Below are 46974 nucleotides of genomic sequence, written 5' to 3'. Positions count from 1 at the left end.
CGCGAATACGGCACGCGCTGTCTGATCGCTCGGCGACTGGTCGAACGCGGAGTCCGTTTCGTGCAGCTGTTTCTTGGCGGACAGCCGTGGGACAATCACGGCAACATCCAGACGGCTCTGCCCGCGGTGTGCAAACGAGTGGACCAGCCGGCAGCGGGACTGGTGACCGACCTGAAGCAGCGAGGTCTGCTGGATTCGACCATTGTTCACTGGGGCGGAGAAATCGGTCGTCTGCCTGTGACTCAGACGCTGGAATCCGGTGCCGCCGGACGCGATCACAACGGCCAGGGCTTCAGCATCTGGCTGGCCGGCGGCGGAATCAAAGGCGGCATGACCTACGGCAACACGGACGAATTCGGACACCGCGCCGTCGAAAACGTGGTGACGCCGAATGATTACCAGGCGACCCTGATGTCCCTGTTCGGCCTCGACCACACTCAGGTCATCTACCACCACAACGGCCAGCCTCAAATCCTGACCGCCAACCGCCCGGCACGGATTGTGACCGAGATTCTGAAGCATCCGCCGACCGTGTAGCGGACACCCGCGAAGCCGCCACAACGGTCACAGTGCTTTCGCTTCAGGCTTGCGCTGCGTCACTGCTGACGTGATTGATGGACGAGTGCGCAGGGCAGGGCTGGGCTAACCCGATTATTCACGCGATCAGAATTTCCTGACGCAGGGCGTCTGCGAGATGGTGGTTATGTCGAGTCGGCGCAATGCACACTGTACGATGGGATTCCGATCGCGTCGGTGCGTTTCGACGGGATCGGAGTCCCGTGGTACTAACCCGAGAATAATCCGGGCTAAGCACGCGAAGGGAAGCGTCGCGGTTTCGCTCGCATCCCGCTTCAGAACGGCCGCACGAATCAGAACATGACGGACGCGGCACGAAAAGGACGACTCCGGTGCGAACCTGCCAACTTCAGAACACGTTCGGTATCGATTCTCTGTCGATCGTCGACCAGCCGGTTCCGGCGGTCGGCCCGGGACAGGTGCTGGTCCGGATGACGGCGTGGTCGCTGAACTACCGCGATCTGATGACGGTCACCGGAACGTACAACCCGAAAATGAAGCTTCCCGTGACGCCGCTGTCAGACGGAGTCGGCGAAGTGATCGAAGTCGGCGCCGGCGTGACTCGCGTGACGGCTGGCGATCGCGTCGCCGGGATCTTCATGGAAGACTGGATCAACGGAGAATTGAACGCAGCCGCTGCGAAGTCCGCTCGCGGCGGAGCGATCCCCGGACAGTTGGCGGAGTACGTCGTCATGAAAGCCGACGGCGTCGTGTTGGTGCCGGAGCATCTCAGCGACGAAGAAGCAGCCACGTTGCCGTGCGCGGCGGTAACGGCGTGGCACGGCCTGGTTACAGACGGCGATATCACGGCTGATGACATCGTGCTGACTCTGGGTACCGGCGGAGTCAGTCTGTTCGCGGCTCAGTTTGCGATCGCCATTGGAGCGAAGGTGATCGGCACATCGGGCAGCGACGAAAAGCTGCAGCGGCTAAGAGATCTCGGAGTTTCCGACACAATCAACTACAGGAAAACGCCCGACTGGAGTGCCCGCGTTCTGGAACTGACCCGCGGCACGGGAGTCGATCACGTGGTGGAAGTTGGCGGTGCGGGAACACTGCCTCAGTCGCTGCAGGCCGTTCGCATGGGAGGTCAGATCAGCCTGATCGGAGTGCTCAGCGAACCCGGCAGCGCTATCAACCCGATTCCAATTCTGATGAAGGGTGTGCGAGTTCAGGGCATCTACGTCGGCAGCCGCGTCATGTTCGAGTCAATGAACACCTTCATCGCGAAGCACAAACTGCGGCCCGTTGTCGACAGGGTGTTCGCTTTCGACGACGTGCGGGAAGCGTTCCGGCACATGCAAAGCGGAGCGCATTTCGGGAAGATCGTGATTCGTCACTGATCCTGATCGCAGGGTTCCGTCGGATGCCGGTCGCCGGCCTTCATCTCGATCGCGTGCTGTCGATCATGGTATCTGAGCAATAGCCGCTCGGTTCGCATGCCACACAGCAACAGCATGGCGGCGTAAGAAGACTTCCCGAAAATAAAGCCCAGATACACTCCCAGCATCGCGCTGGGAATAGCGACCAGCTCGATCGTCGATGAGACGTCGCCGAAAACCGACGAAGTGTGACGTGCCAGCGACACGAGTTTGGAACCGGCGAAGACGAACGCCGCAAATATCGCCGCATAAAACGCGACGCCCAGCCATCGCCAGCGATCCCACCACTGCAGAGTCTTTCTGAGCTTACCAACGTACTCTTCGTCGGAGTGCGTGTGGTGCGACATCGCCCACTCAAGCGGGATGAATGGGTTATCGTTCGGTGTGTCGTCGCAGTGCATTCTGAATTTCCGGGCCGTGGGCAGGATTCGAACGCACTACTTACACCGGTGGATCATTCGGAAACTGGTTTTTCGGCGGATTCCCGAATGCGGTCCGCACGATCACGAACCAGTCGGCTGATGGCCCGGAACGTGTCGGTTCCCGCCACTTCGCACCATTCAAACGCGACGCTTTCGGCAGTACACAGCGTGACGGAACTGTCTCGCATGCGTTTGAGTGCCCAGTCGTGGTCCGTTCGATGCCTGGCGGCGACGGCGTCGGCGACAACGTAAACGCGGAATCCCTGGCCGACGAGATCCAAAGCCGTTTGCAGTACGCAGACGTGAGTTTCAATACCGACGACAACGATCTGGTCGCGGCTGTCCAGTGTGTCTCTCGCCATGTCGGGGGCGGCTTCGATCAGCCTGCAGAATTCCTCCGCGGCGCTGAATCGGACTTTTTCGATCCGCGGAACGTCACCAGCGAGAGCCGTGATTGATGCCACCGTTGATCCCAGTCCCCGCGGATATTGTTCCGAAATCACGGCTGGAACTCCGGTCAGTCCTGCGGCGTGAAGCAGAAAGCCGACGGATTCCAGGATCTCCGGACAGTCGGGGATGACCGGGACAAGTTTCTGTTGAAGATCAACGATCAGCAGCCGGGAGCGGCGGGCGTTCAGAAGATCGGGATTGCGCAGCAGACCGTTGTCAGATTCGGCGTCCGGGAATTCAGTCATGGTTTGTTTCCTGCATGCGTGGTTCGGGGATTTCCTGGCGGGTCAGCGAGCTGGCATTCGACGGACGGCAGGTGGCAGGTCCGGTTACTGTCTTTTCCCAGGAGAATTGTCAAAATCGCAGCACTCGCGGTGAAGTTGAGTGTTTGTAACTTAGCGGTTTTCCCGGTTCCCATCCCAAGACCTGTCGTTACATCAGGAGAATGCCATGAAAATTTCCGGTTCAGTTCGTGTTGCTGCGGCTGCCTGCCTGGCCGCAACGTTGTTGTGCAGTATCGCGGATGCCCAGCCACCGGGAGGCGGACGCGGTGGTCGAGGCGGATTCGGCCGTGGTTTCCGGGCTCCCCAGCTCGATCGCGCCGCGCTGCTTGCCAATGATGAAGTTCGGGCTGACCTGAAGGTTGACGAAGACCAGAAGGCAACGATCGAAGCGGCCCTGGCGGCATTTCGCGAAGAAGGCGGTGGCCGCGGCGGACGTGGTGGTGGCGGTGGCGGCAACCGTCCTGACTTTCAGAATATGACCGACGAGGAACGCGCCGAATTCTTTGCAACCATGCAGAAGGAACGCGAAGAACGCAGCAAGAAGCAGGATGAGGTCCTGGGAGCTCTGCTGAAGCCCGAACAAACGACCCGAATTGACCAGATTGCACTGCAGGCCAACCTGGCGATGGCAGTCGTGGCGACGCTGAAGGGCGACGACCTGAAGGCAAAACTGGCTCTGACTGAGGACCAGCTTGGGAAACTGGACGCTGTGGAAGAATCGGCCAATGCAAAGCGGATGGAAATGTTCGCTGGCCTGCGTGGCGGCGGCGGACCTCCGTCTGAAGAAGCGATGGCAGAAATGCGCAAGAAGGGCGAAGAGCTGAATCAGGCGACTCAGAAGGAAGCCATGGCCGTCCTGACGGACGCTCAGAACAAGCAGCTTGACGAAATGAAGGGAGCGGCGTTTTCCGGCGACCTGAACTCACTGCGACCGCAATTCGGCCGTGGATTCGGTGGTGGCCGCGGCGGACGCGGCGGTGGTGGTGGCGGCGGCGGTCGCCGTGGTGGCCAGAATCGGCCTCCCGCGGAATAAGGCCAACAGCCGACAATCGGCGGGGCGTTTTCAACACAAACAACAAAGCCCGGCGTCTTCCGACGTCGGGCTTTTTCAATTCTTCAAGGATAACAGACCGGAAATGCCAGGGGGCCTATGTCACACCGAAGCGACGGACTCGCCGGCGAGTCTTCTTCATTTCACGAAACGCCTCGAAACCTTCAAGCTGATATTGAGGCAGGACGGTGTTGATCCGCATCTCGATGTTCGTCAGCTCCCCGCCCTGTGCCAGCGTGACAAACGTGATCGCTCGACCGTTCTGGTCTGACGACAGCCTTCCCGTTCGCCCGACGCGATGAACGTAATCGTCGCAGTATTCGGGGATGTCGTAGTTGATGATGTGAGAAATGCCGCTGATGTCAATCCCGCGGCCCACGACGTCGGTCGCGATCAACAGCCGCAGGTTTCCCGCTCTGAGAGCCTTAATCACCTGGTCCCGTTTCCGCTGCGGCAGGTCGCCATGAATGACGGCGATGCGGTTCGACTTCAGCCGTCGGGAAAACGCTTCGTAAAGTTTGTCGGCGCCTCGCTTGGTGCGCGTGAAGACGATGGCCTGAGACGGCTTTTCCTGAGCCAGGACTCTCAACAGCAGCGACCGTTTGCGGTCTTCGTCAACGGTGATATAGAACTGTTCAATCGTGTTGACGACGACGTGGTCTTCCGACAGATCGACCATCTGCGGATCGACCATATATCGCCGCGCCAGCAGTTCCACAGGAGGAGGCATCGTTGCAGACAGCAGCAGCGTCTGCCGTTCCGACGGGCACTGTTTCAGAATCCGTTCGATATCAGGCCGGAAACCGATATCCAGCATACGGTCGGCTTCATCCAGAACGGCGATTTTCAGTTGCGGAAGCTTCAGAGCGCCCCGCCGCAACAGGTCGATGACGCGCCCGGGAGTGCCAATCACCACCTGAACACCGGCATGAAGTGCCTCAATCTGCTTGTGAATCGGACGACCGCCGACGGCGATTCCCATTCGAACCCGGCCGCCGCACAGTTTTTTCGACTCCAGAACCAGTTGTTCACTAAGTTCCCGTGTGGGGGCCAGCACTAATACCTGGACCGCCGTCAATTGAAGATCAATGCGTTCCAGCGCCGGAAGCATGAACGCGGCCGTCTTGCCGGAACCTGTCCGCGCCTGGCCGATGCAGTCTTTTCCCGTGAGAGCAATCGGGATCAATTCGGCCTGAATCGGGCTCGGAACCTTGTAGTTGTGCTTCTCCAGTGTCTTCAGCGTGGCCGGCTTCAGGCCGAGTTTTTCGAACGTTGTATCTGAGAGTGCTTGCAAAAGTGACCCCGGGCGATGGTTAAAAGGGGGCAGATGGAATTCACTGGCATTGCGTCGAGGGCAATCGTCATGCACCTCGAAGTGGACGGAAACAGAATCACGTCCAGTCAGACCAGCGGCGGGTTTCGGCGCGATTTTCAAAGTACCAATGTTTCACGGCGGGCAACTCTACGTCAATCCTCTGGTGCGGTCAATCACGGCTTTCGTCGGTGTGGCGCGTTACGACAGGTGAAAATCAGGGTTTGCAGCATCCCGGACGCAGCCGGTTCCTGACGTCTGCGGCTGCACGTACTTCCGCAGGATGATTCCGTACGGCTCCGGACAGAATCACCCCGGCAAACGGAGCAGAGTCACAACCCGGCCGCCAGCCAGCGTTCTCGCTGCGCCGCTGCAATATTGCGGGGAATATCGATCTTTACGGCGATCTCAGGGTTCTCCGGAACAAGCCGCAGCACGACGCCGCTGCTGACGTGTTGCAGCAACGCATCTCCCCACACTTCAAGGCCAAAGTCAGGCGACGGATCGAAGACGGAAAGCAGCGTGTCTCCCGGACTTCCCAGCGACAACACGGAATGTCCCACGGCGTCGTGAAAGCCGTGGTCAATATGATTCGGAATGCCGGACGTGTCCACGTTCAGCGAAATCACTGCCGGCTGCGTCTTCAGCTCACGAAGATCGTTTGGCGAAAAGGACTCAACTTTGACTGTCCAGCCGGTACCAGCCGTCTTCAGCATCAGGCCGCGATAGACTCCCATCCAGTGCGTTCCCTGGCGCGTCAGGCAAAGATCGGCCATTTCATTCTCGGAAGCCGGGATTCCATGAAGCTTCAACAGCGAAGCAGCGCATGCGGCGGAACACGTGAATGGCGTTGACTGGTGCTGCAGGCCCGCGACGGCAGGACGGTCGCTGCATTCCGGCGGATGCCCGAATGTCGGAGCCACCACGGAATATGCTGCCAGGCACACCGTCAGACCGCTGACGATTCGGCGTCGAGTGACCGATACGGACCCCGTGCTGAGGTAGATGCCGACAAAGAAACTTCCCAGCACCGGCAGCCAGTTCGAAAGGATGATCAGGCTGGAAAACGGCAGCAGCGTTGCCAGCAGAGGCTGATCCCACAGAAATACCAGGTACAACGCAAGTACCGCTACGCCCAGTCCCTGAGCCGTTCGGGTTGCCGGGTGGGAGCCGCGTGATACCACGGCCGCTCCTGCAGCCAAGGCCAGGCAACAGCCGCAACCGACCATGATGATGGCGATGATCAGGTCCATCAATCCACGTCCCGCGCGATCGCAGGTTGCCGGCAACCAAAGACCGCGCTGTTACTCGCGACGCAGCTGGCGCAGTGCCCCTGCAAACGAATATCCTGTTAAGAAGGTGTGAAATCTGTGAACTTGCACAAAGAAACGCAATCCCAAATCCCGCTCGTGAGAATGGCGATTCCTGGGTTGGAGTCTGCCTCACTAATTGTTTTCGCGGTATTTGCCGTCAAGTTTCCAAAAATCGCACTTGTTGCCGCCAGCACTGGCCGGTTTCCGAGGGGTTTTTCGAGCTTGTTCGGTTATCCCGCCTGGCTGTGTAGGCAAATGCCCGACTCTTCGAAACTTGGTGGCGTCGGCGCGGGATTTTCCGACTGCGGGAATTGTGTGTATTTCACTGGTCGAGTACTGTGCGCAATGTGACCAGCGTTGAGCGTTTACGAGACCGGCGGTGGCTGCGGTGGATTTGAACAGTCGTTCAGAATCCGCAGCCGACGTGCCCGGCTGCTCCGATAAAACCAATACAGCAATCAGCGCCGGCGGACCGAGAGTCGGCGCGTGGTCACGGGCGCTTACATCGCAAAAGCGTCCTGGAATACCCGGTCCGGGTGAAGGCCGGCAGGCGCGTGCCACAATTGCACGCATGTTTTGGGGGAATCGAGCAATGAGCCGACAATCTGTGCTGCTGATCCATTCGCGTCCTGTGCTTTTTTCGGTTCCCATGCTGGCCACGGTGTTCGCAGCGATCAACTGTCTGCTGACAGCAGGTCCTGCGGTTGCGCAGGATGGTGACTCCGACGAACCGGTATTCATCGTGCCGGGCGACCTGATTCAGGACGCGCTGACGGAAGAAGCCGGCGAAGAGACAGCGAACCGCATTTCGCCCCGGATTCAGACGCTGTACAACACCGAAGCGACTCCCGAAGACCGGCTGAAGGCGGCTGCGGAACTGCGAGCCGACCTCCCCGGCCTGCCGACTGCGTCGCTGAGAAGCCGCCTGCGACGTCGCGTCGACCTGGTGGAAGCCGGAATCAAGGCACTTCAGGTCACGCCGGCTCCCACTGACGAGCAACAAAAGCTGGTGACGGACCTGGTTTCGGCGGCCAATGCCTTCGAAGACCAGAACCTGTCGACAAATGCCGTCATCGTGCGTGAGAGGTATCGAACGCTGAAAAGCAGCTCACCCGCGATCATGTCCGTTCTGCGTCCGGTGATGATGCAGCACTATTTCAACCACAACGTCCATATCACCGTGTCGGAGACCATTCTGTCGCAGTTGGTTTCTGACTATCGCTGCAAGTCGGGCGGAGTTGCCGACTGCATTCTGGGAGCCTGGGTGACGGGTTCACAGGTCACAAATGTCAACATCACCGCGGACATCAAGCCGTCGGCAAGTTACGGCAGCTTCAATCTTCTGGCGGATGGCCAGACTCAATCCAACACCTCGGGACGCAAGGATCCCGCGACTATTTATACTCGCGGCAATCACTCCTTTCATATCGTCAGCCCTGTGGTGTTCACGGGAGAGACACTGTCGGCCGGCGCTTCGACAATCAATGTGACGGCCCGAAATCAACTGGTCGGGTTCAAGACAGACTACGACGGAATTCCCATTATTCGGCACTTCGCCCGCAAGATTGCTCTGCGGAAGATTCAGGAAACGCACGGGCAGGCCGAATCGATCGCGGCCCGCAAACTGGCGAACGAAGCGCTGCCGGAATTCACTGCGGAAGTCAATCAGAAGTTTGCCGAAGCGAATACGCAGATTCAGTCGGACCTGCTGCAGGGACTGAGAAACAAGGGTGTCGCTCCCGATTCCATCAGTTCGCGTTCCAGTGAGTCGCATCTGGCGGTCAGTTCACGGACGATGGGCCTGTCGCGGCTGGCAGGTTCGCCGCAGCCATTTTCACCCATCCCCTACCGCGGCTTGGCCATTCAGGTTCACGAAACAGCCGTCAACAATGCCCTGGACGGAATGGAACTGAACGGCCGCGAAATTCCTGAGAAGGAACTGGACCAGGAACTTCAGAAGGCACTCAGCGAACTGCTGCAGCGCGATATCTCGTTCGCCGGAATGCAGACTCACGCGGCGGAACCGGCAGACGAAGAAGAGCCCGAATCCACATTTCTGTTCAGTGATAACGACCCGATTCGGTTTCGTTTTGACGACGGCAAAGTGGTGCTGATGCTGCGGATGGGCATCCGTCAGGAGGGACGTGACGACATTCCGGAACATCACATCGAAGTGCCGATTGATGTCACGCTGCAAAACGGCAAGCTGCTGCTGTCGCCACCGACGGAGGCTCGCGATATCCGAGTCGCTCCGCTGGGAGCAAGGTCGCTGCGCGGTGTCGCTCAGGCCGCTCAGATTCGCCGTGTAATTCGGGCAAGGCTGCCGGTACGCGAAATCAACCCCAGCATGTCACTGAAACTGTCCGACACGCGTCAGTTGAGTCTGCATCTGATCGACATTCAGACGGCCGACGGCTGGCTGTACACCGACTTCCAGTAACATCACCCGGCAGATTCAGTCGCGCGACGGAGCCCGGCGAAGGGCTTCACCAAACCGCGCTGCAGCACGTCGTATGGTTCGGTTCCGACGCTGATTCGCAGCAGCCAGCGGGACACCCCGCACTGCTCCGCAAAGTCCAGTTCCTGGTAATGCGCCAGCAGCGTGTACGGACAGCAAAGCGTGAAGTTTGTGCCCAGGTTCGGCCCCTTGCAGACGTCCAGTGCGTCGAAGACTGCGGGAGTCGTGGATTCCGGTTGCTTCAGAACGATCGACAGCAGTCCGCCGCCGCCACCGTCCGGAGATTTGAGCCGTTCATACGATGAACCTGCTGTCAGGTTCGGGTAGAAGACGGAATCAACGGCCGGATGCCGTCTCAGAAAATCCGCCAGCCGAATTGCGTTGTCGTTGATGATCCGGAGTCTGTGCGACAGATCGCGGCTGTTGAGTTCCAGCATCTCCACGTCGGGATCACTGAGCGTTTCCTGGAAGTCCCGGAAACGAACTCGCGTAAGTCGGCGTACTGGTCCGATGCACCGTTCAGCACGAATGCTCCGGCAAGAACATTGCCATACCCGCTGAAGTATTTGGTAAGACTGGTGACGACCATGTCCGCATACGGCAATGCCTGAATGTTGCCGCACGCCGCCAGAGTGTCATCGATCACCAGCAGCGCTCGCGCGTCGCGTGCAATCGATTGCAGCCGCGCCAGGTCGGGAGTCAGCAGCAGCGGATTGGCGGGGACTTCGCAGAAGATGGCCGCCGGCAGATTATCGCGGCAATGCTGTTCGAGCGACTCCAGGTCGGCGGCGGAACCCAGCGGGTAGAAAGTTCGGGATGCCTGCGGGAAGCGTTCCTGAATCTTCAGCGTGTCGACGTAAGGAAATCCAAATTGACACGTTCCGGTGGCCGGCCGCAGGTGTCGTGCGGCTCGCCATGCCGCCGCGACCGCTGCCATGCCGGATGAGAACAGAAAGACATCGTTCGCCCGAACGCCATGCAGTCGGGCGATTCGTTCGCGAACCGTGTCGCGAGCGGGCGTCGGTGAAGAACCGGTTGGCTGATTCAGCAGAATTCGTTCGGCGACTCGCGACGAAACGATTTCTCCGGCGTGCTGCCAATACTGTTTCAGAATGCCCTGGAATTCCTCGGGAACGACGACGCCCCACGCCTGCTGCCCCGGAAATTCCACCAGCTTCGATTCCGGGCAGCCGTGCCAGCCAGCGTACTCAACCGCGCGCTTGGCGCTTCGCAGCGAGGCAAACGGCAGTCCGCATTGACCGGGCTCAGTCACCAGCTTTGAACATACCTGTCGGACCAGCGGGTGCAGACAGAACCGGGGATAAGCGGCCTGCAGTCGGTCTACAACGGCCGGATCGCCTTCTTCGTAACCGATATTGTGGGACCACAGCGGCAGGCAGGCCGAAACAGCGTGCCGGTCGTCGGGCATGGGCAGTCCAAGATGTTCCTCACGGCTGCGGGGAGACGTAAGCAGATCAATCGGCATCAACGACACTTCCGGCGAATTTCCCAGCGAGGATAATCGGCGATGCGCCAACGGGTTCTCAAGCGGATTCCAGCGACGTGACGGAACCTTCCGGCGGCCTGACTCGAATGATCCACGACGACGTTCCGTGCAGGACCTGGCCGGGCCGCCACGGGTTATACGATGACATCGCCATTCCTGCGATCACCGTTCGACCACGAATCCGGCACTGTTGATCAGATATCGATGCCGTGATTCATATCCATCGCGGGGTGTTCGGAGCTGGTTCTTCCGACGACAACAGCGGGGACTCCTGCGACCGTGCAGTGAGGTCGTACATTGCTGAGGACCACGCTGCCCGCTCCGATCTTGGCTCCTTCGCCGATTTCGACGTTTCCCAGAATCTTGGCTCCGGCGCCGATCAGGACTTCCCGGCGGACCTTCGGGTGACGATCGCCGGATTCCTTGCCGGTTCCGCCCAGCGTGACTTCATGCAGCATCGACACGTCATCTTCGACCACCGCGGTTTCTCCGATCACAACAGACGTGGCGTGATCCATCAGAATACCGCGACCGATTCTGGCCGCCGGATGAATGTCTGCGGAAAACACTTCGGAGATCCGGTTTTGCAGATGCAGAGCCAGCAGCGGACGATCTTCGTTCCACAGCCAGTGAGCGATCCGATAGGACGCCAGCGCGTGGACTCCCTTCAGATACAGCAAGGGAACCAGGCAGCAGTTGACGGCCGGATCGCGTTCCCGCACCGCGCTGATGTCGGCTTTAATGGCGTCGGCGATCCGCGGATCGGCGGCCATCGCGGAATCGATGACTTCGCGAAGCTGCATGCCGGACAGCGTGCTGGACTGCAGCTTTCCGGCCAGATGGTAACTGACCGCATCTTCAAAGCGTTCGTGATTCAGCACTGTGGCGTGCAGGAAACTGGCCAGCATCGGTTCGCGAGCGACGTGTTCGGTCGCCTTGTCGCGAATGGCCTTCCAGACGCAGGCGGTTGCAGGTTCCATGGTGTCCGTCGGGATCGACATTGAAGGGTCCGTTTGGAAAGAAAGCTGATCCGCGGTGAACGGCCGGCTGCATCTGGAGAAATCCGGATTCCCGCGGTAGAATGCCCAACAGCATGCTGCAAGTCCGCGGCGGCGGAGATTCTAGGATCACACAGAAGGAATTGACATGAAAGCGTTCAGCAAACATCCGTTGGTTCTGGTCATGGTGGGTGCTCTGGTTGGAGGCGCCGCGGTCTGGTCACTGCCGCAGGATCAGCTTCGAGCATCAACAGCCGGTGGAAACGACAAGTTTTCCATGGTGACGGTGCCGGTCACCGGCGTTGCTGACACGGAAGCCGTGTTTGTGCTGGATCATTTGACGGGCATCCTTCGCGGCGGCCACATCAATGGCGGAGGCAACGGGTTTACGTGCCTGTATCAGCACAACGTTGCAGCCGATTTCCAGGTCAATCCCAACACGCCTCAGCCCAAGTACGTGATTATCAGCGGCGCCGCACAGCTTCGGTCTCAGGGCGGCGGAGGTCAGCCGGCCAACGGTATTCTGTACGTCGCCGAACAGACGTCCGGAATGGTTGTGGCCTACGGTTTTTCCCAGCCGAACAACAACAGCGGCCCGACAGGCGACATTGTCAGGATCGGAGTCTTCCCGTTCCGCGAAGCTCTGGTGAGGTAGCGGGATTCGCCGCTGCGGAATGCGACATTCAATTCGCGCTGACGAAAAGCTGAACGCCGGATTTTTCCGCATGGCTCCGATGTCGAAAGGGCCGTTTTTCCATGTCATTCTTTGTCCGCCCTGTGCTGCTTGCGGGACTTGTGTGGACCGCGATTCTGATTTCGCCCGTTTCAGCCGCCGAGCCGCTGGACGGGCGTTTTCTGTATGTGGCGGCTCCCGGAATTCGCAACTACCTGGAATACGGCGGACACGGTCTGCTGGTATTTGACATCGACGACGGCCACAGGTTCGTCAAACGCATTCCGACCGGCGGACTCGACGCCAGTGGCACACCAATCAACGTCAAGGGTGTCTGCGCCAGCGAAATCACCAACCGCATCTACATCAGCACGCTGACGTCGCTCATGTGCCTGGACCTGGTCAGCGAAGAGATGCTGTGGGAACGGGAATACGAAGGCGGCTGCGACCGCATGTCGATCACTCCCGACGGTACCGTGATCTATCTTCCGTCGCTGGAAAAGGATCACTGGCATGTCGTGGATGCCGCCAGGGGTGACGTCATTTCGAAGGTCGTCCCCAATTCGGGGGCTCACAACACGATCTGCGGTATCGGCGGCAACTATGCCTATCTGGCCGGGCTGCGATCCCCGATTCTGACGATCACGGAAACCCGGCATCACACCGTCGCCAAAACCTGCGGACCGTTCAGCAACAGCATCCGGCCGTTTACAGTCAACGGTTCCGAAACGCTGGTGTTTGTCTGCATCAACGAATGTCTGGGATTTGAAGTCGGCGATCTGATCAGCGGGCGGATGCTGCATCGCGTGGAGGTGGCAGGCTTTGAAATGGGACCGGTCAAGCGGCATGGCTGTCCGAGCCACGGGATTGGCCTGAGTCCCGACGAAACGGAACTCTGGGTGACCGACGGACACAACAGTCAGATGCATGTGTTCGACAATACGGTCATGCCGCCGAAACAGGTGGCCAGTCTTCCCGTGCGAGACCAGCCGGGCTGGGTCACGTTCAGCATCGACGGCCAGTTCGCCTACCCGTCCAGTGGCGACGTCTTCAACCGGGGTACTCGAAAACTGGTGGCTCAACTAACTGACGAAGAAGGTCGTGAAGTCGGCAGCGAAAAAATGCTGGAGATCGACTTCCAAAACGGCGAACCCGTGCGCGCGGGCGACCAGTTTGGTCTGGGAATGAAGCTGCGACAGCCCTGACGCGGGCCCTCGGCAAGGGCTCGTCGGGACAGCGACGCCGAAGGAACGTTCAGACGGGAATCCCCCGCGCGGCGCATTCTTCCAGTTTCTTGTAAAGCGTTCCGCGACCGATGCCCAGCACTTTGCAGGCCTGAGTCTTGTTGCCGTTGACGCGTTCCAGGACCGCGACAATGTGGCGAAGTTCCGCGTCAGCCAGCGGGATCAGACCGCCCGGGCTGGCTTCGGTCGGCTGAACAATCGGAAGTCCCAGATCGCCGGCCTGAACTTCGTCTGCTGCGGACAGGACGACCGCTCGTTCCACCGCGTTCCGCAGTTCGCGCACGTTGCCGGGCCAGTGGTAATCCATCAGCAACTGCGCGGCCGCGGCCGAAAATCCCCTGGGACCGCGACCCATCTCACTTCGGAATTGAAGCAGGAAATGATCAGCCAGCAGCAGCACATCGTCGCCGCGATCTCTCAGAGGCGGCAGGCGGACTTCGATCACCTTCAGTCGAAAGTAGAGGTCGTCTCGAAACCGGCCGCCGGCCACCAGTTCCGGCAGGTCGCGATGAGTCGCCGCGATGACTCGCACATCAACCTGGATCGGTTCGACACCGCCGACACGTTCAAACGGATGGTGTTCCAGAATCCGCAGCAGTCGTGCCTGGCAGGCGGGGCTGAGTTCTCCGACTTCGTCCAGAAACAGCGTGCCGGTGTGAGCACGTTCAAACTGACCGATTCGCCGCTGGTCGGCTCCCGTAAACGCTCCCTTCTCGTGGCCGAACAATTCACTTTCCAGCAGCGATTCGCTGAACGCCGCGCAGTTGATCGGAATGTAGGGACCGGAATGTCGCCGACTGGTTTCGTGAATCATCCGGGCCACCAGTTCCTTGCCGGTGCCGCTTTCACCGCGAATCAGAATCGTGCTGTCGACCGGCCCGATTCGCGAAACCGTGTCGAACAGTCCCCGGACGGCCGGGCTGTCGCCGACGATCCGCTGCTGCCCGTGGACCGTGGTCCGCAGTTGCTGATTGGCCTGCTGCAGCCGTTCCCGATGGTTCAGGTTCTCCAGAGCCAGGCCGGCCTGTCCGGCGATCGCAATCACCACGTCGAGATCGTGTTCGTCGAATGCTCCGTGATTCGCGCTGACCACGCATTCGATCGCTCCCAGCCGTTCGCCGCGACCGGGAATTGGCACGCTGATGACGGTATCCGGTCCGCCGGCGGGCCGCGTATCTGACGGGTCAAACGCCGCGGCCTCCGCTGAGCCGTTCTGCACCAGCAGCGATTCGTTGTTTTCGATCGACATGCTGGCCAGAACGGGAACCGGCGCGCTGCGAGCATCCGTGGAATCGCCGGGCCGTTCCCGCTGCTTCGACGACCGCCCGCCGACAGCGGAAAGCCGGCCGTCGGATGACACCAGCCAGATTGTCACGGAGTCCGCTCGGACGGCTTCCATGACCGCGTCGCTGATGACTCGCACCATCGCGTCGGCGTGATCCTGCCGCTGCAGGTCAGAAGCAAGCTGGCACAACACAGCCGCCGCACGCGCGACGTCGGTCTGTTCGGCCCGCAGCCGTTCGATCAGCGTCGGGCGTTCGGCGTCTTCAGCAACACGGACGACGAAGGTGCTGGTCGCGATCCGTCGGGCGTGCCACCGCGGGTCATCGGCATCGTGTTCGCGGGAAAACACGATCAGTGTTTCACCGATTCGAATGATGTCGCCCGGCCTCAGCACCGCCCGCTCGATTCGCCGCGAATTGACGAATGTCCCGTTGCGGCTGTCACAGTCCTCAATTTGCCAGCTTTGCGAATCGAACCACAGCCGCGCGTGCAGTCGCGAGCAGCGTTCGTCATCGATTGGCAGCGTCCGAGTGACGTCGCGCCCCAGCGTGACTTCATCGGCGTCCGGATCGACGGTGACGCCGGCCCCCGGACTTGGTCCATTCAGCAGAATCAAAGCGTGTCGCAAATCAGCTCCTCCCCGCCGGCAATGTCCCTCGACCGAGCGGCCGAACATTCGCCCGGAACACTTGTCGCAGCGTACTCGCACAGGGCGCTCCGGACAATAAATCGTTCTGACTCAGGGCGCCTCGAATCGGACGGTCGAGCGCCAGTGGTCGATCGATGTAACTCTAAGTCTTTGGGGGCAAGCATGTTGTGGGCACCTGGAGGTAGCCGCGTTTCGGTTTCGGCACTCCGGCTGCATATGCCAACGCCGTACCGATTCCGGGTGAACGCGGTGTTCGCGATCACAAACTTCCTTTCTTCCGCCGGGCCAGGAGTGAACAACGCACTATGCCACGCCACACAGAATCACGATGCCAGTCTCAATTGTTCTCGCCGAAGCGATCCCCGTTTTCCCTGTTCCGTCGAGCCTCAAGGGCGTCCGGAAGGCGCAGTCCGATTCGCACCGGAGCAGCGCTGGAATCTCTGGAAACCCGAGCGATGCTGTCGGCGGTTTCTCTGGGAACGGACGCCGTCGAAGGCGAAGTCGTCGACCCGGAAGAAGTCTGCGAATACGCTCCGGAACCCACGTTCAACGTCGATCAGAACGGAGTCGTGACCGTCGGAGGAACCCACAACGCGGACGTGATCGTGGCGAACGTCGACGCGTCCGGACTGCTGGTCGTGACGGTCAACAACGTGACGTTTGCCGTTTCCGATGCTCAGGTCACCAGCCTGGTGATCGACGCAAAGTGTGGCGACGACCTGGTGGCTGTGCTGGTTTCCGTTCAGCACCCGACGTCCATCGTTCTGGGACACGGAAATGACACGGCCTACGCTTTGGGCGGGCCTTCGCGCGTAGCCGGCAATTCGGGCAATGACCTGATTGTTGCCGGCGACTACGATGACATCCTGAGCGGCGGCGACGGAACCGACATTCTGCTGGGCGGCAAAGGCAATGACCTGCTGATGGGTGGAAACGGCTTCGACGGGATCGCCGGGGGCGACGGCGATGATTCCATCGAAGGCGGACCTGGCAATGACATCATTCTGGGCGATGGCCCCAACACCTGGCCGCTGCCCGCCGTGCCTGACGAAACCACCATCCACGAATATCTGGTCCGACTCAGCCTGCTGGGCAGCGGCAACGACCGAATTGACGCCGGCGATGGCGATGACTGGGTGCTGTCAGGCGCTGGCAACGACCGTGTCTACAGCGGTGCAGGCAACGACGTTGTGCTTGCCGGCACCGGCAGCGACTGGGTGGAAGCCGGTGACGGTGACGATGTTGTCCACGGCGGCGCCGACACCGACGTGATCTTCGGAGGCGCCGGCAATGACATCATCTTCGGCGCTGGCGGCGATGACTATGTGATCGGCGGCAGCGGCAGCGATAAACTCGACGGCGGACACGGCAACGACTGGATCTTCGGCGATGCCACTGACAGCTATCCGGCCGGCTACGTTGACCCCGTCGTTTACGCTCAGGATTTCGGAGCCCGCGGCGAAGGTAACGACATCATTCACGGCGGCTGGGGTCATGATGCCATCTTCGGCGGCGGCGGCAACGACGGAATCGTGGCGGATCCGGCATCGGTCATCGCGCGAAGCGTGATTGACGCCGAACTGATCGCAGGGGCCGCCGCTGACGCCGTCGCAGCAATCACGGCGGCCGAAGCGGATGCCGTCAGCATCGACGCCCGGCCGGTTCCGGTGGTGGGCAACGATGTCGTGTTCGGCGGCGGCGGCCGGGACCGCATCGCGGGCAACGGCGGCAATGACATTCTGGTCGGCGGCGGCGATGACGACGGTATCTCCGGCGGCGACGGCCATGACCTGATCTTCGGCGACGGCCCCAATACTCTTCCGCGTCTGCTGCCGTGGCAGGTTGATATCAGTCTGCGTCAATACCTGCAGCGAGCTGCGGGGGTCAACATCGGGAATGATGTTATCGATGCCGGAGCCGGCAACGATCTGGTGTATGCCGGTCGCGGCAATGATCGCGTGAACGGCGGTTCGGGCAACGACACGATCTTCGGCGGAGATGGCAATGACGGCCTGTTCGGCGGAGATGGCAGCGACACGATTCTTGGTGAAGCCGGCAATGATTTCATCGATGGCGGAGCCGGCGACGACAAGCTGCAGGGCAATGCCGGAAATGACACGATCATCGGAGGTTCCGGCGAAGATGATCTGGACGGTGGCGCCGGAGCCGACTGGCTGATTGCCGTGGATGGCGAAAAGGACACAGTCCGCTACGACATCTTTGACATCCTGTTTGTCGACGGAATCGACGATCTGATCCTGACATAGCCGCTGCGTGATGGTTCTGAACGAGCCGCCGTCGATGTCGCCATGGCCCGCGCGATGTTGGCGGCGGCCGTTTCTGCGTTGCGGAATGTGGTTCTTCGGCGAGTCTTCAGCAACGGCGACCGGCACCGATTGCAGTTCCACGCGGCCGGCTCACACTGACTTCGGCAGCTTCGAATCCAGGAAACGAAGTCATTTGCTGAGCAGCGTTTCCAGGTGCAGCGACACGCAGTCCGCCAGCCGGTCAACGTTGTAGCCGCCTTCCAGCATGCTCAGCAGCCGACCATCGGAGTGGGTTGCCGCGACCTGCTGCACAAGCTTCGTAAGTTCCGCGAAGTCTTCGGTCTGCAGACCCAGCGAGCCGATGGGGTCTTCGGCGTGAGCATCGAAACCGGCGCTGATGATGACCAGATCGGGCCTGCATTTGTCGGCGGCCACTGTCAGACTCTTTTCGAACGCCGAAAGATAGTCGCGCCGGCTGATGCCGAATTCCAGCGGAAGGTTGAACGTCGTACCGAGTCCCTCACCGCGCCCGGTTTCCGACTTTCGTCCGGTGCCCGGATAAAACGGAAAACGGTGAGCGGAGAAGAACGTGACCTGGCCGTCGTCGTAGAAGGCATCCTGAGTTCCGTTGCCGTGATGGACATCCCAGTCGACGATCAGCACCCTGTTCAATCCAAATTTCTGAATGGCGGCACGCGCGGCGATGGCGACATTGCCGAGCAGGCAGAATCCCATCGGCGCGTCCGGCCTTGCGTGATGTCCCGGCGGACGAACCAGGCACAGCGCCTGAGTATCCTCACCGCCGACAATGCGTCGCACGGCGTCGACACCACTACCGGCAGCCAGCCATGCCACGTCTGCGGAATCCGGGCTGACAACGGTGTCCACTTCAATGCGCCCGCCGCCGGCATCGACAAATTCGCGAATGGCCTGAACATGTTCCGTCGTATGGACTCGCGTTACATCCGTGTCGTCGGCGCGAACAACGGGCACCGACGTGACTTGCTTCAGCAGCCCCGATTCGTCCAGCCGCCGGCGCACAGCCTGAAGCCGCGCAGCACATTCCGGATGCTCGCCGGTATCGTGCAGCAGAAACCGTTCGTCGGAATACAGCAGCGTCATCGGCCGTTCACCTCGAAGCCAAGCCGTGTCAGCCCGTGCTGCACTTCCGGAGCCGACATGAACAGCTTCCAGATCAGGCCGCTGCGGTAGTTTTCAATCATGATGATCTCCGGCCCCTGATCGATCGCAAGGTATTGCCTGGGGAACCAGTCTTTGTCCTGATTGAACGCGTCGTAGAAACCGTACGTTCCCAGCAGCCTGTCGCCGAGTTCGTCGTGAAAGTACCGAAGCGCGGCCATGCAGGAATCCGGATCGCAGGGAAACGAAGAAAGCGCGGCGGTGGGAGCGATCGTGCCTTCATCATGTTCCGGGCTGTGGCCGGCGTAGCCTTCCAGTGAATAGCTGCTGGTCAGTCCCCAGCATTTCGAGGAATAGCCGTCATGGTGTCCGGGGTTTTCAACGCAGTACGCTTTGCACATCGCGACGTGGTTTCGGTTCTGTTCCCAATAGTCCGCATAGCGGTCGCGCAGTTCGCGAGGGTCCAGGCCAAGGTAAGAATAGTGTGCCCAGAACAGTGGGCCGCAATACTTTTGAACTCCCTGATGACGCAGCTTCAGCTCGATGCCGAACGCCGCGCTGGTCTGCCGAATCGCTCCGTTTTCGGCCCAGCCTTCGTGATAGACCTCCGGTGGGATACCGTGAGTCGGCGACGCGCCCGCCAGCACGTAAGTGATCAGACATTCGTTATAGCCTCGAATTCGGAAGTTCATTTCCCACGCATGTTTGGGTGACCAGTGCCAGAACAGGACGTTTTCGCGGTCAGGGCCACGGTACCAGTCCCATTCAATTTCCCGCCACAGGCGATCCGCGACGGCTGCCAGTCGCTGTTCCCGTTCGCTGCCGTCGCGGAAATACTGCCGAACGCACAGCAGTCCCGCCGCCAGGTAGGACGTTTCCACCAGGTCACCGCCGTCGTCCTTTGGGCTGAACGGTTTGACCTTTCCGGTGGGACCGTACAACCAGTGCGGCCACGCACCGTGGAAACGGTCGGCCTTTTCCAGCGCGGTGAGCATTGATTCCAGGCGTGTGACGGCATCGGGGCGAATGACGAAGTTCCGTTCGATACCGACCAGAATCGCCATCAGTCCGAATCCGGTTCCTCCGCTGGTAACGACGTCCTGATCGTAAGTCGGATCGTCGAGATGGATGCGTTCGCGAGAAAGCCCGGACACCGGTTCGGCACCGTCCCAGAAATACCGAAACGTCGCACGCTGCGTCAGTGTCAGCAATTGCTCATCCGTCGGCGCATCATCCGCACACAGCGCGGAGGAACGTCCAGCGGCAAGCAGCAGAATTGCCGACGTGAACAGCCAAAACGGCGCAGGCGGAGAAGTTCGATTCATGGCGGTTTCCGGCAGGCGGATCGCGGACGGGCGGTGCGTGAGCGCCGCGGAGGCGACATTGTTTGGCGACCGGTACTGTCAGCGCTCCGTCGGCCATTTTCCGTCGGCGAAGTTCGTTAGCTGCAGCTTTGAAGGATCAATCACAACGTGCCGAACCCGGCGGCGCTGATATGTGTACGTCGTGTGAACCAGGCCGTCGGACGTTTGAATGACCGCCGGATAGGAGAACTCCGACTTCGGCGTGTTCTCCAGGACGGCCGCGGCTTTCCAGTGAAGTCCGTCGTCGCTGACCGCGACATTCAGCATTTCCCGTCCGCGCGGCGAATCGCCGGAACGCACCGTGTGATTGTAGACCAGCAAGAATCGGCCGTCGCTGAGTGTCACGGCGTCGATACCGGAGTTCGGATTCGGCAGTTCTGTTTCCGTTAGTTGTGACCACGTTTTTCCGCCGTCGCGGGAAACGGTGGACACGATTTTTCCGTTGCCGTTCTGGTTGCGGTTCAATGCCTGAATGTGTCCGTCGGAGTGAACCAGCAGGGTCGGCTGAATGGCGCCAATGGTCCGGCCGTCGTGGATCGCCGGTGTCCGATGCCAGGTTTGTCCGCGGTCGCCGGTCAGTTCGAAGTGCAGTCGCCAGCCGTCGAACTCGGTGCTGCTGCCGCACAACAGTGTGCCGTCGTCCAGCAGAATGGGTTTGTTCCGAACCGGGCCGTCGATGTGTTCGGGAAGGCGCCTCGGTGTTGACCAGGTTTTTCCGCTGTCCGGCGAGCTTGTCAGCATTCCCCACCATGTATCGGGGCTGGGGCCGCATTTGTAAAACAGCATCAGCGGGCCGCCATCGGGATATTGAAACAGCACCGGGTTCCAGGTCGGATGCCGATAGAGTTCGCCGCTGGTCAGCGTGTATTGAACTCCATTGGCAACCTCGACCGGAGGCGTCCACGCGCCCTGAACGTGGCGAGTGACCCAGATGCCAACGTCCGGGTGCTTCTCTTCCGTGCCGCCGAAGAATGCGGCGACGAGTCCGGCGGGAGTTTCCACGATCGTCGATGCATGACATTCCGGAAACGGAGCGTCGCCGTAAAGAAATTCCCGCAACACGATTCCCGGCGGTTCACGGTCTTCCGGAGCGACGTCATCAGCGGCGTTCGACATCGGCCCTGACACCATTCCGGTGACGGACATCACGGCAGCGATAAAGAATGGCTTTCGGAACACGGTGCATCTCCTGATGGCGGTCATTCGTCGCGTGGCTGCTCACGGTCGCGAGCGGGTCGGCGATTGCGGTTGGGACGACGTTCGGGAGCCGGTCGTCGATCCGGTTCGCGATCGCCTTCCCGTTCGATCTCCTGCTCCGGCGCCGTGCGAGCCCGGTCGCGTTCGCGCAGTTCGCGTTCGATGCGTTCGCGCAGTTCGTCCATGTTCGGACGATCCGGGTTCGGACGATCCGGTCCGGGTCGTCGGTCGAATTCGGGACCCTGCGGCGGACGGCGGCGTTCAATTTGTCCCAGCCGTTCGTGCAGTTCCCGGATTTCTCCGTGCAGCCGTTCCAGAGCGTGATGGATCTCCTGAAGCATCTGCGCGGCATGTTCGTGTCCGGGCGGCAGGACAGTTTCACGGCCGTGTCCGGGAGCCGGTTCGTGTCCGGGACCATGCTGTTCCATTTCTTCGGCACGCCGATGGATTTCGTGAGCCATGTCCTGCAGCCCGTGCTGCTGCAGGATCTCAGCGGCTTCGTGCAGTGCCCGGATGTGACGCTGGTGTTCGTCAGCGTGCGGCCGTCCTTCTTCGCGTTCGCGCCGCTCTCGCATTTCGCGTTCGTGCATTTCACGTTCGCGCATCTGGCGTTCGTGCATCTCGCGCGCACGCATCTCGTGTTCCTCGCGTTCGCGGTTGGCGCGGTCGCGTTCCCATTCCTCGCGGTGATGTCGAAATTCCTGCTGTTCTCGTTTCGCGGCTTCGAGTTGTTGCTGCAGTTCCAGCTCGGCTCGTTCAATCTGCAGAGCCGCTCGCTGACGTTCCAGTTCCATTTGTTCGCGCTGAGTTTCAATTTCGACGCGCTCGTGCTGAACGAGCGGAGCGTGGTCTGCCTCGTCATGTTTCGGGTGACGCGGCCTGTCCTGCGATTCGTGATCGTGGCCGTCGCGCTGCTCGGTAACCCGAACCTCCCGGTTTTCGTCAATCCGGATCACGACCTTCGGCTTGTCGACCGGCAGGTCGATGTGCTTCACCTGCGGCACGGCCGACGTCGCGGGCGCCGCGTGTGCATGCACGGCCGCGCGCGGCTGTGGGACGCGCCGCCTGCCTGCGTTCGGGCAGCCGCGTCGGGGTGGATTCTTCACCATGTCAGTAACGCGCTGCAGTTGTCCGATGGTGATTCGCAGCGTGCTTTTCACGTCTTCGCTGACATCGTCGCGATCCAACTGGCCCTGCATGCGAGCGATCTGGCCTTCCATCTGTTCCGTCCAGCTTGCGCCGATTGCAGTCGCTGATGTTCCGGAGTGACCGTCATGCTTCACTGGCGGCGTTTTCGCGGATTCGTCGTCCGTCGTGACCAGAACATTCACGGTCGCCTTCACCGAAGCCCCTGCGCCGTAGTGCTCGCGCAAGCTTTCAATCTTCTTCCGGAGGTTGACAAGCTTCGGGTGGTCAGCGCCGAGCTGCTGTGTGAGCGTGGCTTCTTCAACCAGCAGCGGAAACAGTTCCTGGATGGCCGCCGCGTCGTCGGTCGGCACCTGAGGTGATTCGTCAGCGAACGTGCTGGCACGGCAGGCCATGCTTCCGATCGCTGCAACCGCCAGTGCGGTCAGCAGGCGATATCGCAGTCGAGTTGTGGTCATTTTCAGCTCCTGTCAGCTTGCGGTTCGCCGTCGATGAATCGGGAAAGAATTCCAGCTGGAAGACTCGCCACAGCCACTGGCCGCGCGGTCGCCAGAGCGGCTCCGGCGTTCTGAATCGAATCGGCTTACCTGGGTTTCACGTGGCTGAATCGCGCGCGGAACGTGTCGTTTTGTTCGGCGGTGGTCACCCAAAGAAATGGCCGACCGGTTTCGTCCACGCGGACTTCCAGCCCCATCTCATACTTATCCCCAATCTTCCTTAACAGGCTGGATGGCGGCAGCTTGTCAGGCTTGCGTGAATACGTCAATTCACTCAACCGAATGCCTTTCGCTCGCAGATCGTGAGGCGACGAAAACCATGGAATTTCAAGGCGATTGGAGAGCAGTTGAATCAACCCGGTCAGGTCCGCGTCTTCCAGGTTTCCAACTTCCAGAGACCGATAGATGTTGGGAATTCTGCGATTCAGCGGTTCCGTATTTCTCCAGCCGACGGGCCACAGATTGGACGACTCATCACCCGCGTCGATTTCCAGGACGTATGCTCCGTCGGGATTCCGCATGGGACGAAAGCCCAGTCCGAATTGCGCCAGCACGATCGCGGTCGTGGTGCCCTGAGAAAGCCCCTGAGGCTCAAGAGGCGTCGCATCGGTTTCCGCGCCATCACCGAATGCCAGCCGCCGCGCCGAAGGCGTGTACCTGATGCGAAAGGAATCCGACAGTTTCAGTGATTCAATCGCTTCCGCAGGCGAGCTGGTCGTGACGGGATCAGTGACCGGGCCGCTGAGCATTGTGACGACAATTTTGAACTGCTCATCCGTCAGACCCCACGTCGGGCTTTCCTGCGGCGGACCTTTCGCTCCGTAGCGAGCCAGTCTGGCAAGGTACGTCCGCAGTTGCTCCGGTTCTGTCTGCTTGAATTTTCGGTCGCCGAACTGAAGCGTGCCGGAACGATCCAGTTGGCCAACAACCTTCACGCTGCGTCGTTTGTTGAAGGTGACATCTTCAATCCCCGGCCGTTCGTTGTTGCGCGACGCATCGAAGACGACGGAGTACCCCACATCCTGAAAGACTCGGGTCCAGCCTTGAGCCATCAGCGAATACTGAGGCGACGCTTCCATCAGCACCTTGATGTCCAGCGGCAGCGGATCGGGTTCGTCGTCAGCACCGGCAGCGGAAGCCTGGTCGCCGGACTGTGGAACCTGGGCGAACGTTTCGCAGGGCACCAGGAAAGTCGTCAACAGAATGACCGGCAACAGTCCGGCAGTCAGACGCGGCACCTGACCACCGGCGCGTCGCGCCGAACCGGCGGATTGCAGGTCGCGGCTGCCGGTTCGGCCCGGCACGTATCTGACGGATCCGAAATCAGTAACTCTGACCATAACTCCACTCCTTCGGTCTGTGGGCAGGATGGCTGCGGGAGACGAAACGCGTAGCGGCCTGTTCAGGCTGACTCACGGCATTCCGGCGTGACGCCCCGGAACCGGTCGCGCCTGTCGTGGTTCCCGCAGGATCATACCATCAATCCGCAGGATTGACGTTTGCGCATTGTGGCAAATCGGAGCCGCGGCTTCATCCCGTTCGCATCGGAGCGGCGACTGCGGACTGACTTCACGCAGCTCGCGGGTTGCGAGCCGGTTGGTTGCGCGGATGCTGGGTTCCCGCCTGCGCGGGAATGACGGAACGCGGTGCCCGCGCGGGAATGACAGCAGCAATCTGTGTGAATCTGTGAAATCTGTGGCCAGCGAGCCGGGCCACATCACAATCGGCGTGGCGACTGCGGACGAACGTCGCGCAGCTCGCTGGTGGGGTGAGGAACGCTGGTTGCGAGCCGGTTGGATGCGCGGACGCTGGGTTCCCGCCTGCGCAGGAATGACGGGGCTATCACTGCTCTGAGGTGGCGGGGCAGGCATCTGTACAGGCTTTGCGCGCCCACCTTCGCGAGGGCAGGACTCTGCGCGGGAATGACCGGTGCTTTCGAGGCGGAACGAACGCAAGAACGCAAGAAACACGTTTAGACTCGGCCGGCGATCAGTGCCGGTGCCACAGCCGAGTCTGACAATTTAAACGCCGCTCGAACCGCGTTCAGGTGGCGACTCGCTTCGGGTGAAAACACTCGTGCCAACGGCTGGCCGCGTTCCACGACGTCATCGATTCTGACCAGCATCTCGATCCCCGTCGAGTGGTCAATCGTGTCACCGAGCTTCTGCCGGCCTCCGTTCATCGCGATGATCGCCATGCCGATCGCTTCCGTATCGATGGAAGCCACAACGCCCGACTCCGTCGCGGGGTCAGATGTGCCGCCGAGCAGAGCGACCTGCACAACAGGTGTGAAGTCAATCGTATTCGCGGTTACCCGGCTGACTGTCAGGTCGGCCGCATTCAGACCGGTGCTGTAGACCTCCGACGTGTTGTCGTTCAGAGCGAACGCGATTCTCGGCGTCGCGCTCAGTGTCAGGAACCGGGACGTGAGCGACAGGCGGGCACCGATTTCCGGGCCGTAGATGTTGTTGATGGTATTGCCGCCAATCTGAGTCACTCGTGCCGGAATCTGAGCTCCGCCGTCGTTGAAGACACCGGTAATGGCTGCCGATTCGTCGTAGTTCAGATAGCGAAAACCGCCGAGCCACTGCCACTGGATACTGTCATCGGGGATGTAGGAATCCATCAGCAGCAGCATTTCGCCGCCCCACATCTGTCCCCGCAGCGTCGCGGCGAAGCTTTGGTCGTAGACCAGGCCGTCCACGGCGGTCGCGTTGGAAACGACGCCATCGGCCAGAAGCGGAGTCACGACGTTCGGCAGGGCGACGGTGCCCAGACGCAGAACGGCGGGGTCCCGGGGATTGTTTTCGATATCGCGGCGAGCCTGCAGGTTGTTGTAGCTCAGTTGACTGCTGCCCTGTTCCGTTCCGAAAACGCTCAATTCCAGCGAACCGCCGTTCAGTGCGACTCCCAGAGTACCCCGAACACCGGAAACGTCATTCAGCCCCAGCAGATCGCGCTGGGGGATCAGCGCCTGGCCGCGCAGAGTTGTGGGAGATTCGATGTCATTGACGGCGAACGTCGGAGTGGTGTCGCCGTTGACGGGCGCACCAAAGTTTCCGCTGCCGGCGTCATCCAGATCCCAGTGCATGTATTCCAGCCGCAGCCAGCTTCGGTGAGCGACTTCGGTGAGGAATTTTTCGACCGGCTGCTGGTCGTCCCACAGCGGCTGAGCCTTGCCGACGTAGTAGTCGACCGTGGGAGCCTGGTACTGAGACTGCGGCGGACGAAACCCGGTAATCTGACCACCGGAACCCGGCGACAGAAATGCCGGAGCACCTCCGAAGTGCTGCGCATTGGCTGCTGAGCACGCACCCGCGGCAATCATCAGTGTGAGAACGTAGCGGAGCAGGTTCGTACGAAACATGCGAACCGGACCTTTGCAAAGTATGCCGGAAGATCCGCAGCACCTGACTTTCCGAACCGAAGTGTCTGTCGGCAGGCCATTCAACCTGCGAAAAACGCTTCAAATCCGGGATGCAGACAGTTCATAGATGCCGCCGACCAACGCGAACCGTAAGGAAAACGCAGCCTGCATTCGTCGATATCGGAATGTGCGGCCTGTGAACTTTGCTCCAATCGCCCCAGTCGTACGGGTTTTGTCGTTTGTGCCGGTTGGGAAAAGCGGCGAATCGCAAGACGGCCCGAGCTGCCACGTCCGTCGTCCGGCGGACAGTTTCTGCTCTTCCTGCGACTCCCGAATTTCTGCTCGCCGGAACTGCGAAGTTTGCGGTTCCGGGTTCACGGCGCCCTGATTCCGGACTCACGACCCCGGTGGCGATTCGGTTGGTTTGCACAGAGCGTCCCGCTACGATCCGCCGCTTCACAGTCTCTTAACAGGGCAAGTGCTGCAGAATTCCGAGGCATGGACGAACTGAACCATGAATGCGGCCTGGCGGCCGTATTTCACCTTCCGGCAGAAACCGCCAGTCCGCTCATTCCGGAAAACTGCGATCGTAACCAGACGTCGCGGCTGATCCCCGGCATGCTGCTGGACATGCAGAATCGCGGCCAGTTGGCGGCGGGGTTTACGACCTTCAACGCCGGCCGCAAGCAGTTGATCGACACCTACAAGGAACTCGGGGGTGTCGCCGAAGTCTTCCGCATGAATCATCCGGTCAAGTACCTGAGCCTGATGAACGAATACAGCGGGTCGGCGGCCATCGGTCATGTTCGCTATGCCACCTGCGGCCGCGACGACCGCAGCTATGCTCAGCCGTTCGAACGCCACCACATCGCGCGATCCAAATGGTTCAGTTTCGCCTTCAACGGTCAACTGGCCAACTACCCGGACCTGAAGGAAGAGATCCTCAGAAACTCCGACTTCCATTTGACTCGGGAAACCGACACGGAAGTCATCAACCACCTGATCTGCCAGAAGTTTTCCGAATCGCCCGGCATCGATCTGATTTCGCTGCTGAGTTCGCTGTCGGAGCAGCTTGATGGTTCCTGGAATCTGGTTTACCTGAATGCCCGCGGGGAAATGTTCGCGTCGCGCGATCCGCTGGGAATGCGGCCGCTGTGCTACGCTCAGGAAGGACCGCTGTTCGCCGCTGCCAGCGAAAGCGTCGCGCTGACTCATCTGGGTTTCAACCAGGACTGCGTTCGAACCGTGCCGCCGGGTCATGCGGTACTGGTCGACGAACAGCACGGAGTGCGGCTGGAAAAATTCGCCGACAGTCCCCGCCGTGCGCACTGCTTCTTTGAGTGGATTTACTTTGCCAACGCCGGCAGCAGTTTCGACGACGCCGGCGTCTATCTGTCGCGAAAACGGCTGGGCGAACAACTGGCCAGACGCGAAACCGTTCCGATCGACGAAGACACAATCGTCGTGCCGGTTCCGGACACCGCCAAAGCCGCCGCTGACAGTATGGCGTTTCGCCTGGGAGTGCCGTCACTGGAAGGACTGATTCGCAACCGGTACATCGGCCGGACGTTCATCGAAGGATCAGAAAGAGCCGGCAAGGTTCGGATGAAGTACACTCCTCTGCCCGAAATCATGGACGGCAAGCGAGTCCTGCTGGTCGACGATTCCATCGTCCGCGCCACGACTCTGGGGCAACTGCTGCGACTGCTGCGGGAGCGCGGCAAGGCGAAGGAAATCCATGTCCGCATCGCCTGCCCTCCCATTATCGCACCGTGTTTTTACGGAATTGACATGTCCACGGTTTCAGAACTGTTCGCTCCGGAGTTCATGGCGGGTTCCGCCATTACCGCCGAAGAGGAGCAGCGCATGGCCGAAGCCATCGGCGCCGACACGCTGCGCTATCTTCCCGTGGAAGCCGTTGCGGAGTGCGTCGGGCTTCCTCGCGACAGCCTGTGCCAGGCGTGCGTCGACACGATCTATCCAACTGCGGCCGGAAGCCGGATGTACCTGAAGGCTTTGGCCAACGAAAAATCCGCGCTGGCAAATTCCGGGGGATGCCGGCACGAACGGACCTACGACGCCTGACCATTCGATGCCGCAGCTTGCCGTCCAATTGAACCGCCTGTCGCTGGCCAACCCGATTCTGGTGGCTTCCGGGACGTTTGGCTACGCGAAGGAAATGTCGCCGTTTGTCGACTTCACAAAGTTGGGCGGCGTGATCCCAAAGACGGTCACTCCGCTGCCGCGCCCTGGCAACGCTCCGCCGCGAACGATCGAGACGGCCAGCGGAATGCTGAATTCCATCGGACTCGACAACGACGGATTCGACCAGTTTGTTGAAGTGAAGCTGCCGTACCTGACAAGTCTGGGCACGGCTCTGATCGTCAACATCGCCGCGAAGACCAGCGAGGAATTTCATCGCATGGCGGTCACGCTGAATCAGGCCGGCGGAATCGCGGCTGTTGAACTTAACATCTCCTGCCCCAACGTGTCCGGCGGAGTCGACTTCGGCACCAATCCGGACCTGGCCGCGGAAGTCGTCGCCGCCGTACGCAGCGCCGGTCCGCTGCCGGTGATCGCCAAGTTGACTCCCAACGTGACCAGCGTCGTCCCGATTGCCGAAAGCGTCGCCGCCGCCGGCGCGGACGCCGTGTCGCTGATCAACACGTTTCAGGGCATGGCGATCGACTGGCGGCGAAGAAAACCGGTGCTCGGCAACGTCTTCGGCGGACTCAGCGGCCCCGCCATTAAACCTCTGGCACTCAGAATCGTCTGCCAGGTCGCGCGGGCCGTCGATATTCCCATCATTGGCGTCGGCGGAATTCAGTGTCTGGATGACGTGATGGAATTTCTGGTGGCCGGAGCCACGGCGATTCAGGTGGGAACCGCCAACTTCTACAATCCCGGAATCGCCAATCAACTTGTCGCGGAACTTGGCCGCGTGCTCGACGAACACGGCATCGCACGCGTCAGTGATCTGGTCGGCACGCTGGAGATTGGGGAATAGTGAATAGGGAATAGGGAATAGTAGACGGCGTGTGCCGAGCGGTACTTTCAACTCACAACTCACAACTCACAACTCACAACTCACAACTCACAACTCACAACTCTCAACTTTCAACTTTCAACTTTCAACTCTCAACTCTCAACTCTCAACTCTCAACTCTCCCATGAAAGTCCTTTCCGGCATTCAGCCCACCGGCCGGTTTCACTGGGGCAACTACTTCGGAGCCATTCGGCAGTACATCGAACTGCAGGGCAACGAACAGGCGTTTTATTTCATCGCCGACCTGCACGCGCTGACGACCGTGCGGGATCCGCAGGTGTTGCGTCAAAACGTCCGTGACGCCGCTCTGGACCTGCTGGCTCTGGGGCTGGATCCGGAAAAAGCGACGCTGTTTCGTCAGTCTGACATTCCGGAGGTGCCGGAGCTGACGTGGCTGTTGCTCACGATCACTCAGATGCACCTGCTGGAGAAATGTGTTTCGTATAAGGACAAGAAGGAACGCGGGATCGCGGCCGACGCGGGTTTGTTCACTTATCCGGTGCTGATGGCGGCCGATATTCTGATCTATGACAGCGATCTTGTTCCTGTCGGAGCCGACCAGATTCAGCACCTGGAAGTGACTCGCGACATTGCTCAGCGGTTCAATTCGATGTTCGGTGAAACGCTGGTTCTGCCGAAACCGCACGTGCTGGATTCGTCGGCGAAGGTACCGGGGACCGACGGCGAAAAGATGTCCAAAAGCTACAACAACACGATTCCGATTTTCGAGTCCCCCAAAAAGCTGCGGAAGCTGATCAACAGCATTCGTACCGACAGCACTGCTCTGGAAGACCCGAAGAACCCGGACACCTGCGCGGTGTTCGATCTTTTCCGGCTGTTTGCTTCCCCTGAACAACAACAAACTCTGGCTGACCGTTACCGTGCCGGCGGAATGGGTTACGGTGAAGCGAAGTCGACACTGTTTGACGCGGCGATGGAATACTTCAGCACGGCGTTCGACCGGCGAGCGGACCTGGAAGCTCGCCCCGACGACGTGGAAGACATCCTGCGCCAGGGCACCGCTCGCGCGCGAGCCAAAGCTGCGGAAGTGCTCGACCGGGCAAAGTCGGCCTGCGGACTGAAGGCGTAGCTCGAAACCGGCGAACACCGAAACCGCATTGATTGTGCGGCAGCGCCGCCGGCCGTTCGGTGTAGCACATATGATCGCGCGCCGTTCAACTTCGCAACGAATCGAGTCGTCGTCACCTGTTCACCGCCTAGAATTCGGCTGGCATCGAAGTTGCATTTCCCGATCAGGCAGTCCCCGCGTTCCGCAGGCGTCCTCGCGGATCGTGCCGAAAGTCGTCAAGTCGGCGGCAGTCTGTTTGTGAGAACTATGGGAATCCGGAGGCGTTGGGGTTTTCGCGGATTCGGGGTTGATGTCTAATCGGATGCTCGCGATGCGAGTGTTGCATGCGTGCCGCAGCACGCCTTCGTTCAGGGGTAGAACAGTGGTTGCCGAAAGACCGCGTCTGTTGGTGTCCGGTGATACGGACGAAATCACGGCCGAATTCTGTCGTGTGATTGGCGACGGGATTGAAGTCGTTCACGCGGACGGCGCCGGGCCCGGATCGCCGGATACTTCCTTCGCGGACGCCGTCCTGTTCGCGGGCCAGTTTGCTTCGCGAGCCAAGGACCTGCAGGTCTGTGCTCAGGGCTTCATGGACAGCGTTCCGGATGCATTGGTTCTGGTCGACGCTGAAAAGAAGGTCGTCTGGCACAACGCCGTCTTCCGCTCGATGTCCGGGCGGGAAGATTCGCTGACCGGACTTTCGTTTCTGGAAGCGCTCGGCAGCCCGGAACTGATCAGTCCCAATTTTTCGCCGCTGGAAAACGAGCCTGGCCCGAATCAGGTCATGTCCAGCATTCTGAAACTGAACGACCGCCGGTTCGTGGAATTCCGGGCGTCGCGGTCGCAGCTTCCGGTGGGGCACGGTCAGACTCAGCCCTTCACGTCGATCGTCCTGCGAGACGTCACCGAAGAAGTCACCGGTCGTCAAAAAGTCGAAGCGATTCACAAGGCGGGCATCGAACTGGGTAACCTGTCGCCGGACGACGTCCGGGAGATGTCACACGACCAGCGGATTGATCTGCTGAAACAGAACATCCTGCGATACACGAAGGAAATCCTTGGCTTTGAAACCATTGAGATTCGCCTGCTGAATCCCGCCACCGGGCAGTTGAAGCCGCTGCTGGATGTGGGAATGCAGGAAGAAGCCGTCTGCAGGCTGCTGTTCGCAAAGGAGACCGGCAACGGAGTCACCGGCTATGTCGCGGCCAGCGGTCAGAGTTATCTGTGCCAGGATACCCGTTCGGATTCGCTGTATCTGACAGGTGCGGCGGGAGCTCGCAGTTCACTGACCGTGCCGCTCATCATGCACGATGAAGTTCTTGGCACATTCAACGTCGAAAGCCCGGGAACGCAGTCGTTCGATCAGAAGGACCTGGAGTTTCTGCAGGAATTCGGCGACGTTGTGGCGGTCGCACTGAATCAACTGCAGTTGCTGATGGCGGAAAAATTCACGACCGCGACCGCAAACTCACAACGGCTGCGGCGAGAAGTCGCAAGGCCCACGGACGACATCCTGTACGACGCCACATCGATCCTGGAAAAGTACATCGGCCACGATCCCGACGTCTGCGACAAGCTGCACCGAATCCTGGACAACACCAGACTGATCCGCGGAAACATCGACAAGGTGTCGGAGGACTACAACCCGGACACCGACTACGGCCCGGTCGTGTTGTCACTTCACGAGGAACGTCCCGCTCTGAAGGGAAAACGCATTCTGGTGGCCGACGCCGATGACAGCGTTCGCGAATCCGCCTACAACCTGCTGTTTCCCTACGGCTGTGAAGTGGAGGGAATTCGCAGCGGTCTACAGGCCTGCCAGATGGCCCGAAGCCATCATTATGACGTCGTGCTGGCCGACATCCGACTGCCGGACATGTCGGGGTATGAGTGCTTCTGCAAGGTGCGCAGCATCAATGAGCACATGCCCGTGATTCTGATGACGGGATTCGGCTGGGACGCATCTCATTCCATCGTGAAGGCTCGCCAGCAGGGACTGAAAGCCGTGCTGTACAAGCCCTTCCGGATGGAACAGTTGCTGACCGAAGTCGAAAAAGCCGTAACGACGCCGCCACCTGTGGAATGACGCGACGAAGACGGCGTTCGCTGTCCTGCCTGCTGCTGGCTGCCGGGGATTGGGTCGGGACGGGGTCGGCAACAGCCTGGCAACGCGCGAACGCCACTGACCTGACGCTGGTTGCGTCAGGTCAATCGCGGCTTGCCTGTCACTATTCGGGCTGCGTCTGTTCTTTGGCTTCGCGCTTGATCGCTTCGTAGATCTCTTCGCGGTGGACCGTAACGTCCCGCGGCGCGTCGATGCCCAGGCGAACCTTGTCGCCCCGGATTTCGATGACCATCAGCGTGATGGAGTCACCGATCACAATCTTCTCATCTTTTTTTCGGCTGAGTACAAGCATGTTTCTATCCCCGGTCAATCTTTCCTCTTGAACGATCGCCGCCCCGTCCCCACAAGGCCGTTCGCTACACGTCGCGAACACGCCAGGGCAAGCCGTGCCAAATAACGCAAAATCCACGTGCGGAGGATCTCCGTCGTGATTTGACTCTAGGTCAGTATTTCGGCCGATGTTGCCTTTTTCCCGCGAAAATTGCCGTTCGGCAACGTGGGTTTCGGCAGAATCCACCGGCTTATGCTGGAGGATGCGTTTCTGCCGCCTGAATGGCAGCCAGTTGTCGCATTTCCGCCTTTCCTGCCATTGTTACCGGGATTGCCAGCCGGACCAGATGTTCCGATTTCAAATCCCGGAATTCTGTGGCCCTTCCGATCCCTCAATCGCCACGGCGATACCCCGCAGAATTGCCCTGCGGTTTCGTGTGAGCATAGCCAGCGGACAAACAACGCGGCGGGCGGCTGTCTGAATTGCCCGAACGAGGGATCGTGTCGTATGCGATCTTCGCTATCTCCGATCAGGACCGACGTTGGCAACGCGGGTAAGAACTCCCGCCCGCTCGCTTCTCCGTGTCTGGTAGGGAAATCCGACTCGCCTGCCGTTGCGACGCCGAAGGACTCGGCCAGTTGCCCAGCTTCACGCGCAGAATCTTCCTGATCGATGCCGCTGCACATGGCCGGCATGGTGGTCTGCCCGCACAACCACCGTCCGCGATCGATCACGAAAGCAGCGGCGGGAATCCCTCCTGAGTTGGTTCTTTGAGAACGACTGCCGCAGATTTACTCTGGCCGGGGTCTGGCACTTCCAACACAACATCAGAGGACTCGCATCAATGACGACGCAGACACTTCAACAGCCGCTTGTTTCATGGGAACAGGACTACCAGGACCGCATCAATCCAGAGCTGATGACGCGACTCCTGCGAGCATCCATTCCTGTCCTGGAAGAATCCGACTGGCGGGTCACGGTGGTTGAAGACGGTTACTGCGAAGCGGTTCTGCCTCTGAACAAAGCAACGACGAATCAGCACGGCACGCACCAGGCAGCGCTGATTTCGCTTTCCGCTGACTACACGGGCGGACTGGCTCTGGCCACGCTGCTGCGAGGCGTTCCGCTGGCGGGAATTCACCGGTGCCGCGACGACCAGTCCGCGTCGCTGTGGCTTGCCGGAATGAACGTCAAGTACAAGAACCCCAGTTCGGGCCATCTGACATGCGTCTGTGAGATTAATCCCGACCAGGCGGCCGACATCAGGTCACGCTACTTCAGCGGTCGGCGGGTTCTGGCAACGCTGGAGGTCAACTTCTATTCCAACGGCGACCTGGCGGCCGTTGCGGAAATGAAGTACTTCGCTCAGCCGACGTCTCAACTGCTGCCGTCGCAGTCCAACCCGTCGCGATCGACGCTGTTTTGCCACAAACTCAAGGCGTCCGCCCGGATGATTGCCGGCCTGCGGGCTCTGACGTCGGATCATCAGAAAATCACGGTGACGTGTCCGGAAGCTTCCACCATGGCCGGACCGCACGGTGCTCTGCTGGCCGCTCGACTTCAAAGTGTTCTGCCGCAGCTAAAGGACATGGTGCTTGCCAGAACGCAGCATATCGATGGGACCATCCGCGGAGTTGCTGACCTGAAGCAGGTCGTCACTCTGGGAGTCGGCCTGGACATGCGGTGCCTGCGACATGCCGCCGAACAGCCGAACGTCACGTTCTTTGAAATCGACCTTCCGGAAATGATCGCCGAACGCAAACGCGCGGCGGCGATGCTTCCCAGTGATCTCAGCGATCGGCGCACGCTACTGGAAGCGGATTTTCGATTCGACGACCTGGAACAGGTGATTGGCGGGCATCCGGAGTTCGACCGAAACGCCGCCACCGTCTTCCTCTATGAAGGCTGTTCGATGTACTTCACGGAAGCGGAGAACCAGAGAATCCTTCTGTCCCTGCTGGATCTGATGCGCCACCCGGCAAGCTGTTTGTGGACCGACGTGGTCAGCACGGCGGTTGTCTCGGGCAGGACGAACAACAGAAACATCACAGACTTTCTGGAAGGAATGGATTCGCTGGGTGAACGATTCGTTTTCGGTGTCGACGATCCCCGTGTGTGGCTGGCATCCATCGGTTTTCGAGACTGCACGTCCATTCGCTGCGACGAATATCTCGACGTCCAGGACGCCGTGTTCAGCACCTACAGCTTCTGTGTTGCCAGGCGAACCTGATTGCCGGCGTGGCTGACGCAGCCCGGCGATGGCCAACAGCCGGTATCGTCCCGGCATGCTTCAGTCGGGTTTCCACGACTGAAAATGGGCAGCCCAGCGAGACTTGCTGTCTGACTTCGCGAAATCTCAATGAGGAACTTCCAGACGCCCGGCAATTCGGGATGGCCGGTTCTGCGGGTTATGTCGATGACGCCTGTTGATCACACCGCGCTGCGGTGCGCCACCTCATTCTCAGCACGCGGCGTCAGGCAGGCCTTTGAGATGAATTCCAGGATCTCGGCAACAATTGTTATGGCGCTGGCCGTTTCTGCGCTGCCTGGTCCTTCCCGAGTTTGCGCGCAGGGTATTCATGTTTCGGCTGTCGGCCCGGTCAACCGTTCCATGGGAGGAGCCGGTACGGCAGCGCCGCTGGATTCGATGGGGTCGCTGTTCTGGAATCCGGCATCGATTTCCGGACTTGGTGAATCAGAACTCAGCGTCGGCGTCGCGGGCGTGCTGCCCGTGCTGGAAACGGAATCGCTGATCCCCGGATTTGGTTCGGGCGTGACATCCGCGGAGCCGGGCGTGACGCCGTTGCCGAACGTCGGCTGGGTTCACCACGACGACGAATCAGCGACATCGTTCGGACTGGGAGTATTCTGCGCAGCGGGATTTCGAACGAACTTTCCGGCGAGCACCACGAATCCCGTCTTCCTGCCGCAGTCGAACAGTCCCGGTATCCCAGGCGGGCTGGGACGGGTTTACTCACAAGCAGGATTTCTGGAAATCATCCCGACCGTTTCACATCAGGTCACTGACAACGTGTCCGTCGGAATCGGGCCCACGCTGACGCTGGGAGAACTGATTGCCGACCCGCTGGTGTTCGCGGCTCCGGACGATGCCGACGGCAGCGGTGCTCCGCGATATCCGGCCGGACGCGGCTCGCGAACTCACTGGGGCGGAGGACTTCAGGCGGGAGCCTACTACGCCGATGAAAGCGGTCTGCACCTTGGAGCTTCCGTCAAGAGTCCGCAATGGATGGAGACCTTTCGATATCACTCGGAAGACGAAATCGGTCTTCCAACGGTCGGCAGGATCGACATGGACCTGCCGATGATCGTGTCGCTGGGAGCAGCCTGGTCGGGGACGGACAGATTCGTCGTTGCCACCGACGTTCGCTATTTCGATTACGGCAACACCGATGGTTTTCGCCTCAGCGGCTTCAACGCGGACGGATCGGTGGCCGGACTGGGCTGGAAGAGCGTCTTTTCCGTCGCGACCGGCGTTCAGTATGAAGCCAGCCGGAACCTGCTCGTCAGGCTGGGGTACACGTTCAATCAAAACCCGATTCCGGATGCGGTCAGCTTCTTCAGCGTCGCCGCGCCGCTGTATTATCAGCACCAGTTGCACGCGGGAGCATCCTGGCGGCTGGTCGGCAACGTCTGGCTTAGCGCGGCCTATTCGTACTACCTTCCCAGCGAGATCACGGGGCCAATCGTCACTCCCCTCGGAGCTTTTCCGGGGTCGAACGTGACGAACCGCGAGTCGGTGCACATTGCGGACTTCGGCATCACCGTTCGCTATTGAACTCGGCCGCGGCATCGGCACCGGTTGTCAAAACGGCAGACGGTGTTGTCGAAGGCTGCCAACTGCCGCGCGGTTCGGCCCGGAAGCCAGGTCACAACCGACTGGTGAATAGGCACTTACGTCGTGCGATTCTTCGCGGCACGCCATTCGCAGAGGGCACCGGAATCACAGTCGGGTTCTGCACTGGCAGGCTGCCGCTCGAAATCTGTGCTCGCGAAAGCGACCTCCGGCGGCTCATTTTGACGACTCCATCCGTTTGTCGCGCGACTGGCGCAAGTATTGGTTTTCAGGAGACGAACATGGCGAAGAAGGCTTCTTCGGGGGGCATCCGCATCGTGCCTCTGGGCGATCGTGTGGTGCTGAAGCGAGCTGAAGCTGAAGCAAAAACGGCGGGCGGCATCGTGTTGCCGGACTCCGCTCAGGGCAAGCCGCAGCGCGGCGAAGTTGTGGCCATCGGAGACGGCCACGTCAATGACAAGGGCGAACGAGTTCCCCTGACCGTCAAGGAAGGCGACAAAGTGATCTTCAGTTCCTACGCCGGCGACGAAATCAGCCTCGGGGACGAAGAATATCTGCTGCTTCGCGAAAGCGACATCATGGCGACGATCTAGACCGTCGCGCAGAGAGATCGGGTCACAAGCCTTCTCCCGTGAGTGCTGCCTGAAGACCGTGTCTGGTCCCTGTCCTGCACATCGGAGCCGGAAGCTGTGATCGTCACAAACGACTTTTGAAACCTTCCCCACAACTACATCGGAATCTGGAGAAATTGACACATGGCAAAGATGATTGCCTTCGATCAGGATGCTCAGGAAGCGATGCGTCGCGGCATCAGCAAGCTGGCAAGAGCCGTCAAAGTGACGCTCGGGCCGCGCGGCCGCAACGTGATCATTGAAAAGAGCTTTGGTTCACCGACAGTGACCAAGGACGGCGTTACCGTGGCCCGCGAAATCGAACTTCCCGACAAGTTTGAAGACATGGGCGCACGCATGGTCCGCGAAGTGGCCAGCAAGACTTCAGACGTCGCCGGGGACGGAACCACGACCGCGACCGTGATGGCCGAAGCGATCTATAAGGAAGGTCTGAAGGCGGTCGTCGCCGGCTGCAGCCCGCTGGAAATGAAGCGCGGCATGGATAAGGCGGTAGAGGAAATCGTCGAGAAGCTGCACAGCATGGCCACGGATTGCCGCACAAAGAAGGCGATCGCGCAGGTCGGCACCGTCGCCGCAAACGGCGACAGCGAGATCGGCGAGATTCTTGCCAACGCAATGGAACAGGTCGGCAAGGACGGAGTCATCACCGTCGAAGAAGGCAAGAGCCTGCACACGGACTTTGAAGTCGTCGAAGGACTTCAGTTTGACCGCGGTTATCTGTCACCGTACTTCGTGACGGATCCCGAAAGCATGGAATGCGTGCTGGAAGACGCCTATGTCCTGATTCACGAAAAGAAGATTTCCAGCATCAAAGATCTGGTTCCGGTGCTGGAAAAAGTGGTCAACAGTGGGAAGCCGCTGCTGATCATCGCGGAAGATGTTGAAGGTGAAGCTCTGGCGACTCTGGTCATCAACAAGCTTCGCGGTACCTTCAAAATCGCTGCGGTTAAGGCTCCGGGATATGGCGACCGCCGCAAGGCAATGTTGCAGGACATTGCGATCATGGTTGGCGGTCAGGCCATCTTTGAAGATCTGGGCGTTAAGCTGGACAGCGTGGAACTGACCGATCTGGGGCACGCCAAGAAGATCGTTGTCGACAAGGACAACACCACGATCATCGAAGGCGGCGGAAAGAAAGCGGACATTCAGGCTCGCATTGAGCAGATTCGCCGGGAAATGGCGAACAGCACCAGCGACTATGACCGCGAAAAGCTGGAAGAGCGAATCGCGAAGCTGGCTGGCGGCGTGGCTCAAGTCAACGTCGGAGCGGCAACCGAAAGCGAGATGAAGGAAAAGAAGGCTCGCGTGGAAGACGCTCTGCACGCCACTCGTGCCGCCGTCGAAGAAGGGATTCTGCCCGGTGGCGGAGTCGCACTGCTGCGAGCTTCAACGGCAGTCAAGCCGGCGAAGCTGAGTCACGACGAGAAAGTCGGCTACGACATCATCGTTCGCGCCTGCCGCGCGCCGCTGACTCAGATCGCCGACAACGCAGGTGTCGACGGAAGCGTGATCTGCGAGAAGGTCGCGGAGGCGTCCGGCAACACGGGCTACAACGCCGCGACCGAAAAGTACGAAGATATGGTCAAGGCTGGTGTCATTGACCCGACCAAGGTCACTCGAACTGCGCTGCAAAACGCGGCCAGTGTTTCCACACTTCTGCTGACGAGCGACGCCCTGATCGCTGAAAAGCCGAAGGAAGACAAGAAGGCACCGGCGATGGACGACGAAGAGATGTACTAAGTCGATGCGACTGGTACTCGGCTCCTGAATACAAACCGGGCGTTCCACCTGAACGCCCGGTTTTTTTCATGCGCCGGTCGCTGCTCGACGTGAAGTCGCCGTGCGTCAGCCTCTGTGTCCTGCCCGCAACGGATCGCGTCATTCCCCGACCGGACATCGAAATTCCGGCAGCGGGTATTCCGCGAGCGGGACGGTCTGAGCGATCTCGGCAAGTTCCTGAAGTCGGCGCCAGCCACGCGTCAATAGTTCGGTGCGTTCCCGAACGAAGTCACGGTCGAGCTGCGTTTTGCTGAACGCGCCATCGACCGCGACCGGATCAAACTCGCCGTCTTCAATGAACTGCGCGGACACCGGATTGCATCGGAGGTGTCGTTCCGGAGCCGCCAGCAACTGTCGCGAATCAACTTCGCCCGTCACAAACCGGAGATACAGATCGCTGTCGCGGATCGATTCAACTTCCTCGCCGCAGACTTCGCACAGATATCCCTGGTCACATCGAGCCATATCGTCGTCCAAAATCTCACGCGAAGATGCCAATCGGTGCCACGTCGTTTCCGCCGCGAAACAGGATGAATACGCCGACGACGAGGTGCGGCTGCGCTGACCAGTACGAAACCGGAGCGACTGGTCGGCGTTCGCCTGTCCTTGCGGCAGCGTGTCTCGGCGGAAGGCGGATGCCAGGGAGTCCGCCGCGCTGTCTATTTCCGGCTGACATAGTACAGCGATTTGCCATCGGGTGACCACGCCGCACTGCTGTTTCGTCGGCCGGGCGGTTGACCTTTGAGCGCCCGTGGCTCGTGGTCCCGCGTGCCGGAAGCCACGAACAATTGCTGGCGGCCTTCGGCTGGCTGTGGCTGATCGAAAACCAGTTGCGACGCGTCAGGTGCCCACGCCGTTTCTGCAACCGGTTCCGTGGCTTCCTGAGTCAGGTGCACGGTCGCGCTGTCGCCATTGAACACTGCCTGACTGACGAACGAAGCCGTTCCTGCATTGGCGTTCCGGTTTGTCAGCCAGAACGAAATGCGCCGGCTGTCCGGCAGCCATCGCAGGCTGGACGTTACCAACTGGCCGCGGTCCCTGATCGCGATCTGTACTGGAAACACGTCCTCTTCGACCAGGTCATGGACGATGATCGGCGACGCCTGTGCTCCTGCGCCGGCGCAGGCAATCATGCGGCCGTCAGGAGACCACTGGCTGCCCCATCCCAGTTCGTCCAGCAACTGCGCGTCGCTTCCGTCGCTGCGCAGGACCCACACGCCTCGCTCGGGAGTGTACCGGGAAACTGTCAGCCGGCGGCCTCGCGGAGACCACGAGGGAAGCGTTCCGGGACCCAGATCACGCAGCGGTCCGCCGTTCAGCGGAAGCACAAAGATCCGCGACTGCGACGGCGACGTCCGCCCGTGAAGATTCGCCGCCATCGCCAGTTCCAAGCCGTCTGGTGAAACGGCCAGGTGCGTCACCGCGGTGAAATCCGGGAAGACAAACAGTCGCCGTGACAGTTCCGATTCCATGTCGCCGACCATCAGCCAAACGGCAGAGTCGGCTTCCGTCCCGGCGACATCGGATTCCGGAATCACTCTCGGAGCTGACTGCGCGGCGCCCTGCGCGGCGGCGCCCTGCGCGGCGGCATCCTGAGTCGCGACGGCCAGTGATTCTGACGTCGAAAACCTGCCGTCGCGATATCGACGTTCGAATGCTGCGGCATAATCCTTCAGCAGGCGTCGAGCGTCCGCAACCAGTCCGCGGCTGTAGAGTTCCTCGGCGACGACCTTCCGTCGTTGTCGCAGGTAGCCGTCATGGCTGCTGTTGGAATAGCAGGACGGAACTTCCACGGTCAGATACGCGGACAGTGTGTCGACGGCGGCCTGAGGCTGTTCCGTGGCGAACAGGGCTCGCGCCGCGGTAAGCAGGCAGGCGCGCGACGGCGAATTCCGTGATACGCCGGCTGCCGCGTTGATCTGGTGAACGAGCCTGGCGGCATCGTCCAGCAGGTTCGCCGCGGCGCTCGCGGCCATGCCCGAATCGAACGCGTCGGACGCGACGGCGACCGCCAATTGAGCCGTCGCGGCGTCGGCTCCGTCCTGAAGACTTGCAGCTGCCGCTTCGAGATGCCGCGCCAAATCGTCTTCGTCACGCAGTTCCATGGCGATCATTGCCGCCAGCAGGTGTGACTGCGCCGTATTCGTCGGGGCTTGCTGTCCCAGTTGATCGCGCACGTCCGGCAGTCGACCCGCGGCGTTCGCGCGCTCGACGAGCATCCGAGCAATGCTGGAAATCTGTGGCAGATGGTTCGGCCGGTATGGATCCACCGAGGCCGGGTGAACGTAGCAAACGACACGGGACGCGAAGTGCTTCGGCATGACGACATCGGCCAGCGTCTGGCAGACAGCCGCGCGATCGTAACCGTCAGTCTGCCAGCGTCGAGCAAGGTCCATCAGTGAATCATGGATTTCGACAACGGGATCCGCAGTTGTCAGCCTGGTCACGGCCGATGTATCAATTCTTGCCGAACGAAGCTCGATGCGAAATTCCGGCTGAATCGAGTCGCCTGGCGGACCGTGATTCAAGGCGTCTCGTACTGCCTTCAGGGACAGGTCCTGAAATCCATGATCGGCCGCCATCCGAGCAACGCTGAGCGCCTGCCGGACCTGCAGGTGAGTCGGCGGAGCGGCCGAAAGCGTGGCGAGGCGCGACAGCAGCAGAATGTTGACGACCAGCACGCGGCGAACATCAAACCGCCGCCGGAACGTCATCCGGACGTCAACGCTGCCAGATTCCGTACGATGAATGGACGCGCCGGCGCTGGCAGCAGCCGATTCGTCAGAATTCCGTCCGGTGACGATTGCCTTCGCGCTACACCAATTCACGAATGGGCTCGCGAATATCCACCAGGAACTGAGGTCGACCGGTTGGATCACTCAGCGTGGTATTCATCGTATTGATACCAAGGTTGTGATACGCGGTGGCGACGATTTCCTGAACATCGACGGGACGTTCCGTGGCGTATTCGCCCAGTCGGTTTGTAGCGCCGATGGCCTGTCCTGTCTTCATGCCGCCGCCGGCCATCAGAGCACAGCTGACCTGCGGCCAGTGGTCGCGGCCGGCACCGGGGTTGATCCGCGGTGTGCGGCCGAATTCGCCCCAGACAAGAATGGTCACGTTGTCCAGCATTCCGCGTTCTTCGAGATCCTCGACCAGAGCACTGACGGCCTGGTCAAGCTTGCTGCCGTGATCGCGAACCAGGTCGAAGTTGGCTCCGTGGCTGTCCCATCGACCATACGACAGCGTGACGCAGCGCACGCCGGCTTCGACCAGCCGTCGAGCCAGCAGGATGTGGTCATTGCACGTCGGAGCTCCATCATACTGGTACTTGTACGGCTTGCCGTCGCCATAGCGTTCGCGCACTTCGGCGGGTTCCTTCGAAAGATCCAGAGCGTCCGCCAGACCTCGTGATGTCAGGACTCCAAAGGCCGCCTGAGCAAACGCGTCCATACCGTCCATCATGCCGGTGGCGTCGGCGCTGCGTTTCAGTCCATCCAGGCTGGTCAGCAGAGTGCGCCGATCCTGCAGTCGTTCCAGCGTCACGCCATTCAGCGTCAAATCGTCCATACCAGCGCCGTTGGGACGAAACGCGGAATAGGCGGCTCCCAGAAATCCCGGTGAACCGGGTTCTGACCAGGGCACATGCTGTGTCTTTGCCGCCAGGGCAACTGCCGGCGGAATTCCGGGATCCGTGGGACCGCGCAGTTTTGCAAGCACGGAACCGATTGCGGGCCGGCCTCCGACGGACGACAGCATGCGCCGGTCCCAGCCGGAGAAACACTGGTAGGCGTCATGTGCTCCCGAGTTGCCGACGACCGAGCGAATGACGACCAGCTTGTCCATCATCGCGGCCAGCTTCGGGAAACATTCACAGATCTGAATCCCGGGAACGCTCGTTTCGATCGCGCTGAATTCGCCGCGAATTTCGGCAGGAGCGTCCGACTTGATCTCCCACATGTCCTGGTGAGGCGGACCGCCTCCCAGAAAGATGTTAATGATGGCTTTGTCCGACTGTTGGACCCCGGACGCGGCCTGGGCCGACATGATGGAAGCCAGGTTGACTCCCCCTGTTGCGGCCATGGAAAGCCCGCCGATTTTCAGGAAACCGCGACGACTGACTCCGTCGCAGTACTTCGATTTGCGTCCCTGAATTGTAAGCATCATGAAACCTCATCAGTGGAAGGGTGCTGCCTGACATGCATGGCGAAAGCAGGCCATCGCATCGGACGGCGGTGAGGACAGTGGCTGTGGGTGGCCGGGGTGGTGGGTATTTTCTGATATCGGCAGAATTCGTTTCTGCCAGGTCGATCGCTGCCGTCGATTCGGCAATTCACTGGCGCAGGTCGTTGTGTCTCGTCATAACCTGCCTGCATCCAGCCGTTAGAATACAGATTAAGACTCGTCAGGCGAACGGTCAAGAAGATCCGCCGATTCGGCAGATCGGTGCGGCTGCCGGTTCAGGTTTTTCCGGCATCAGCTACAACTCGGGAAGGACTGCGTCACCGCGTTCCGGAACCTGGCTGACGCCCACTTCGGCGAGCGACAGATGAGTTCTTACCGGCCAGGCGTTGCCGGAACGTCGAGGCTCCTGCCGCGTCATTCCGTTCCGGGAACATCCACGTCTGCCGGTCGCTTTGACATCTGCCGGATGTTGCTGCAAACGCGGCGAAATAAGGACTTCCGGGCCGCAGCCGAACGAGGAATGGAAACCACCGACGCCCATCTTCGCCCCAGGAGCGGCTTCTTCCGATATGACTGAAATCATCAACGGCAGCATTTACGATTTCCCGAAGTACTACGACCTGTTGTTTGGCTCCGACTGGAAGGCGGAATTCGACTTCTTCCGAGCCTGTTTTGCCAAACACGCGGGCTGCCCGGTCCGGCGCGTTTTTGAACCGGCGTGCGGCACCGGACGGCTGCTGATCAAGTTGGTTCAGGCGGGTTACAAAGTCAGCGGCAACGATCTGAATCACAAGGCCGTGGATTTCTGTAACGACCGCCTGCAGCGCCACGGCTTCGACCGCAGTGTGACGGTTGGCGACATGTCGAACTTCCGGCTGAAATCACGTGTCGACGCTGCTTTCAACACCATCAACAGTTTTCGACATCTGGCGACGGAAAAACAGGCAACCGATCATCTGCAGTGCATGGCGAACGCACTCAGAAAGGGAGGCCTGTACATTCTGGGCATTCACCTGGAACCGACCGTCGGGCAGCCGATGGAAGAAGAAAGCTGGTCCGCGCGGCGCGGGAACCTGGCGATCACGTCTTACATGCGGTCGCGCGGAATCGACCGCAGACGTCGCATGGAAATGCTGGACATGACTCTGGACATCTACACGCCGACGGCTCACCGGCGGATCATCGACTACATGGAATATCGCACCTACAGGCATGCGCAGTTCCGATCGCTGCTGCGCAGGATTCCGCAACTGGAGATCGCAGAAACATACGACTTCAGCTACGACGTCGACCGTCCCTGCCAGGTGTCGGCGATTACCGAAGATGTCGTCTTCATTTTGCGGAAGAAGTAACCCGGGCACTGACATCCACGACCATCGGAAGCAGAAATGCGACGGCCGAATGGTGGCCGCACGGCATCCGAATGATATGGTCGGGAGCCAGGCCGATTGTTTCCGCCAGCCTGTCTGAACACGCGGGCGGGACCACGACGTCGAACATCGCCGTGTACAACACCGTTCGATCCGCAGGCAATCGATGCGCGATGCGTGACGGTTCAATCCGCCGCAGATACTTCAGCAGTTCTTCGCCGCTGTGCAGAGCCTCCGTCTTTTCGCGAAGCTGGGCGACTTCACGCTGGCCGTCGCGAAACATCATCGGCAGATCGGCTCCCGCCATCAGAATGAAGTGCTGATCGAAGCCGTCGTCCAGACTTCCCGCAAGTGTTGCGACAAATCCGCCCAGGCTGACTCCCAGGACACTGATCCGATTCCCGTCGACGCCTTCCAGCCGGCGCGCGACGTCCGCCGCCCGGCGCGTATCGGCAACGCCCTGCTGCAGACCTTCCACCAGATGCTGTTCGCTGTCTTTGCGTCCGGCAGAACGCCGGCCGTACCCCGGAAGCTGCACCAGCAGTGTGTGAACTCCGGTACGGCACAGCGCACGAGCGATCGTCCTGCCGGCGGCCATGCTGCGTCCCGATTCATGGACGACAATTACGGCGGGGCAATCGTCAGTGCACAGCACATTGTCTTCGCGAGCCTTTCGCCATTCCAGAACGACGTCACCGCCCGGACCGGGTCGAGGCGATGGAAACGAAACCTCCGCGTCGAAGTCAATTCCCGCCGCTACTGGGGAATCATCCTCAGCCGGCGTTTGAGGTGTCACCGTCGCGGTGAATGCCGCCGGTTTCCACAGGAATCCCTGCAGGCACTCAATCGCATCCGGTGATTCGCTGGCGGAATCGGGAGCAGCGATGGAATCGCGGCAATCAACTTTCTGCTGCGGCGACTGCTGATACAGCAGCAGCATTGACATGGCAACGCGGGTCCACATGGATGGAGCCTCTCGATCGAAACGGAAAATCGCACGGCGGCATCTTACTCACCGGCCCCCATGCCGGGCCATTCGATTCGACCGCGACACAGCTTCCGGCCATGAATTCTCACCCGCGGACGCTGCAACGGGAGCTGTTGCGCTGACTATTTCGAAACGACATCGCGGAGCCTGACACAAGCCGACCTGGACGTTGAAGTTGAACATCAGGCCGACAGAAGCGTAGCTCCGTCAGTATCGGGCCAGGTCGCCGGTGTCCGATAGGCCGAGGGCCTGAACATGTTCCTGAGCCTTCGTAACCATCATCTTCAGTTCGCTTTGCAATGCCAGAAACTGCCAGCCTTCTGCGATTCGGTGCTGGACCTCTTCGATCGATTGAGTATGGATACCAACCGGAGTGCCCGCCTTTTTGCCGGCCGCAAGAATTCGCTGAAGCATGGCTTCGAACTGTTCGGGAGCAGGATCGCTGCCGTCTTCCGGTTTCATTTGCCAGAACAGGTCATTCGGTCCGACGAAGATCGCGTCGACGCCCGGCAGACTGTAGATCTCGTCAGCGTTGTCGACTCCTTCCGGTGATTCCGTTTGCAGGACCACCAGGATCTGATCGTTGGCATGCTTGTAGTACTCACCGGCCGAAGCCTGAAAATTCAAAGCCGGAATACTGCCACCGATCGAACGGTTGCCGGTGGGAGGATACTTCGCGGCGGCGATCGCCAGCCTGGCTTCTTCGACGGTGTTGACCATCGGGACTACAATTCCCATGGCTCCACCGTCCAGCACTCGTTTAATCAGATCGTGATCGCCACGCGGCACGCGCGCCAGCGGCACACATCCCGAATCCGCGATCGTGGCAAACATCAGCGACGCCGTCTGCCAGTCAATCGGCGAATGTTCCATATCAACCGTCAGCCACGGAAAGCCCACACGAGCCATCAGCCGTGCCGAAAAGACGTCGCCAAACGACAGCCAAGTGCCGACCTGAGGTTTGCCGGCCGCCAGAGCAGCCTTCACGGGATTAAGCTTCATACAGGTTTCTTCTGCTTCAATACCAGGAATCTGCCCCGGCACCGACCGCCAGTCGTTCGAGCCCTGTCCAGGCGACTGGTCAACTTGTCATTACCGCGGATGAACTTTT

General features: G+C 60.3%; 37 protein-coding genes. 17 read left to right on the top strand and 20 right to left on the bottom strand.

What is annotated here, in order from left to right; all coding sequences use genetic code 11:
- Positions 1-537: DUF1501 domain-containing protein (locus R3C19_25245; GenBank protein ID MEZ6063669.1), on the top strand; the 537-nt coding region annotated here is incomplete at its 5' end.
- 371 nt (positions 538-908) lie between these two features.
- Positions 909-1919, top strand: coding sequence for an NAD(P)-dependent alcohol dehydrogenase (locus tag R3C19_25240; protein ID MEZ6063668.1), 1011 nt, complete (start codon positions 909-911; stop codon positions 1917-1919).
- Here R3C19_25240 and R3C19_25235 read toward each other — a convergent pair.
- Both R3C19_25235 and R3C19_25230 read right to left on the bottom strand, forming a co-directional pair.
- Positions 1913-2359: a hypothetical protein gene (locus tag R3C19_25235; protein MEZ6063667.1), complete on the bottom strand. Its 447-nt coding sequence runs from the start codon at positions 2357-2359 to the stop codon at positions 1913-1915. The two genes, R3C19_25240 and R3C19_25235, sit on opposite strands and share 7 nt — an antisense overlap.
- A 53-nt stretch (positions 2360-2412) precedes the next feature.
- Entirely contained in the window at positions 2413-3075 is a 663-nt protein-coding gene (locus tag R3C19_25230) for an isochorismatase family protein (protein MEZ6063666.1), read from the bottom strand.
- 205 nt (positions 3076-3280) lie between these two features.
- On the opposite strand from R3C19_25230, the gene R3C19_25225 reads away from it, so the two are divergent.
- Positions 3281-4147: a hypothetical protein gene (locus tag R3C19_25225; GenBank protein MEZ6063665.1), complete on the top strand. Its 867-nt coding sequence runs from the start codon at positions 3281-3283 to the stop codon at positions 4145-4147.
- A 115-nt stretch (positions 4148-4262) separates the two neighbouring features.
- On the opposite strand, the gene R3C19_25220 is transcribed toward R3C19_25225, so the two are convergent.
- Complete coding sequence (locus tag R3C19_25220; protein ID MEZ6063664.1) at positions 4263-5459, bottom strand: DEAD/DEAH box helicase; 1197 nt, start codon at positions 5457-5459, stop codon at positions 4263-4265.
- A 350-nt stretch (positions 5460-5809) separates the two neighbouring features.
- A complete protein-coding gene (locus tag R3C19_25215; protein ID MEZ6063663.1) occupies positions 5810-6730 on the bottom strand; it encodes a hypothetical protein in 921 nt (306 codons plus the stop codon).
- A 652-nt stretch (positions 6731-7382) separates the two neighbouring features.
- Between R3C19_25215 and R3C19_25210 the strand changes: the two genes are divergently transcribed.
- The gene (locus R3C19_25210; protein ID MEZ6063662.1) at positions 7383-9230 is read left to right on the top strand and encodes a hypothetical protein; all 1848 of its coding nucleotides are present in this window, start codon (positions 7383-7385) and stop codon (positions 9228-9230) included.
- 2 nt (positions 9231-9232) lie between these two features.
- Here the strand turns inward: R3C19_25210 and R3C19_25205 are convergent, their stop codons facing one another.
- The 3 genes from R3C19_25205 to cysE form a co-directional block, all read right to left on the bottom strand.
- Positions 9233-9685: a PLP-dependent transferase gene (locus R3C19_25205; GenBank protein MEZ6063661.1), complete on the bottom strand. Its 453-nt coding sequence runs from the start codon at positions 9683-9685 to the stop codon at positions 9233-9235.
- Entirely contained in the window at positions 9604-10734 is a 1131-nt protein-coding gene (locus R3C19_25200) for a PLP-dependent transferase (GenBank protein ID MEZ6063660.1), read from the bottom strand. Before R3C19_25200 ends, R3C19_25205 begins: the two co-directional genes overlap by 82 nt.
- A 215-nt stretch (positions 10735-10949) precedes the next feature.
- Positions 10950-11756 carry a serine O-acetyltransferase gene (gene cysE, locus R3C19_25195; protein ID MEZ6063659.1) on the bottom strand — a complete coding sequence of 269 codons (807 nt, stop codon included), beginning with the start codon at positions 11754-11756 and terminating at the stop codon, positions 10950-10952.
- 145 nt (positions 11757-11901) lie between these two features.
- Between cysE and R3C19_25190 the strand changes: the two genes are divergently transcribed.
- Together R3C19_25190 and R3C19_25185 are read left to right on the top strand one after the other, a co-directional pair.
- A complete protein-coding gene (locus tag R3C19_25190; protein MEZ6063658.1) occupies positions 11902-12408 on the top strand; it encodes a hypothetical protein in 507 nt (168 codons plus the stop codon).
- A 101-nt stretch (positions 12409-12509) separates the two neighbouring features.
- On the top strand, positions 12510-13631 hold the full coding sequence (locus R3C19_25185) for a hypothetical protein (GenBank protein MEZ6063657.1): 1122 nt from the start codon (positions 12510-12512) through the stop codon (positions 13629-13631).
- Positions 13632-13680: 49 nt separating this feature from the next.
- Here the strand turns inward: R3C19_25185 and R3C19_25180 are convergent, their stop codons facing one another.
- Positions 13681-15582, bottom strand: coding sequence for a sigma 54-interacting transcriptional regulator (locus tag R3C19_25180; protein ID MEZ6063656.1), 1902 nt, complete (start codon positions 15580-15582; stop codon positions 13681-13683).
- 326 nt (positions 15583-15908) lie between these two features.
- Between R3C19_25180 and R3C19_25175 the strand changes: the two genes are divergently transcribed.
- The gene (locus R3C19_25175) at positions 15909-17870 is read left to right on the top strand and encodes a calcium-binding protein (protein MEZ6063655.1); all 1962 of its coding nucleotides are present in this window, start codon (positions 15909-15911) and stop codon (positions 17868-17870) included.
- 189 nt (positions 17871-18059) lie between these two features.
- On the opposite strand, the gene R3C19_25170 is transcribed toward R3C19_25175, so the two are convergent.
- From R3C19_25170 to R3C19_25155, 4 genes are all read right to left on the bottom strand, one after another.
- The gene (locus R3C19_25170) at positions 18060-18992 is read right to left on the bottom strand and encodes a histone deacetylase (GenBank protein ID MEZ6063654.1); all 933 of its coding nucleotides are present in this window, start codon (positions 18990-18992) and stop codon (positions 18060-18062) included.
- Positions 18989-20335: a glucoamylase family protein gene (locus tag R3C19_25165; protein MEZ6063653.1), complete on the bottom strand. Its 1347-nt coding sequence runs from the start codon at positions 20333-20335 to the stop codon at positions 18989-18991. The genes R3C19_25170 and R3C19_25165 overlap by 4 nt, the downstream gene beginning before the upstream one ends.
- 78 nt (positions 20336-20413) lie before the next feature.
- Positions 20414-21553: a sialidase family protein gene (locus R3C19_25160; GenBank protein MEZ6063652.1), complete on the bottom strand. Its 1140-nt coding sequence runs from the start codon at positions 21551-21553 to the stop codon at positions 20414-20416.
- A 20-nt stretch (positions 21554-21573) separates the two neighbouring features.
- Positions 21574-21912, bottom strand: coding sequence for a hypothetical protein (locus R3C19_25155; GenBank protein ID MEZ6063651.1), 339 nt, complete (start codon positions 21910-21912; stop codon positions 21574-21576).
- Between R3C19_25155 and R3C19_25150 the strand changes: the two genes are divergently transcribed.
- Positions 21895-22827, top strand: a complete 933-nt coding sequence (locus R3C19_25150; protein ID MEZ6063650.1) for a hypothetical protein — start codon at positions 21895-21897, stop codon at positions 22825-22827. The two genes, R3C19_25155 and R3C19_25150, sit on opposite strands and share 18 nt — an antisense overlap.
- A gap of 473 nt (positions 22828-23300) precedes the next feature.
- On the opposite strand, the gene R3C19_25145 is transcribed toward R3C19_25150, so the two are convergent.
- Positions 23301-24554 carry a hypothetical protein gene (locus R3C19_25145; protein MEZ6063649.1) on the bottom strand — a complete coding sequence of 418 codons (1254 nt, stop codon included), beginning with the start codon at positions 24552-24554 and terminating at the stop codon, positions 23301-23303.
- A 632-nt stretch (positions 24555-25186) separates the two neighbouring features.
- Positions 25187-26581: a BBP7 family outer membrane beta-barrel protein gene (locus R3C19_25140; protein ID MEZ6063648.1), complete on the bottom strand. Its 1395-nt coding sequence runs from the start codon at positions 26579-26581 to the stop codon at positions 25187-25189.
- Between the two features lie 498 nt (positions 26582-27079).
- On the opposite strand from R3C19_25140, the gene R3C19_25135 reads away from it, so the two are divergent.
- The 4 genes from R3C19_25135 to R3C19_25120 all read left to right on the top strand — a co-directional run bounded on the left by R3C19_25135 (position 27080) and on the right by R3C19_25120 (position 32785).
- The gene (locus R3C19_25135) at positions 27080-28666 is read left to right on the top strand and encodes an amidophosphoribosyltransferase (protein ID MEZ6063647.1); all 1587 of its coding nucleotides are present in this window, start codon (positions 27080-27082) and stop codon (positions 28664-28666) included.
- Between the two features lie 7 nt (positions 28667-28673).
- A complete protein-coding gene (locus R3C19_25130) occupies positions 28674-29588 on the top strand; it encodes a dihydroorotate dehydrogenase (GenBank protein ID MEZ6063646.1) in 915 nt (304 codons plus the stop codon).
- 163 nt (positions 29589-29751) lie between these two features.
- Entirely contained in the window at positions 29752-30717 is a 966-nt protein-coding gene (gene trpS, locus R3C19_25125) for a tryptophan--tRNA ligase (GenBank protein MEZ6063645.1), read from the top strand.
- Positions 30718-31078: 361 nt separating this feature from the next.
- Entirely contained in the window at positions 31079-32785 is a 1707-nt protein-coding gene (locus R3C19_25120; GenBank protein ID MEZ6063644.1) for a response regulator, read from the top strand.
- Positions 32786-32927: 142 nt separating this feature from the next.
- Here the strand turns inward: R3C19_25120 and csrA are convergent, their stop codons facing one another.
- Positions 32928-33116, bottom strand: a complete 189-nt coding sequence (gene csrA / locus R3C19_25115) for a carbon storage regulator CsrA (GenBank protein MEZ6063643.1) — start codon at positions 33114-33116, stop codon at positions 32928-32930.
- 823 nt (positions 33117-33939) lie between these two features.
- Between csrA and R3C19_25110 the strand changes: the two genes are divergently transcribed.
- The 4 genes from R3C19_25110 (at position 33940) to groL (ending at position 39281) form a co-directional block, all read left to right on the top strand.
- Complete coding sequence (locus R3C19_25110; GenBank protein ID MEZ6063642.1) at positions 33940-35325, top strand: SAM-dependent methyltransferase; 1386 nt, start codon at positions 33940-33942, stop codon at positions 35323-35325.
- A gap of 261 nt (positions 35326-35586) precedes the next feature.
- Positions 35587-36891, top strand: a complete 1305-nt coding sequence (locus R3C19_25105) for an outer membrane protein transport protein (GenBank protein MEZ6063641.1) — start codon at positions 35587-35589, stop codon at positions 36889-36891.
- Positions 36892-37190: 299 nt separating this feature from the next.
- A complete protein-coding gene (gene groES, locus R3C19_25100) occupies positions 37191-37502 on the top strand; it encodes a co-chaperone GroES (GenBank protein ID MEZ6063640.1) in 312 nt (103 codons plus the stop codon).
- A gap of 162 nt (positions 37503-37664) precedes the next feature.
- Positions 37665-39281, top strand: a complete 1617-nt coding sequence (gene groL / locus R3C19_25095) for a chaperonin GroEL (GenBank protein MEZ6063639.1) — start codon at positions 37665-37667, stop codon at positions 39279-39281.
- Between the two features lie 138 nt (positions 39282-39419).
- Here the strand turns inward: groL and R3C19_25090 are convergent, their stop codons facing one another.
- The 3 genes from R3C19_25090 to R3C19_25080 all read right to left on the bottom strand — a co-directional run bounded on the left by R3C19_25090 (position 39420) and on the right by R3C19_25080 (position 43487).
- On the bottom strand, positions 39420-39785 hold the full coding sequence (locus R3C19_25090; protein ID MEZ6063638.1) for a hypothetical protein: 366 nt from the start codon (positions 39783-39785) through the stop codon (positions 39420-39422).
- A gap of 194 nt (positions 39786-39979) precedes the next feature.
- Entirely contained in the window at positions 39980-42148 is a 2169-nt protein-coding gene (locus R3C19_25085) for a hypothetical protein (GenBank protein ID MEZ6063637.1), read from the bottom strand.
- Positions 42135-43487: a DUF1501 domain-containing protein gene (locus R3C19_25080; GenBank protein MEZ6063636.1), complete on the bottom strand. Its 1353-nt coding sequence runs from the start codon at positions 43485-43487 to the stop codon at positions 42135-42137. Before R3C19_25080 ends, R3C19_25085 begins: the two co-directional genes overlap by 14 nt.
- Before the next feature lie 587 nt (positions 43488-44074).
- On the opposite strand from R3C19_25080, the gene R3C19_25075 reads away from it, so the two are divergent.
- The gene (locus tag R3C19_25075; protein MEZ6063635.1) at positions 44075-44857 is read left to right on the top strand and encodes a class I SAM-dependent methyltransferase; all 783 of its coding nucleotides are present in this window, start codon (positions 44075-44077) and stop codon (positions 44855-44857) included.
- On the opposite strand, the gene R3C19_25070 is transcribed toward R3C19_25075, so the two are convergent.
- Positions 44838-45839 carry an alpha/beta fold hydrolase gene (locus R3C19_25070; GenBank protein MEZ6063634.1) on the bottom strand — a complete coding sequence of 334 codons (1002 nt, stop codon included), beginning with the start codon at positions 45837-45839 and terminating at the stop codon, positions 44838-44840. The two genes, R3C19_25075 and R3C19_25070, sit on opposite strands and share 20 nt — an antisense overlap.
- Positions 45840-46070: 231 nt before the next feature.
- Positions 46071-46865 carry an aldolase/citrate lyase family protein gene (locus R3C19_25065; protein ID MEZ6063633.1) on the bottom strand — a complete coding sequence of 265 codons (795 nt, stop codon included), beginning with the start codon at positions 46863-46865 and terminating at the stop codon, positions 46071-46073.
- Positions 46866-46974 lie beyond the last annotated feature (109 nt).

Source organism: Planctomycetaceae bacterium (assembly GCA_041398785.1).
Lineage (GTDB): Bacteria > Planctomycetota > Planctomycetia > Planctomycetales > Planctomycetaceae > JAWKUA01.
Note: the sequence above shows the minus strand (reverse complement) of the source record. Positions and strands in the feature narration are given on the sequence as shown.

What these genes read in the sequence shown, in the direction of transcription:
- R3C19_25235 (MEZ6063667.1), bottom strand. Translation starts at nt 2,359, where the DNA reads ATGCACTGCGACGACACACCGAACGATAACCCATTCATCCCGCTTGAG.
- R3C19_25230 (MEZ6063666.1), bottom strand. Translation starts at nt 3,075, where the DNA reads ATGACTGAATTCCCGGACGCCGAATCTGACAACGGTCTGCTGCGCAAT.
- R3C19_25225 (MEZ6063665.1), top strand. Translation starts at nt 3,281, where the DNA reads ATGAAAATTTCCGGTTCAGTTCGTGTTGCTGCGGCTGCCTGCCTGGCC.
- R3C19_25215 (MEZ6063663.1), bottom strand. Translation starts at nt 6,730, where the DNA reads ATGGACCTGATCATCGCCATCATCATGGTCGGTTGCGGCTGTTGCCTG.
- R3C19_25210 (MEZ6063662.1), top strand. Translation starts at nt 7,383, where the DNA reads ATGAGCCGACAATCTGTGCTGCTGATCCATTCGCGTCCTGTGCTTTTT.
- R3C19_25205 (MEZ6063661.1), bottom strand. Translation starts at nt 9,685, where the DNA reads ATGCTGGAACTCAACAGCCGCGATCTGTCGCACAGACTCCGGATCATC.
- R3C19_25200 (MEZ6063660.1), bottom strand. Translation starts at nt 10,734, where the DNA reads ATGCCGATTGATCTGCTTACGTCTCCCCGCAGCCGTGAGGAACATCTT.
- cysE (MEZ6063659.1), bottom strand. Translation starts at nt 11,756, where the DNA reads ATGTCGATCCCGACGGACACCATGGAACCTGCAACCGCCTGCGTCTGG.
- R3C19_25190 (MEZ6063658.1), top strand. Translation starts at nt 11,902, where the DNA reads ATGAAAGCGTTCAGCAAACATCCGTTGGTTCTGGTCATGGTGGGTGCT.
- R3C19_25185 (MEZ6063657.1), top strand. Translation starts at nt 12,510, where the DNA reads ATGTCATTCTTTGTCCGCCCTGTGCTGCTTGCGGGACTTGTGTGGACC.
- R3C19_25175 (MEZ6063655.1), top strand. Translation starts at nt 15,909, where the DNA reads ATGCCACGCCACACAGAATCACGATGCCAGTCTCAATTGTTCTCGCCG.
- R3C19_25170 (MEZ6063654.1), bottom strand. Translation starts at nt 18,992, where the DNA reads ATGACGCTGCTGTATTCCGACGAACGGTTTCTGCTGCACGATACCGGC.
- R3C19_25165 (MEZ6063653.1), bottom strand. Translation starts at nt 20,335, where the DNA reads ATGAATCGAACTTCTCCGCCTGCGCCGTTTTGGCTGTTCACGTCGGCA.
- R3C19_25150 (MEZ6063650.1), top strand. Translation starts at nt 21,895, where the DNA reads ATGGATCTCCTGAAGCATCTGCGCGGCATGTTCGTGTCCGGGCGGCAG.
- R3C19_25155 (MEZ6063651.1), bottom strand. Translation starts at nt 21,912, where the DNA reads ATGCTTCAGGAGATCCATCACGCTCTGGAACGGCTGCACGGAGAAATC.
- R3C19_25145 (MEZ6063649.1), bottom strand. Translation starts at nt 24,554, where the DNA reads ATGGTCAGAGTTACTGATTTCGGATCCGTCAGATACGTGCCGGGCCGA.
- R3C19_25140 (MEZ6063648.1), bottom strand. Translation starts at nt 26,581, where the DNA reads ATGTTTCGTACGAACCTGCTCCGCTACGTTCTCACACTGATGATTGCC.
- R3C19_25135 (MEZ6063647.1), top strand. Translation starts at nt 27,080, where the DNA reads ATGGACGAACTGAACCATGAATGCGGCCTGGCGGCCGTATTTCACCTT.
- R3C19_25130 (MEZ6063646.1), top strand. Translation starts at nt 28,674, where the DNA reads ATGCCGCAGCTTGCCGTCCAATTGAACCGCCTGTCGCTGGCCAACCCG.
- trpS (MEZ6063645.1), top strand. Translation starts at nt 29,752, where the DNA reads ATGAAAGTCCTTTCCGGCATTCAGCCCACCGGCCGGTTTCACTGGGGC.
- csrA (MEZ6063643.1), bottom strand. Translation starts at nt 33,116, where the DNA reads ATGCTTGTACTCAGCCGAAAAAAAGATGAGAAGATTGTGATCGGTGAC.
- R3C19_25110 (MEZ6063642.1), top strand. Translation starts at nt 33,940, where the DNA reads ATGACGACGCAGACACTTCAACAGCCGCTTGTTTCATGGGAACAGGAC.
- R3C19_25105 (MEZ6063641.1), top strand. Translation starts at nt 35,587, where the DNA reads ATGAATTCCAGGATCTCGGCAACAATTGTTATGGCGCTGGCCGTTTCT.
- groES (MEZ6063640.1), top strand. Translation starts at nt 37,191, where the DNA reads ATGGCGAAGAAGGCTTCTTCGGGGGGCATCCGCATCGTGCCTCTGGGC.
- groL (MEZ6063639.1), top strand. Translation starts at nt 37,665, where the DNA reads ATGGCAAAGATGATTGCCTTCGATCAGGATGCTCAGGAAGCGATGCGT.
- R3C19_25090 (MEZ6063638.1), bottom strand. Translation starts at nt 39,785, where the DNA reads ATGGCTCGATGTGACCAGGGATATCTGTGCGAAGTCTGCGGCGAGGAA.
- R3C19_25080 (MEZ6063636.1), bottom strand. Translation starts at nt 43,487, where the DNA reads ATGATGCTTACAATTCAGGGACGCAAATCGAAGTACTGCGACGGAGTC.
- R3C19_25075 (MEZ6063635.1), top strand. Translation starts at nt 44,075, where the DNA reads ATGACTGAAATCATCAACGGCAGCATTTACGATTTCCCGAAGTACTAC.
- R3C19_25070 (MEZ6063634.1), bottom strand. Translation starts at nt 45,839, where the DNA reads ATGTGGACCCGCGTTGCCATGTCAATGCTGCTGCTGTATCAGCAGTCG.
- R3C19_25065 (MEZ6063633.1), bottom strand. Translation starts at nt 46,865, where the DNA reads ATGAAGCTTAATCCCGTGAAGGCTGCTCTGGCGGCCGGCAAACCTCAG.